This is a genomic window from Coleofasciculus sp. G3-WIS-01 (genome assembly GCF_040223135.1).
GTDB lineage: Bacteria > Cyanobacteriota > Cyanobacteriia > Cyanobacteriales > Coleofasciculaceae > Coleofasciculus.
The window spans coordinates 1-56,293 of sequence record NZ_JAVJZI010000199.1; the positions used below are offsets into that span (position 1 = coordinate 1).

The 56,293-nt window shown below is 46.1% G+C and carries 42 protein-coding genes, 1 tRNA gene and 3 pseudogenes; 17 read left to right on the plus strand and 29 right to left on the minus strand.

Annotation, left to right across the window (positions count from 1 at the left end; translation table 11 throughout):
• A pseudogene (locus tag RIM23_RS20555) lies at nucleotides 1–110 on the plus strand (IS200/IS605 family transposase); the annotation flags it as partial.
• Between the two features lie 21 nt (nucleotides 111–131).
• Here RIM23_RS20555 and RIM23_RS20560 read toward each other — a convergent pair.
• Nucleotides 132–389: pseudogene (locus RIM23_RS20560) on the minus strand (phospholipid-binding protein); the annotation flags it as partial.
• 267 nt (nucleotides 390–656) lie between these two features.
• Here RIM23_RS20560 and RIM23_RS20565 point away from each other — a divergent pair.
• Nucleotides 657–1,619 (plus strand): glutaminase, encoded by a 963-nt coding sequence (locus RIM23_RS20565; RefSeq protein ID WP_446368954.1) that lies wholly within the window; start codon nucleotides 657–659, stop codon nucleotides 1,617–1,619.
• A 179-nt stretch (nucleotides 1,620–1,798) separates the two neighbouring features.
• Here the strand turns inward: RIM23_RS20565 and RIM23_RS20570 are convergent, their stop codons facing one another.
• From RIM23_RS20570 to RIM23_RS20620, 11 genes are all read right to left on the minus strand, one after another.
• The gene (locus RIM23_RS20570; protein ID WP_446368955.1) at nucleotides 1,799–2,923 is read right to left on the minus strand and encodes a THUMP domain-containing class I SAM-dependent RNA methyltransferase; all 1,125 of its coding nucleotides are present in this window, start codon (nucleotides 2,921–2,923) and stop codon (nucleotides 1,799–1,801) included.
• Nucleotides 2,924–2,961: 38 nt separating this feature from the next.
• Entirely contained in the window at nucleotides 2,962–3,750 is a 789-nt protein-coding gene (locus tag RIM23_RS20575; RefSeq protein ID WP_446368956.1) for a DNA-binding response regulator, read from the minus strand.
• Nucleotides 3,751–3,881: 131 nt separating this feature from the next.
• A complete protein-coding gene (locus tag RIM23_RS20580) occupies nucleotides 3,882–6,536 on the minus strand; it encodes a tetratricopeptide repeat protein (RefSeq protein WP_446368957.1) in 2,655 nt (884 codons plus the stop codon).
• A 262-nt stretch (nucleotides 6,537–6,798) separates the two neighbouring features.
• On the minus strand, nucleotides 6,799–7,380 hold the full coding sequence (locus RIM23_RS20585) for a transposase (RefSeq protein WP_446368958.1): 582 nt from the start codon (nucleotides 7,378–7,380) through the stop codon (nucleotides 6,799–6,801).
• 419 nt (nucleotides 7,381–7,799) lie between these two features.
• A complete protein-coding gene (locus tag RIM23_RS20590) occupies nucleotides 7,800–9,140 on the minus strand; it encodes an erythromycin esterase family protein (RefSeq protein WP_446368959.1) in 1,341 nt (446 codons plus the stop codon).
• 17 nt (nucleotides 9,141–9,157) lie between these two features.
• Nucleotides 9,158–9,820 (minus strand): phosphoribosyltransferase, encoded by a 663-nt coding sequence (locus tag RIM23_RS20595; protein ID WP_446368960.1) that lies wholly within the window; start codon nucleotides 9,818–9,820, stop codon nucleotides 9,158–9,160.
• Between the two features lie 263 nt (nucleotides 9,821–10,083).
• Nucleotides 10,084–12,669, minus strand: a complete 2,586-nt coding sequence (locus RIM23_RS20600; protein ID WP_446368961.1) for a PAS domain S-box protein — start codon at nucleotides 12,667–12,669, stop codon at nucleotides 10,084–10,086.
• Nucleotides 12,620–14,128, minus strand: a complete 1,509-nt coding sequence (locus RIM23_RS20605) for a CBS domain-containing protein (protein ID WP_446368962.1) — start codon at nucleotides 14,126–14,128, stop codon at nucleotides 12,620–12,622. Before RIM23_RS20605 ends, RIM23_RS20600 begins: the two co-directional genes overlap by 50 nt.
• 81 nt (nucleotides 14,129–14,209) lie before the next feature.
• Nucleotides 14,210–19,771, minus strand: coding sequence for a PAS domain S-box protein (locus RIM23_RS20610; protein WP_446368963.1), 5,562 nt, complete (start codon nucleotides 19,769–19,771; stop codon nucleotides 14,210–14,212).
• 92 nt (nucleotides 19,772–19,863) lie between these two features.
• The gene (locus RIM23_RS20615) at nucleotides 19,864–20,085 is read right to left on the minus strand and encodes a hypothetical protein (protein ID WP_446368964.1); all 222 of its coding nucleotides are present in this window, start codon (nucleotides 20,083–20,085) and stop codon (nucleotides 19,864–19,866) included.
• A 213-nt stretch (nucleotides 20,086–20,298) separates the two neighbouring features.
• On the minus strand, nucleotides 20,299–21,357 hold the full coding sequence (locus RIM23_RS20620) for a YihY/virulence factor BrkB family protein (protein WP_446368990.1): 1,059 nt from the start codon (nucleotides 21,355–21,357) through the stop codon (nucleotides 20,299–20,301).
• A gap of 320 nt (nucleotides 21,358–21,677) precedes the next feature.
• Between RIM23_RS20620 and RIM23_RS20625 the strand changes: the two genes are divergently transcribed.
• From RIM23_RS20625 to bchD, 3 genes are all read left to right on the plus strand, one after another.
• Entirely contained in the window at nucleotides 21,678–21,842 is a 165-nt protein-coding gene (locus RIM23_RS20625; RefSeq protein WP_446368965.1) for an RsbRD N-terminal domain-containing protein, read from the plus strand.
• A 70-nt stretch (nucleotides 21,843–21,912) separates the two neighbouring features.
• A complete protein-coding gene (locus RIM23_RS20630; RefSeq protein ID WP_446368966.1) occupies nucleotides 21,913–23,184 on the plus strand; it encodes a glycosyltransferase in 1,272 nt (423 codons plus the stop codon).
• Between the two features lie 105 nt (nucleotides 23,185–23,289).
• Nucleotides 23,290–25,314 carry a magnesium chelatase ATPase subunit D gene (gene bchD, locus RIM23_RS20635; protein WP_446368967.1) on the plus strand — a complete coding sequence of 675 codons (2,025 nt, stop codon included), beginning with the start codon at nucleotides 23,290–23,292 and terminating at the stop codon, nucleotides 25,312–25,314.
• A gap of 46 nt (nucleotides 25,315–25,360) precedes the next feature.
• Here the strand turns inward: bchD and RIM23_RS20640 are convergent, their stop codons facing one another.
• From RIM23_RS20640 to RIM23_RS20650, 3 genes are all read right to left on the minus strand, one after another.
• The gene (locus RIM23_RS20640) at nucleotides 25,361–25,975 is read right to left on the minus strand and encodes a Uma2 family endonuclease (protein WP_446368968.1); all 615 of its coding nucleotides are present in this window, start codon (nucleotides 25,973–25,975) and stop codon (nucleotides 25,361–25,363) included.
• A gap of 273 nt (nucleotides 25,976–26,248) precedes the next feature.
• Entirely contained in the window at nucleotides 26,249–26,386 is a 138-nt protein-coding gene (locus RIM23_RS20645) for a hypothetical protein (protein WP_446368969.1), read from the minus strand.
• A gap of 233 nt (nucleotides 26,387–26,619) precedes the next feature.
• Entirely contained in the window at nucleotides 26,620–27,453 is an 834-nt protein-coding gene (locus tag RIM23_RS20650) for a DUF4231 domain-containing protein (protein ID WP_446368970.1), read from the minus strand.
• An 804-nt stretch (nucleotides 27,454–28,257) separates the two neighbouring features.
• On the opposite strand from RIM23_RS20650, the gene nifJ reads away from it, so the two are divergent.
• The 4 genes from nifJ (at nucleotide 28,258) to RIM23_RS20670 (ending at nucleotide 33,842) form a co-directional block, all read left to right on the plus strand.
• Complete coding sequence (gene nifJ / locus RIM23_RS20655; RefSeq protein WP_446368971.1) at nucleotides 28,258–31,872, plus strand: pyruvate:ferredoxin (flavodoxin) oxidoreductase; 3,615 nt, start codon at nucleotides 28,258–28,260, stop codon at nucleotides 31,870–31,872.
• An 82-nt stretch (nucleotides 31,873–31,954) separates the two neighbouring features.
• Nucleotides 31,955–32,971, plus strand: coding sequence for a dihydroorotate dehydrogenase-like protein (locus tag RIM23_RS20660; RefSeq protein ID WP_446368972.1), 1,017 nt, complete (start codon nucleotides 31,955–31,957; stop codon nucleotides 32,969–32,971).
• A 152-nt stretch (nucleotides 32,972–33,123) separates the two neighbouring features.
• Nucleotides 33,124–33,420 carry a hypothetical protein gene (locus RIM23_RS20665; protein WP_446368973.1) on the plus strand — a complete coding sequence of 99 codons (297 nt, stop codon included), beginning with the start codon at nucleotides 33,124–33,126 and terminating at the stop codon, nucleotides 33,418–33,420.
• The gene (locus tag RIM23_RS20670) at nucleotides 33,417–33,842 is read left to right on the plus strand and encodes a type II toxin-antitoxin system VapC family toxin (RefSeq protein WP_446368974.1); all 426 of its coding nucleotides are present in this window, start codon (nucleotides 33,417–33,419) and stop codon (nucleotides 33,840–33,842) included. Before RIM23_RS20665 ends, RIM23_RS20670 begins: the two co-directional genes overlap by 4 nt.
• A 146-nt stretch (nucleotides 33,843–33,988) precedes the next feature.
• Here RIM23_RS20670 and RIM23_RS20675 read toward each other — a convergent pair whose 3' ends face one another.
• The 3 genes from RIM23_RS20675 to RIM23_RS20685 all read right to left on the minus strand — a co-directional run bounded on the left by RIM23_RS20675 (nucleotide 33,989) and on the right by RIM23_RS20685 (nucleotide 40,519).
• Nucleotides 33,989–38,128 carry a HEAT repeat domain-containing protein gene (locus RIM23_RS20675; RefSeq protein WP_446368975.1) on the minus strand — a complete coding sequence of 1,380 codons (4,140 nt, stop codon included), beginning with the start codon at nucleotides 38,126–38,128 and terminating at the stop codon, nucleotides 33,989–33,991.
• A 747-nt stretch (nucleotides 38,129–38,875) separates the two neighbouring features.
• Nucleotides 38,876–40,201: a DUF3370 family protein gene (locus tag RIM23_RS20680; protein ID WP_446368976.1), complete on the minus strand. Its 1,326-nt coding sequence runs from the start codon at nucleotides 40,199–40,201 to the stop codon at nucleotides 38,876–38,878.
• Between the two features lie 84 nt (nucleotides 40,202–40,285).
• On the minus strand, nucleotides 40,286–40,519 hold the full coding sequence (locus tag RIM23_RS20685) for a hypothetical protein (protein WP_446368977.1): 234 nt from the start codon (nucleotides 40,517–40,519) through the stop codon (nucleotides 40,286–40,288).
• Between RIM23_RS20685 and RIM23_RS20690 the strand changes: the two genes are divergently transcribed.
• The 3 genes from RIM23_RS20690 (at nucleotide 40,505) to RIM23_RS20700 (ending at nucleotide 43,025) form a co-directional block, all read left to right on the plus strand.
• A tRNA-Asp gene (locus RIM23_RS20690) sits at nucleotides 40,505–40,578 on the plus strand. The genes RIM23_RS20685 and RIM23_RS20690 overlap by 15 nt on opposite strands.
• Nucleotides 40,579–40,868: 290 nt before the next feature.
• Nucleotides 40,869–42,320, plus strand: coding sequence for a glutamate--tRNA ligase (gltX, locus tag RIM23_RS20695; RefSeq protein ID WP_446368978.1), 1,452 nt, complete (start codon nucleotides 40,869–40,871; stop codon nucleotides 42,318–42,320).
• 549 nt (nucleotides 42,321–42,869) lie between these two features.
• Entirely contained in the window at nucleotides 42,870–43,025 is a 156-nt protein-coding gene (locus RIM23_RS20700; RefSeq protein WP_446368979.1) for a PEP-CTERM sorting domain-containing protein, read from the plus strand.
• On the opposite strand, the gene RIM23_RS20705 is transcribed toward RIM23_RS20700, so the two are convergent.
• Complete coding sequence (locus RIM23_RS20705) at nucleotides 42,966–43,100, minus strand: hypothetical protein (RefSeq protein WP_446368993.1); 135 nt, start codon at nucleotides 43,098–43,100, stop codon at nucleotides 42,966–42,968. The genes RIM23_RS20700 and RIM23_RS20705 overlap by 60 nt on opposite strands.
• A 248-nt stretch (nucleotides 43,101–43,348) precedes the next feature.
• Between RIM23_RS20705 and RIM23_RS20710 the strand changes: the two genes are divergently transcribed.
• Together RIM23_RS20710 and RIM23_RS20715 are read left to right on the plus strand one after the other, a co-directional pair.
• Nucleotides 43,349–43,573 carry a hypothetical protein gene (locus tag RIM23_RS20710; protein WP_446368980.1) on the plus strand — a complete coding sequence of 75 codons (225 nt, stop codon included), beginning with the start codon at nucleotides 43,349–43,351 and terminating at the stop codon, nucleotides 43,571–43,573.
• 83 nt (nucleotides 43,574–43,656) lie between these two features.
• Nucleotides 43,657–44,211 (plus strand): annotated as a pseudogene (locus RIM23_RS20715) (sugar transferase); the annotation flags it as partial.
• On the opposite strand, the gene RIM23_RS20720 reads toward RIM23_RS20715, so the two are convergent.
• From RIM23_RS20720 to hpsL, 6 genes are all read right to left on the minus strand, one after another.
• Nucleotides 44,176–44,739: a ThiF family adenylyltransferase gene (locus RIM23_RS20720; protein WP_446368981.1), complete on the minus strand. Its 564-nt coding sequence runs from the start codon at nucleotides 44,737–44,739 to the stop codon at nucleotides 44,176–44,178. The pseudogene RIM23_RS20715 and the gene RIM23_RS20720 sit on opposite strands and share 36 nt — an antisense overlap.
• 60 nt (nucleotides 44,740–44,799) lie before the next feature.
• On the minus strand, nucleotides 44,800–45,021 hold the full coding sequence (locus RIM23_RS20725; protein WP_446368982.1) for a hypothetical protein: 222 nt from the start codon (nucleotides 45,019–45,021) through the stop codon (nucleotides 44,800–44,802).
• 138 nt (nucleotides 45,022–45,159) lie between these two features.
• Complete coding sequence (gene hpsP, locus RIM23_RS20730; RefSeq protein ID WP_446368983.1) at nucleotides 45,160–46,380, minus strand: hormogonium polysaccharide biosynthesis glycosyltransferase HpsP; 1,221 nt, start codon at nucleotides 46,378–46,380, stop codon at nucleotides 45,160–45,162.
• A 188-nt stretch (nucleotides 46,381–46,568) separates the two neighbouring features.
• Nucleotides 46,569–47,738: a hormogonium polysaccharide biosynthesis glycosyltransferase HpsO gene (hpsO, locus tag RIM23_RS20735; RefSeq protein WP_446368984.1), complete on the minus strand. Its 1,170-nt coding sequence runs from the start codon at nucleotides 47,736–47,738 to the stop codon at nucleotides 46,569–46,571.
• A 190-nt stretch (nucleotides 47,739–47,928) separates the two neighbouring features.
• Nucleotides 47,929–48,921, minus strand: coding sequence for a hormogonium polysaccharide biosynthesis glycosyltransferase HpsN (gene hpsN / locus RIM23_RS20740; protein WP_446368985.1), 993 nt, complete (start codon nucleotides 48,919–48,921; stop codon nucleotides 47,929–47,931).
• 161 nt (nucleotides 48,922–49,082) lie between these two features.
• Nucleotides 49,083–50,768 (minus strand): hormogonium polysaccharide biosynthesis protein HpsL, encoded by a 1,686-nt coding sequence (gene hpsL / locus RIM23_RS20745; RefSeq protein WP_446368986.1) that lies wholly within the window; start codon nucleotides 50,766–50,768, stop codon nucleotides 49,083–49,085.
• A 110-nt stretch (nucleotides 50,769–50,878) separates the two neighbouring features.
• On the opposite strand from hpsL, the gene RIM23_RS20750 reads away from it, so the two are divergent.
• Nucleotides 50,879–51,004: a hypothetical protein gene (locus RIM23_RS20750; RefSeq protein WP_446368987.1), complete on the plus strand. Its 126-nt coding sequence runs from the start codon at nucleotides 50,879–50,881 to the stop codon at nucleotides 51,002–51,004.
• On the opposite strand, the gene glmM is transcribed toward RIM23_RS20750, so the two are convergent.
• From glmM to RIM23_RS20765, 3 genes are all read right to left on the minus strand, one after another.
• The gene (gene glmM, locus RIM23_RS20755; RefSeq protein WP_446360601.1) at nucleotides 51,001–52,464 is read right to left on the minus strand and encodes a phosphoglucosamine mutase; all 1,464 of its coding nucleotides are present in this window, start codon (nucleotides 52,462–52,464) and stop codon (nucleotides 51,001–51,003) included. The genes RIM23_RS20750 and glmM overlap by 4 nt on opposite strands.
• A gap of 130 nt (nucleotides 52,465–52,594) precedes the next feature.
• Nucleotides 52,595–54,031: a pentapeptide repeat-containing protein gene (locus RIM23_RS20760; protein WP_446337992.1), complete on the minus strand. Its 1,437-nt coding sequence runs from the start codon at nucleotides 54,029–54,031 to the stop codon at nucleotides 52,595–52,597.
• Nucleotides 54,028–54,360: a hypothetical protein gene (locus RIM23_RS20765; RefSeq protein ID WP_446368991.1), complete on the minus strand. Its 333-nt coding sequence runs from the start codon at nucleotides 54,358–54,360 to the stop codon at nucleotides 54,028–54,030. The genes RIM23_RS20760 and RIM23_RS20765 overlap by 4 nt, the downstream gene beginning before the upstream one ends.
• 109 nt (nucleotides 54,361–54,469) lie before the next feature.
• On the opposite strand from RIM23_RS20765, the gene RIM23_RS20770 reads away from it, so the two are divergent.
• The gene (locus tag RIM23_RS20770; protein WP_446368992.1) at nucleotides 54,470–55,309 is read left to right on the plus strand and encodes a prephenate/arogenate dehydrogenase; all 840 of its coding nucleotides are present in this window, start codon (nucleotides 54,470–54,472) and stop codon (nucleotides 55,307–55,309) included.
• Nucleotides 55,310–55,427: 118 nt separating this feature from the next.
• On the plus strand, nucleotides 55,428–56,033 hold the full coding sequence (locus RIM23_RS20775; protein ID WP_446368988.1) for a hypothetical protein: 606 nt from the start codon (nucleotides 55,428–55,430) through the stop codon (nucleotides 56,031–56,033).
• On the opposite strand, the gene RIM23_RS20780 is transcribed toward RIM23_RS20775, so the two are convergent.
• Nucleotides 56,004–56,293: transposase (locus RIM23_RS20780; protein WP_446368989.1), on the minus strand; the 290-nt coding region annotated here is incomplete at its 5' end. The two genes, RIM23_RS20775 and RIM23_RS20780, sit on opposite strands and share 30 nt — an antisense overlap.

Genomic DNA, 56,293 nt, shown 5'->3' on the forward strand with positions numbered 1-56,293 from the left:
GTGTTTTATGGACAGGCGCTTATTTTGTCGCTAGTTGTGGCGGTGTTACCATTGAACAGCTAAAAGTCTACGTTCAAAGCCAAGATTGTCCGGATTCATCCCATCGCTAAAAGCGAGGGTCTTCTCCGGACGCTAAGATAAAGAGTATTGATGTCATCTAGATCAGGGTCTTCATCAAAGGCTAAAGCTACCCGCTTCGCTAAACCACTTTGGTCATATTCTCCATTTAAACCAAGACGTTCTGGAGGAGTGGTGGAAAGTTTAGTCGTTGCTGGAGCTTGAGCGGTTTTGGGGCGACTGGCTACAGATGTAGGCTGCTGTTGTGTTGGAGGATTTACCTTTGCTTCTTTTGGCTTATCCATGCCAAATAGTCGTTTTAACCAACCCATATTCTGTTGAACTCCTATTATATTTGCCTATTGAGTTAATCATTATCGGTCAAACCTAGGAGTTAGAACATCTATCAATAAGGATATTTTGGTATTATAACTATCGCCATAAAGGTACAGATTGAGAGCCGACAACAGTAGGTATCAGCAAGAACTCATCTGCCTTATGCCTTATGCCTTTTGCTATATGAGTCACTCACCTGGAAAAAAGGAAAAATCTTGATCAATCTAAGTTGAATTGGGGATAGCATGACTGAAAAAAATAAGATGTCTCACCCTATCAGTGACTGGAATAATCCGCATCGTCATCAATCTTTACTGAGACTATCCGCACTGACTCAGGATCAACTCAATCCCTTAATCGTTCAGGCAAAAGTACAATGTCAAGGGGGACAACTACCCACCTATATCCCGTATCTGGCACAGGCAAATCCAAGTTGGGTGGCGGTGCAGGTACAGAGGATTCAGGGTAAGGGGGTGGCGGCGGGTGATATCCGTCGTTCTTTTCCGTTGATGAGTGTGATTAAGCCGTTTGTACTGCTATTTTTGCTGGAACAATTGGGGATAGAGGCAGTATTTTCTCAGGTGGGGATGGAATCGTCTGATCAGCCATTCAATTCCTTAGCCCAACTGCAAGCTGATGGGGGAAAGCCACGCAACCCAATGATTAATAGTGGTGCGATCGCACTCGCTGGGCGTTTACTGGGTAAGGATGCAGCGTCTCGTTGTGAAACCCTGCGCCAGTGGCTGAATCAGCGATCGCAGTCTGGGTTATTTTTAGATGAGGCTATGTTACAATCGGTGCGTTCTCTCCCCAATGAACGGAACCACGCGATCGCGAATTTATTAGCCGCCTCTGGTTATCTGGATCACCCAGAAATCGCCCTGGATACCTACAATCACGTCTGTTGTTTATCGGGAACGGTGAGGGATTTAGCTCAACTGGGGATGCTGCTGGCGCAGGATACGAGCATGATATCACCTCAACACCGCCATATCGTCAACGACATTCTGATCACCTGTGGATTGTATCAAGCCTCCAGTCGCTTTGCGGTAGAGGTAGGATTGCCAACCAAGTCAGGGGTAAGTGGGGCGATGGTTTCTATCGTACCCTCTCAGGGTGCGATCGCTTGTTATTCTCCGGCGTTAGATGAGACGGGTAATTCTCAAGCAGGGTTGTTTATTGTGCAGCAATTAGCGCAGGGTTTAGAGTTGAATGGTTTGGGTTAAATTTCAGCATCGGAATGATATTTTTTTTAACGCAGAGAGACGCAGAGGTTCGCGCAGAGGTTCGCAGAGGGGTTGTAAGTGTTTTGAAATTGTTGGAAATACTAGGTTAGTCGTCTTTAGACGACTTTAGCTTTTGGTTCCTTGGGTTTTAACCTAAGGCGGGTTAATGGAACTTAGTATTAATACAGTTCATATTTTAAAAAGGTGCAAGGAATAGAACCGTTATATACGGGAATTCTACGGGATGGTTTTAGTCCTACGCGCTTTGCCAACTGCTTATTTCCTGTTAAAATAAATGCTGTCCATCCTTTAAAGCGTTGTTTAAAGATATCCCCTAGTAATTTATATAAATCTCCCAGTTCTTGAGGATTCCCTAAACGTTCTCCATAGGGAGGATTGCAGATAATTATCCCGCTATCGGCTGGGGGTTCTAGCTGGGAAAGGTCTTGTTGGATAAAGGTGATGTGGTTTAGAATGCTACAGTGTTGGGCATTACTCCGGGCTTGGTTAAGGATATCCTCGTCGCGATCGCACCCCGTAATCGGTGCAGCTAATTCCTGGTGCTGACAGGCTTTTGCCTCTTTGAGGAGTTGTTGCCAAAGGGTGGGATTAAAATCTAACCACCGCTCAAATCCAAACTGTTCTCGAAATAAGCCAGGGGCAATATTTAAGCTGATTAAGCTGGCTTCTAGGGGTAGCGTTCCAGAACCACACATTGGGTCTAATAAAGGCAAATTCGGATGCCATTCTGCTAATTCTAAGAGTGCGGCGGCTAAGGTTTCTTTCAGGGGAGCAAGTCCCATGGCGGGTCTATATCCGCGTCGATGTAGACTAGTTCCTGAACTATCTAAACTGAGAATACAACGGGTTTGATGAATGTGAACATTGACGAAAAGGTCAGGCTTTTCTATGTTTATACTAGACCTTTTACTAAACTGGCTACGCTGTTGATCGACGATTGCGTTTTTCACCTGCAGGGCGGTAAAGTGGCTATGGTTAAGCTGGTTATTCTTTCCTGTCGCATTCACGGCTAAGGTTTGCTGCGGTTTCAGGTATTGCGCCCAAGGAATGCTTTGTACCCCCTGGTAAAGTTGTTTAGCATTTGCACAAGGAAATTCGGCGATAACGACGAGTACCCGGAAAATTGTTCTCGCCCACAGATTCACTCGATACATTAATGATGTATCGCCCTGAAAATGTACGCCCGCAAAATCTGGATGCACTTCCTGCGCCCCCAGGCGTTCAAGTTCTTGCGCCGCAATGGGTTCTAATCCACGGGCTACTGTGGCAAAGTAGTGATTCACGTTTTAGGGTTTAATACAACGTCTATCGATTCTGTATTTTATAAAAGCTCCTTTAACAAAGATTTAGGTAACAATGATTCAGTCAATGACTCAGAGTTATCAGAATCATCAAATAACTTGGTCATGTAATCATAGTTACCCTCACCGACATTTTTGTTCAAGATGTTGATAATCATTTCTGAATTATCGTAGGGACCGCTAATATAAAAGGGTTTGCCATTGCGACCCAATTGAATTTTGGGTTGACCACTCCACTTACCTAAATGCTGTCGCGATCGCTTAAAATCTCGATGGGGTTGAAATCCTAATTGTTCGGCATAGTCTACTGCACTATAAACTAGGGATTGGGCTTGTTCTAGGGTGATTTTTTGATGTCCTTCGGGAAAGCCGCGATAGGCATAGTCTAACATCTGTTTATATTCAACTGAATTCAGTTGACGCGGACCCATGGTATCTTTGACACCGAGACACCATACGTCTAACAGGTAAGTACAAACGGTGAATCGGTCATATTTGGGTTTGCGGGTAATACAGACTAAGGCTAAACCTCGGTCGATATTGTCTTCGGTTTCTTGGACGGGTTCAGTATTGTCATGAAGATAATACTCAGCACAACTGGCGTTGACGAAGCATTCAAAAACTGGATCTAATTCTCCTGATGCAACACGGGCAAGTTTGGTTTCTTCCGCCTGTTCTTTGATGTAGGCGGTGACTTCAGTCGCCCGTAATCCTAGTTTGCGAGCAATTTGTTTCGGGGTTAAGTTGCGATCGCGTAATTCGGTGATTTCTTTTTTTTGTTCGGGTGTCATAGTTTTGTCATTAGTCATTCGTCATTGGTCATTTGTTAGATTGATAAATCAGGGCGGGTTTTGTTGAGCAGTGATTGGTAAGAAGCTACCGCTAGTTCCTAAACCCGCCCCTACAATTGTGGTTAAACCCGCTCCTACAGTTATACGTTTCATTGTTCAATCAACCTCCAGAAGCGATCATCCTCTGCGATCGCGTCCAAGTCTAAATCTGTTCTGGCTTCCTCACGATACGCGGGATTGAGGGCGATGGCTTTTTCTAGGTTATCGATACTGAAGTGAACCTGATGTTGTTGAGCATAGCCGATAGCTTTCTGATAAAAAGCTGGGGCATAATCGGGTTGAATGGCTAATGCCTGATCATAACTTTCTAACGCTTCTTGATTGCGTTTTAACTTGAGTAACATATTCCCTTTGTATGTCCAAGCTTTATGGGAATCTGGTTTGAGTTCAATCGCCTTTTCAAAAGACGTTACCGCCTCCTCATACCGTTCCAATACCGCCAAAGCTAAGCCGCGATTAAACCAAGCCACGCCATCATCCGGTTGCACTTGTACCGCTTGATCAAAGGAATTAAACGCCTCTTGGTGTTGTTGCAGTGCGCCGAGTACCACTCCCCGATTTACCCAAGCTTCATGGTAATCGGGTTTGATTTCCAACGCCTGCTCAAAGGATGCGATCGCATCCTCCCGGCGTTTCAATCTCCCTAGCATCATTCCCCGATTTAGCCATGCTTTGTAATCATCAGGCTGGATTTGAATCACCTTATTGAACGTCACTAACGCCCCTTCAAAGCGCTGTAATTCCCGTAAAGCTAACCCTCTATAATACAAGGTATCGGTGGCTTCTGGGGCGAGTTCCAATCCCCGATCCAAGGATGCGATCGCGTCTTGGTAGCGTTTTAATTCCCATAAGGCGACACCGCGCTGATGCCATAGATTCGCGTTATCGGGTTGTAGTTCTAGGGCTTGATCATACCGTGCGATCGCCTCTTCATAGTCACCTTGAGCAAATAAATTATTCCCTTGATTAATATAGTCCTTGACATTCAAGAAAAACTCAGGATGATTCTCATTCAATCGTTCCAGTTGTTCCGTCAGGGGTTGGATTTGTTGCAGTACATCAGATAAGGCAGATTCGGCAATTTCCGTGGGCGTAATCTCTGCTAATTTTTGCAATATTTCCTGTTTTTGCCGTTGAGCATCGCTTTGAATATCGGTTAACTCATCGCCTAACATAGACTCCAATTTTTCCAGGCTTTGGAACGCCTGATCTTTTCGCTCTTGAATCGCCGACTGGAATTGAGAAAATTGATTAGTAAACTCGCTTTGGATTTGACTCAAACTTTGCAGGGTTTGAGCGCGGTTTTCTTGTACTCCCGATTGAGTGGTTGAAAGCTGACGGGTTACCTCCTGCTCCAATTTTTTCAAATTCCCCAAGGTTTGATCAATCTCTCCTTGAATTTGCGATTGGGATTGTTCCAGGTGGCGCGTAACTTCTTGGCGTAAGCGTTCCACATCTGCAAAGGCTTTCCCTTGCTGCTGTTGCGCCTTTTGTTCCGCTTCCGTTTTAATCTCTGTCAATTGGGGTGAGAACTCTGAGGCGAGGCGTTGCAAATTCTCTAGAATACTCTCCCGTTCTTTTTTCGTGGTGGTTTGCAGTTGGGTTAATTGCTGTTTAAACTCCGTTTCCGCCTGTTGCAAGTTCTGTAAAATTGTCGCTTTTTGTTCGTTTAGTGACCCTTTCACTTGGTCAAGCTGGGGTGTAAACTCCTTCTGGAGTTTTTCTAAGTTCTGGAGAATCCTATCCCGTTGTTTTTGTGCCTCGTTTTGCAGTTGAGTTAATTGCTTGCCAAACTCCGTTTCTGTTTTTTGTAAGCGCTGGATAATCGCCGCTTTTTCCCCTTGAGCCGCCTGTTGCAGTTTGGAGAGTTCCGGGGCAAATTCGGCACTGAGTTGTTCTAAACTCTGGAGAATTCCATCCCGTTGGCTTTGGGCGTGGTTAAAGAGTTCCGCCAGTTGATTGCTAAACGCCGTTTCTGAGTTTTTCAGGTTTTCCACAACCCGATCTTTTTCGGCGTGGGTATCCTGTTGCAGTTTCGCCAGTTCCGGCGTAAACTGGGCGGTTAATTGTTTCAGGTTCTCCAGTGTATTGGTTTGTTCCGATTCAACGTGAGAACGCAGTTGGGATAAATGGTGGGAAAACTCTTCATCGGTTTGAGCCAGAGCTTTTTGGGCGTCTTTAATATGGGTGTTTAAATCCCGCAGTGCTTGTTGTTGAGATTCCGATAGTTCACTCAGAAGCTGGGATGACTCTTTTTGCTTCATGCTAATATCTTCGTAAAAGTCATCGGCTTCTCTATTTAAATCATTAGCTAAATCTTCGGTACGTTCCAGAATCGCTTGTACCTGTTGATTCGCCTGGTTAATTTTCCCTTCCAAGTTGGTTAATTCATTCAGATGCGCTCTCACCAAATCCGCCACCTCGCGAATTACCGCCCGTCGCAACAGGAATAAGCCAACAATCGCCGCAATTAACAGCAGCGCTAAGACGGCTAGGAGGACATTAAACAAGGTGGTGGTGCGACTAAAGGCGCGATTTGCCTCCGCCTGTACTTGTTCTTGGATACGCCGCTGCTGTCGCAACCGTTCCAACTCTTGTTCCTCGGTATCGGAAAGCACTTGAGATAGTAACGCATCTTGGGCGATGGCTTGAGGCTGGATAACGCCAACAGACAATAGGATTGTCGAAAAGACAACTGCGCTTAACGATAGGAATGTCAAAGTCACCGAGTTTATGAGCTTCATCAGAACGTCCTTTGCCTATTGCTCTCCCATTGCCATCTGATTTCTAACCTTACCTCAAAATCAGGTTTGTCGTTGCGCTTTAGCGCCGACTGCACGAATGGTACTGACTGGCATGGTGGTGGGCAGTGCCCACCCTACGGTATATCAAGGGTTTCGGCGATCTAAAACCGCAAAGTTTCAGTGCCATTAACCTTTATCAAGAAATTGGGCGGTTAAATGTAGGGATACGGCAATGCCGTGCCTGTTAAAATTGCCGTGTCCCTTAAAAGGGAAGATCAATTAGAATATTCTGATTTTTGGGATAATGCTGGGGGTTTTCTGGATCTTCTGCCCAACGCCCAGGATTTTCTTTAATATAGCGTCGGATAGTCTCTAACGATTTTTCATCTCGGTTGATGTGTTCGTAAAAATTACGTTGCCAGATTAAGGATGTATGTGTTGTATTGCCGAGGAGATTAATTTGTTTGGTGACAGCCGCTTTATAGGTACGAATCACCGTAGGAATCGAACCGCGCACTGGTTTGCTAAATGTTTCAGTTGTCTGATTATCGCCCGGTTGTGCTGGAATTGGGGTGTCACAAATCACTAAAATACCATGTAAATGATTCGGCATAACCACAAAGACATCTAATTGAATATGAGTAAAATGATCAGGAATAGCTTGCCAGTAATTAAAGGCGATATATCCCAAGGAATTCAATCGCATTTTCCCCTTCACCACATCACCAAATAAACATTGCCGCGCTTTGGTACAGATCGTAATATAATAAGCCCCAGGTTGAGTGTAATCGTACCCTTTGAGACGAATAGAACGGCGGTGGTGTTTGTCAGGGTTGTATGACATGGATCGAGGGCGATCGCGAATTGTTAATTGTTTTTATCCTAACAAGATACAGCACGATATTAACAGGGCATGGCAATGAAAGAGCCCCTACGATAATCCAGGGATAATTGATTAGGTAGGGATAAGATATCATCATATCCGTTTATATTTGCCAGACACATTATTCTTGTAGGGGCACGATACCATCGTGCCCTTTTTAATCGGGAAGACAGGATATCATTGTGCCCTTTTCAATCGGGAAGACAGAATATTATCGTATCCTTTTCCATTCGCCAGACACGTCAACCTGTGGGCGCACGATATTAACAGGGCATGGCAATGAAAGAGCCCCTACGATAATCCAGGGATAATTGATTAGGTAGGGGCACGATATCATCGTGCCCTTTTTAATCGGGAAGACTTACCCATCCGGGCTAAAATCACACGCCCATAGGGAAGGTTTCAGGTACTTCACCTCGATCCCATTCAGGGGTGCGTTCTAAGGGTTCGACGGCGCGAGTCTCGTCAAAATGGATCATCGCATCAAACTGTTCCGGTAATCGCGCCTGGAAATAATGGCTGATGCGCTCAGTTTCGGGCAGATAAATCACGCCGATCGCACGTTCTAAACGAGGCTGATGTAACCCTTGCACGGCGGGGTTTTGCTCCTTTAAGTTTAGCCAAAAACGCGGCTGTCCGGTCTGATAAAACAAGGCTTCATAACTTTCCGGTAATGCCCGACGCACTTGCTTGCGTTGTGCCGATGCACCCCAATTGGATGCGGCGGTAACGGTTCCGGTGTAGGTACTAAAGCCAATTAAGAAGGCATCGCCCTCATATTGCTGACGTACCAATTGACCGACATTAAGTTCCCCAGCCGCGCCCATATCGGTGGCTCTGGCGTCGCCGAGGTGGGAGTTATGTTCCCAAACCACAACCTTCGTGGGTTGACCCTGTTGCTCAAAGTGAGTCACTAATTGGTTCAGGGTTTCCGCCATGTGGCGATCGCGTAAATTCCACGAAGAAATCCGACCCCGAAACATGGAACGATAGTATTGTTCGGCGTTCTTAATCAACCGGGCATTCTGTTCGGCATAGAAGAACTCATCCTCTGGAATACGCCCATCTCGTTGTGCATAATCCGCCGCACGGCGTTGTAATTCCACCAGTTGATCAACCACCTCATTTTCACAGGGTTCACCCCTACCAAAACTGGTGGCGTACCCATAGCTTTGGGTATCTTCGCCAAAGTGATCGAAACAGGAGTAACGGTAACGCGCATGGGCGGAGGCTTCTGGATCAACTGTATCTAAATACTTGAGAACGGCTTCAATTGAAGTATATAAGCTGTACAGATCTAGCCCATAAAAGCCTGCTTTTGTGGCATCCTTCGGTAAGGCATCATTATACTCTCGCAGCCAACCGACAAAATTTAACACATCTGTGTTGCGCCACATCCAAGTGGGGAAGCGTTGGAAATCTGCTAAGGCGTCGATACCATCTGAATCATCACTAACACCTCGAACATAGCGATTAATCCGATAAGCATCGGGCCAATCGGCTTCAACAGCGACGGCGGTGAATCCCTTTTCTTGGATCAGCCGTTTGGTGATTTGGGCTCGTTGTTGATAAAATTCGTGGGTGCCGTGGGATGCTTCGCCGATGAGGACAAAACGAGCATCACCAATCTGATCGAGTAGTGCCTCATAGTCTGATGATGTCCCGGAAATAGGATGTGCGGCTTGACGCACAGCATCAGTAAGTTGAGTTTTGGTAGGCATAATCTAAGTCCTCCTAATCATCGAGTTGAACCAGCTATTTGTTGACTGGCTGAGCGCTCCATTAAGTCACGCACTTCTTGGTCAGTGGTTTGGTCAAAGTTGTCGTACCATAGACCTACTGCGTAGAACGGTTGGGGTGTTTCACTGCAGATAATTTCGTCTACCTCGACTTGAACATCCTGGCAGGTTTCTGGCGCAGCAACGGGGACAGCAGCAATGATTTTTTTCGGGTCATGCTGTCGCAAGGCAACGGCAGCGGCGTGCATCGATGCCCCTGTGGCTAAACCGTCATCCACCAAAAGTACAGTGCGATCGCGCAATTCTAGGGGAGGACGATCCCCTCGGTAAGCCTTTTCCCGCCGTTCTAATTCTTTTTGCTCTTTCGCCGCCACTTGCTCAATCGCTTGCTCCGATACCCGCAGCGATCGCACGACGTCCTGGTTTAAGATACGGGTTCCACCACTCGCGATCGCGCCCATTGCCAGTTCTTCTTGACCTGGTACACCCAGTTTGCGAACCAACCAAACATCTAAAGGGGCATCAAGTCCTCTCGCTACTTCATAAGCCACAGGTACACCACCACGGGGTAATGCCAGGACAATCACATCGGGGCGGTTGGCATACTCTTTGAGGTCGCTGGCGAGTCTTTGACCTGCTTCTTTTCTATTTTTGAAACGCATAATTATCCCAAATTGTCAACAATTTCTAGACCACTAATTCAATCAGCGAATTATAGCAGTAGACACATCAATTAGGACAAACGAACCTTTGTAGAGACGCGCCATGGCGCGTCTCTACTCATCCTGATTTTTAATTAAAAGGGGGTTGAATCCTGAACAGACGGCTTAATTATTGGTTTAAGCTTCTATTAGCTTAGATCATTAGATGCAATAAATTCTTCAACCTACAGATAGATACCTGAACACCCCAAACCCTAGCTAATTTACTTCGCAAGATCCATTTCATTTAAGCAGATTTCTCTTGGCTGTTGCGATCGCGGTTTAAGCGGAATCTCGATCATGAATGTTGTTCCTTTCCCTGGAGTAGACAAACAACTGAGTTGCCCCTGGTGTTTCTCAACGATAATTTGGTAGCTAATGGATAAGCCCAAACCCGTACCACTGCCTACAGGTTTTGTCGTAAAAAACGGATCAAAAATTTGCGGTTGCACCTCCTCAGAGATGCCAATTCCGTTGTCAGTAATGCAGATCTTCACAATATCGGTCTGCTGGCTTCCGTTTTTCGGGGGTCGTTTTCGGTTAGCACCAGCTACTTCGGTGCTGATCCTAATCACCCCCGGTGACGAGTGACTGTCTATGGCGTCGATAGCATTAGCCAGTATATTCATAAACACCTGATTCAATTGATTCGCATAACAGGTTACTTGGGGCAGTTGACCATACTCTTTAATCACCTGAATTTCCTGTCGATTTCCGGGCTTTTTGAGTCGATGCTGTAAAATGAACAGCGTGCTTTCTATCCCTTGATGAATATCCACCGACTTCAGTTCAGCTTCATCGAGTCGAGAAAAGTTTCTCAGGGAAAGAATAATCTGATGAATCCGCTCCGCCCCCTCTTGGATAGAATTGAGCAGTTTATGCCAATCTTCTCTGACAAACTGTAAGTCAATGGCTTCTGCTATCTCTTCAAGGGTTTCCGGGGGATTGGGATAAGTTTCTTGATAGCGATTAATTAACTGAATCAAATCGTTAAAGTATTGACGACCAATAGTAATATTGCCAAAAATAAAAGAAACTGGATTATTAATTTCGTGAGCAATTCCCGCGATCATTTGCCCCAGACTCGACATTTTTGCCGTTTGCACAAGCTGGGATTGGGTGCGTTTTAATTCTTCGAGAGTGCGTTGGAGTTGATGCGCTCTTTCTCGTTCTCGTGCTTCAGATTGTCGCAAAGCGGTTTCAGCTTTTTGGCGCTGGGTGATATCTAAAGCCGTTCCGAAGAGTTTAATTATCCGATACTGCTGATCAAAAATGGGTTCAATTCTCACCTCAAGATGCCGAACTGTCGTCCGATTTATCGGTAAAATCTGAAACTCTAATTCGTAGCAGAGTCCTTGCTCAATGGCTTGCTTGACGATTTCTTCAAATTGAGAACGATCATCGGGATGAATAAAGTCAAGGAGTTGTTGATAGGTTGGTTCTGTTTGATTTGGTTCCAGACCAAAAATGCGAAACAGTTCGGCTGACCAGATAATTTGACTGGTGAGAACATCAAATTCCCAGTTGCCAATGTGGGCAATTCGTTGAGCTTGAGCTAGATTTTCTTCCGAGAGGCGCAGTTTTTCTTCCGCCTGTTTGCGCGTGGTAATATCAATGCCAAAGGATTGAATTTCTAAAATATGTCCTTGTTCATCCAGAATCGGTTGATCAGTCCACTTAAACCAATGGAGTTTACCCTGATGAGAGATCATGATATGTTCGGAGGTTTCTGGACATTCATGGTTGACTAGGGATTTGACAAAATCCCTGATCTGGTCTTGAATATAATCAGGCAGTAATTCTAAATATTTTGTGCCAATCAGTTCAGCTGAAGACTTGCCAAAAAAACGACAGTAAGACTGGTTGACAAAGGTGAGGGTGGTATCCGGTTTCCAGCGACAGACGAGGACTTGTTTCTGAAATTCTACCAGTTCTCGATACCGGATTTCGCTTAAGCGTAATGCTTCTTGTGCTTTTTGACGTTCTGTGATGTCACTGGCTGTACCCGTTACACCGACAACTTGACCTTGGTCATCAACCACTGCGATCGCGTTGAGCAATAATTGAATCGGTTCCCCGGCTTTGGTTAGATGGGTGGTTTCATATTGGAACACAGACTGTCCCTGAAGTAAACACTTAAAAAGATTAACATCCGGTTCCAGGCGTTCCGGTGACAGGAAATCGGTAAACGAACGTCCCAGCATTTCCTCTGGAGAATACCCATAAAGGTGTTGTACAATCGGATTAACAAAGGTGTAAAACCCATACCGATCAACCGACCAAATTAAGTCTTGTGACGCTTCAACCAGATGGCGATATTTTTTTTCACTCTCACTCAGAGCAATTTCTGCATGGTGGCGTTCCTGAATTTCTTGTTGCAGTTGGATATTTTGTTGGGCTAGCTGCTGTTGTAACCGTTGTAGGCGTAATTGATTCTCAACCCTGGCTAATACTTCTTGCACTTGAAACGGTTTAGTAATGTAATCGACGCCACCGACTTCAAAGGCTTTCACCTTATCAAAGGTTTCATTCAAACCACTTAAAAAAATTACCGGAATGTTTTGGGTGATCACAGAGGCTTTCAACTGTTGACAAACTTGATAGCCATCCATGTCCGGCATGACAATATCCAGTAAAATTAAATCGGGGGGACTGTTCGCAATAGATCTCAGCGCCAGTTTACCATTGGGTATAATCCTGATTTTGTACCCTTGCTTAGTTAACATCTCGGTTAACAGGTGCAAATTATCCGGGGTATCATCAATCGCTAGTATTGTCCCTTTGTACAAAGGAATTGACTCCAGAGTCATCGTGTTCATCAGTAGTTGATTTGGTCAAAGCTAATAGCCGTTCAAACTGAAATTCATGAGCTAAAGTAGAGAGAGAATTGGCTAAGAACTCATCGCGATCGCGAATTTCCTCGATCAGGCTCAGCATCACATCAAAATCTCCTTCAATTGTGGCTTGATGGAACGAGGTTTGCCAATCCCTGGGTAAATCAGCCAGATCCTTTGGCGTCAAGATAATGGTTACCGGGGAGGCAGGCACCTTCGGTAGCACCTCAGACAGCTCAAAATTAACTTCATTGTACGGAATATGAGTGGACTGAATTTTGGTTAATTCCAACAAGTTTTCCAGCAGTTCGAGCAAATGCTTACCAGCACTAGAGATGATCCCTAAATTTTTCTGATCTTCGGGGGAGAGGGATTTTGAACGGTGCATCAGTTGAGAAAAACCGAGAATCGCGTGGAGTGGTGTTCTAAATTCATGGTTTAAATTGGCTAAAAAGGCACGTTTAACTTGGTTAGCGGCGGTGGCTTCGTCTTTGGCTTGTTGCAGTTGTGCTTCTAACTTGCCATATTGGCAGAGTTTTTGCTGCAATTGCTCATTGAGTTGACTTAACTCCTGGGTTCGCTCATCCACTTGTTTACGCAGAAGTTCAATCGTAGCATACAGTTCTAGGGGGTTTAGCGCTTCTATGATCGTACTTTGGGTGATGATTCCGGCTAGTCTTCCGGCTTCATCTACAACCACTAAACGGCGAATTTTGTGGCATTTCATTATTTCATTTGCCAGCATCATTGAATCACTAATTTTAATCGGGATTAGGGGATTACTCATCACTGCTTTCGCCGGAGTCTTAGCGAAATCAATCCCCCTATTTTTAAACTGAATAATATCCCGTTCTGTAATAATTCCTACGGGAACAATATCCGCTTCGTTTTGAGTTTCAGTAATCACGATGCAGCTTTTATGATGGGTAACTATTTGCTGAGTAATTTCGAGTAATGACGCTGTGGCTTCATTCTGAATCACCTGAGAAGTCATTACATCCCCCACTTGTTTGAACTTCAATAAGTCAGTCGGTTGAACAACCTCTCGAATGGTTTTAGGCGTAATTACTCCAATAATTTTGCTCTGTTGATTGATTACAGGCAAATGACGAATATGATGCTGGCGTAGCAGGGAAATAATCGAAAAAACGCCTTGATCTTGGTCAACGGAAACGGTAACCGGATCAGGAGTCATCACGGCTTGAATCCTTAAGTTTTCCAGGGGTATCTGCTGGGCAGCGATGCGGACAAAATCCCGTTCCGTGAAAATACCCACTAACCGTTTTCCTTTGACGACTAAGGCATAACTCCTCTGAAGTTCATTGAGCGAATTAATAACGTCCGTTACCCGCGTCTGGGGAGTAACTATCAGCGGATTGCGATCAATAGCTTGTGATTGGGATAGTTGTTTTAAAAGGGGACTGCTGGATGACATTTTTTGCATTTATTTTTTATTTAGGGGTAAGGATTCAGGGAACAGCGATCTTTTTCCCTTCCCCCTTCCCTTTCCATTAACTCATAATTTATCAGTTATAGTTGACCAAGGTTCGGTTAAATCGAGTAATCGTTCAAACTGGAAATTCTTAGCCAAGTGAGCAAGAGTATGGGCGAGAGTATTATCCTGAGCCTGGATTTGATCAATCAAGCTTAACATCTGCTCAAAATCTCCCTCAAGGGTAGCTTGGTGCAACGATGCTAACCAATCAATAGGCAGGATAGCCAAATCATCAGATGTTAAGACAACTGTCTCCGTTTGCCCGGTATTTTTTTCCGGCTCGTCACAGATAAAATTGACTTTCAGATGTTGGCGTATGGCGGCAAACAAATCCGATTCGTGAAACGGCTTAGCAATGAAATCCGTGCAACCCACCTCTAAGGCTTTTAACCGTTCTTCTTCTATTACACTAGCACTTAGGGCAATGATTATTGGGGAACAGACGCGCCATGGAGAGACGCGCCATGGCGCGTCTCTACACTGTCGAATCTCTTGGGTAACAGCGTAGCCATCCATTCCCGGCATCCGCAAATCCATTAAAATTAAATGAGGTTGCCAATTATGCCAAATCTCAATCGCCTCTTTACCATTACTAGCCTCTTGGAGTTCAAAGCCCAAGGGATTTAGCAATTGCATCAATAGTTGACGGTTTTCCACTTGATCATCCACAATCAAAATCCGATAGTGGGGTTGATTGGGTGCAAGGGCAATGACGCGACAGGGAGTCGTTTGGGCTGTGCTGGGAGTGACATCGATTACCTGGGCTTGAATATCAAATGTAAAGGTTGTACCCAGTCTAACTTGACTTTTCACCGTGATTTCTCCGCCCATAAGTTGAATAAACTTGCGCGTAATCGGCAGCCCTAAACCTGTTCCATTCTGGGATTGGACTCCACTTTGGCTTTGCACAAAGGCTTCAAAGATACTCTCTAATTCATCAGCCGCAATACCGCATCCGGTATCTTTGATTTCAAAATGAAGGGTTATTTTTCTGTCTAAACTGTTCTCATGTCCTTCTACCTCTCTTCGGTCATTTCTCCTTTGTGAGGCAACATTCACAACCACACTTCCTGCTGAAGTAAATTTAATCCCATTACTCAGGAGATTAATTAAGACTTGGCGTAACTTAATCTCATCGGTTTGGATGGTGTGGGGAACATCAGCCGCACAGTTAAAAGCCAATTGTAAGCCATTTTCATCTGCCTTGAGTCGAAACATATCTTCAACTTCACGCAACAGATGATGCAAGTTAAATGTGGTTTCATTCAGGGTAATGCGTCCCGCCTCAATTTTAGATAAATCTAAAACCTGGTTAATTAGTGTCAGTAAATGTTCTCCACTGTTGTGAATAATCCGTAGATTGTCTTGGTACTGGCGGGGAAGAGTGACACTATTACTCATCAGTTGAGCAAACCCCAAAATAGCGTTGAGGGGACTTCGCAATTCATGACTCATATTTGCCAGGAATGTGCTTTTTGCCCGGTTAGCTGCATCGGCGGCTTCTTTTGCCTCTTGTAAGGCGATTTCAGCTAATTTGCGTTCGGTGATATCAGTATTCGTACCAACCATGCGGATACCCTTTCCTTGGGCATCTCGGATGGCTTGTCCCCGCACAATAATCCAACGAATTGAGCCATCTTTGTGCAGCATTCGATGTTCAACTCGGTACTCTGGAGAAACTCCCGCTAAATGTGCATCGGCGGCGGCGAGGACAACCGACTGATCATCAGGATGAATATAGGTTGTCCAATGGTTCAAATCATTGGCAATTTCTGCCTCGGTGTAACCGAGAATTGCCTTAATTGTGGGGTCGATATAAAATTCATTAGTCTGTAGATTCCATTCCCAAACTCCTACCTTTGCCGCACGAGTTGCTAACTCATAGCGCTGTTCACTCTCTTGTAATGCGGCTTCTATCTGTTGGCGTTCGGTGATGTCTGTGGCGGTACCCAAAAGCTGGGTAACCATACCGTCAGCGGTTCTCGCAAAGGGGGTTTCTCGACCCAAAAGCGTGTGCCATTCTCCATTAGCATCTCTGACTCGGTACTCGATTTCAAAGATTTCTCCATCGGCGGCATTTTGAATTTGTTGGAAATAGGCGGGTAATCGAGCTAAATCCTCTGGATGGATGAGGGTAGGTAGAATGTTTTTACCCATGGCATAAATTTGTTCTGCAGTATACCCTAAAAACGCTGCCAGTTCCCGGTTGGCGTAGATATTGCGTTGTTCAGTTAAATCGAAAATATATAAAAGATTAGGAGAGGCTTCGGCAATACGTTGAACAAAATGCTGACTTTCTCGTAGTGCAGCTTCGGCTTGCTTACGTTCAGTAATGTCGCGAACAATACAAATTGTTTCTCCTCCGGGTAATAACGTGATCGAGACTTCATGGGGAAATGTACTCCCGTCACGGCGTAACCCTTGGGCTTCAGTGCGACAATATCCCTGCTGCGATAATAATGGTAAAGAATCTTCTAGCAGTCGTTGATATTCCCTCGCCTCGTACAGCGCCTGCCAATTTTGACCGAGGAGTTGGGTAGCGTTATCATAGCCAAAGATTTGGGCGTGCGCCTGGTTAAGAGAGACATACTCCCCCTGCTGATTCAAAATCCCAATCCCATCGGTAGCGGCTGTCATCGCGGCGGCTTGCAACTGTAAAGTTTTCTCAACCTGTTTGCGATCGCTAATATTAAAGCTAGTACCAATCAGTCGGTAAATTCGCCAGTTGCTGTCTCGCAGAGGGGTTAAATTAGTAATCCACCAGGTTTTTTGTCCCTGAATCAGCCGACATTCTTCATAGGTAATCTGTTCTCCCGCCTCAACACAGGTATGATACCGTTCAGACACCGCCTGTGCCACTTCTGGAGTGAAGGCTTCTTGGGGAGTCTTACCGCTTATTTGGGAGGAAAGAAGACCTGACATCCGTTCATGGGCTGGGTTAATGCTAACATAGCGAAATTCACCCAATTCTTGAACATCAACGATAAAGACAGCCGCTTCAATTCCGTCGTAGATACTGCGTAAAAACGCTTCTCGTTCTCTCAGGGATTTCTCTGCTCGTTTGCGTTCTGTAATATCCTGCACGACAACCATACCCGCAATAATTTCTCCAGTATCATTTTGCACTGCCCGAGTTTGCACCAGATGAATACAATTCCCATAAGGGATTTCCAGAGTTTGTTCTATCCCTGCTAAAGCGTTGCGATACAGGGGTTCAACCATCGCACATTCCGAGTCGGATAAAGCCTCCCAAATGGTTTTTCCTTCTAATACATTTCGGCTATATCCTGAGCCTGAGGAACCTAACCCTTGACCATCGGCGACTAAATAACGTAAATTATGATCAAACAAGAAAATTGCCCCATTGGGGAAATGTTTTGCCATGGTACGGTAGAGTTGCTCACTGTTGCGTAATCCAACTTCTGCTTGTTTGCGTTCGGTGATATCAATTGCCGTACCAATCACCTGCTTAACGGTGCCATTTGGAGTTCTAGCGAATACAGTCTCCCGCCCCCATAGAGTATGCCATTTCCCTTGGGCATCCTGCATCCGATACTCTAACTCGAAAATTTCCCCATCCGCCGCATTCGCTAACTTTTGCCATTTTTCTGAGACGATAGTGAAGTCATCGGGGTGCAGTAGGCTGGAGATAAAATTCTCTCTCATGGCTTGAATTTGTGCGGGTGTATAACCCAAAATGGTAGCAATTTCTTGATTGCTGTAGATATTGCGATTTTCGATCAGATCATAAATATATAAGCAATAGGGTGAAGCCGCCGCAATCTGTTCGATAAAATGTTTACTTTGGCGCAGTTGTTCCTCCGCTTGTTTTTGAGTGCTAATATCAATACTCACACCCACATAGCCGATGGGATTTCCTTGGTGATCTCGAATTAGGGTATTGGTGGCATAAACCGGGAAGGTGCTACCGTCTTGGCATTTAACCGTGAATTCCCCCTCCCAATAACCATTTTCTTGAACACCCGCTAAAGTTTCCTGCGCCAGGGATTGATCTTGGGGAAGTACGGTAACATCAAGAATGGATTGACCGAGTATGGTTTCTGGGTTGAGTTGATATAAACCCTGGGCAAATTGATTGGTGTAGATAATGGTTCCGGCTAAATCTGTGGCAATGACAGCGTTACTGACTTGATCCAGTAGAGAGGCTTGCAAGGCAATTTGTGCCTCAGCTTGCTTGCGTTGACTAATGTCTCGGATAATAAATAGGGCTTCATTGTCCCCAGTTACCACAACCCGCACTTCTTCATAGTGCAGCTTACCCTTACTCCAATGATGCTGTTCATAAATTTGGGTTTCTTCCCTTAGCAACGCCTGATGTAGATGGTACAGACAGGTTTGGGCTACGTCTGATGGCAGACAGTCGTGGATGCTGCTACCAATGCGATCGCAGGTTGGGTAAATTAAGTCTAGTCTATCCCCAGGAGCGATATAATCGGTGATCATCCCATCAGCCTTGAGCCGAAACATTAAATCAGGAATCGCATCGATAATCCCTTGATTTCTGGCTTCACTTTGGCGTAAGGCGATGTCTGCTCGTTGGCGATCAATGGCTGTTGCTAGGATATAGGCAATTCCTTGGAGAAAGTGAACATCATCCTGATTAAATTGGCGGGGTTGTGAGGTATATACGCCCAAAACTCCAAAGGGTTGAGCGCGATCGGGAATAATCACACTAATACCGCTAATTATCCCCTGATCCTGCAACAGGCGTGAACCCCCAAACCGAGTCTCTGTGCGTAAATCTTCAAAAATAACGGGTTCATTGTGGGGTAGAATATAGCCTTCTGTGCTAATTGTGACGTGACTCACTAATTCCCCTTGCCAGCCTACCGCAGCTTTTAGGAATAATGTCTCCCCATCGGGTAAAAGTTGTAACACTTTGGCATAGTTTACCTCCAAGGTTTGAGCCAGCAGAGTTACGGCTTGATCCATTAGCTCAGATACATCGGTTTCCACTAATGCAGTTTGTCCAAATTGAGCAATTGCGGCTTGTTGGCGGGCGCGGATTTTCAGGGTTGCTTCGGCTTGTTTGCACTCGCGACTACCCGGTGTCTGTGCCGCAATTTGTGGTTCTAAACTCTGATTATAATCGGCTAAAACCCGCTCAGCCTGCTGACGTTGAGAGATATCAGCAAACGCCGCGATCGCATGAGTCAGATTTCCCTGACGATCATAGATTGGGGCGCCCCAGGCTTCTAGGGGAATGGTGCGATCGCGGCGACAGATTTCCATATCATCCACTCGTACCCGTTTCCCTTGTAAGGCTTGCCATAAGGGATGGCGATTCTGGGGATAAATTTGATCAGTTCCCGCCTGATAAATCCGATAGGTTTCCATTAATTGATCCGCCGCCATTGACTCAACCATTCCTTGACCGAAAACTTGCTCGCCGGTTTGATTCACATAGTAAAGTTTACCATCAGCATCTGACACAAAAATACCCATAGGTACAGCATCAAGAAGCTGTTTTAGGCGATGTTCACTCTCTTGGAGTTGGGTAATTAATACGGCTTGGTTTAATCCCTGATTCATTTGATCCAGTTGTGCTGTTTTTTGAGTCAATTATTCGTCTTGATGATACCGTCGCCGGGCTTCTTTCACCCTTAGGTGTAAGTCGATGCTTTCCTAAGGTTTACGGATATAACGATATAAGTTTACCGAGTTAATCCCATAACCACTCCCGCCCAATCAGCTTGTCTGGTGAGCATAGTTTTCCGGGTAGCGGGAGAACGTTGATAGATGCACGTCAGCAGTTCATCTGGGAGCATGTCACCTTTGTAGGTTGGGTTGAGGAACGAAACCCAACTCCAGGGAGAGCCAGTTGGGTTTCGTTCCTCTACCCAACCTACTTGAACGTTCTGTGCTGTCCCTGACATGCTCCCGTTCATCTCCTCTCTTCCCTGAGATAAAGTAGTCAGCCATAACGACGGCTACGTCACCACCCTCCTCTAGACTATCAGCAAAAACCGTTAATGCTTCTGCCCCACTTGCCGTCACTTCAATGGAGGCATTTTCCCCGAAAGCCGCTTAGAGTAAGGATTTTGCCATTTCTTATTGACATTAAGGTTTAAATGCCGAACCGCTTAATCCTACTTTTCCTTTTCTTTTTTATTTAAGCCCATTTTTCGGGCTAAATCATTGTAGGCTTTCAACGCTTTAGCCCCCGGATTACCTGACTTTTTTGTCGCGGAAGATTTTGGTGAATTGCCTGAATTTTCTGCGGCTTTTTTTAAGGTTTCTGTCCGAGCAATTCCTTGTTTTGCCCGCGCTTCTTCAGTGAGTTGAATTGCATGTTTATCGGGAACGATTTCTGCCCCAAATTTTCTCGCATAAACTTGAGTAAATTCTGCCCCCAGAAAAAGGATTTGGGCTGAATAATAAACCCAGGCGAGAAAAACCACTAACGAACCCGCTGCACCATAGGTTGAGGCAAAACCACCCCGCCCTAAATACATGCCAATTAAAGAGTTACCAATTGTGAAAAGTATGGCGGTGATAATCGCCCCAATCCAGACATCACTCCAGCTAATTTTAACATCCGGAAGAAACTTGTACATCATCGCAAATAGCAGCGTGATTACACTCAGAGAAAGCCCCCAGTTTAAAAGTGACCAAAGAAATTCCATTCCCAAGAGTAAATCACTGGCATAATTAATCACCGCCGATAAGACGGCACTGATAATCAAGGAAACTAAGAGTAAAAAGCCAACCCCCAGCACAATAGAAAAGGACAATAACCGTTTCTGTAAAAAGCCTTTAACTGGACGTCCCGGTTTAGGTTGTACTCCCCAAACCGTATTCAAGGCATCTTGAAGTTGGGCGAAGACTCCCGATGCACCAAAAAGCAGAACAATAATACTGATAATGGAGGCAATATTGCTAATATTTGGTTGATTAGCATTTTCAATTGCCGTTTCAATCACCTTAGCCCCCTCAGTACCAACCAACCCTTGAATTTGCTGGACAATTTCCCCCCGCGCCGCTTCCGGACCAAAAATAGAACCTGCGATCGCGATCGCGATAATTAACAGCGGTGCTAAGGAAAACACTGTGTAATAGGCTAAGGCGGCGGCTAAACGTGACGCTTTATCCTCTTGCCATTCTTGAATCGTTTCCTGAAATAGTTCTCTAATAATCTTAAAATTCATCACCATGACTCCATCACTGATTGGCATCAGCACATCAACTGGCTAAACCGTACAATTCTTATAAAATCTTCAGGCTTCCACCTACAACCCCCTAAAGACAGAAATTAGACCTATACTGGATTTATAATGGGTTCACCTTAATTGATTTTGACTGGGCGGCAAACCTCAACTATGGATTTTAGTCAAGAGTTGTTAAATAAGCTTGACACAATCGTCAAGCATTGGATTGAAGCGGTTCGCTCTGATGCAGAGATGGAGAGCGCCAAACAATGTGGGTGTAACCCCCATAAAAGGAAACAGTAAAGGTTAATTGCCTAAAAATGAATTTTTCTCAGGAGTTACTGAATAAACTGGACTCAATCGTTAATAATTGGGTGGAAGCTGTTCGCCAAGATGGGGAACTCGAAAGTGCCCATGAACTCACCTATAAGGCGGTGCTGGATGGTTTACCCTCAGTGCTGCGAGCGATTGCCAAAGTCCTTTAAGGCTTAAATTGGTATTTAATAGAGGTTTATTCAGTTTAAGAATATACAATAAACTCGAAAAAGAAAATATATGACGCATTTTGGTATCATCTGCCCCGCTGCACCAAGCCATCTCAACCTGATGTTTAACGTGGGAAACGAACTGAAACAGCGCGGTCATCGCCTCACCCTCTGTGGTTCCATCGAGGTTCAATCTCAGACAGTAGCCAGGGGTTTGGAATTTAGAGCGATTGGTCAGTCCGATTTTCCCGCCGGAGCAATGGCTCAATATTTGTCTGGGTTAGGGAAAAGGAGTGGACTCAGCGCCAGGAGATATGTTAGTCGTCTAATGTCACGATGGGTAGATGTATTACTAAGAGACGCCCCAGAAGCCTGCAAGGACGTTGGTGTAGAACTCCTTTTGGTCGATAATACCTCCTTTGAAGGTGGAACAGTCGCTGAGTATCTTGACATTCCCTTTATTACCTTGTGTAGTGGTTTAGTGACCCATCAACATCCAAGTATTCCGCCGTGGAATACACCTTGGCGCTATAGCCCGACGTGGTGGGGACATTGGCGTAACCAAGCAGGGTATAGGGTACTCAATTCCATCGATAAACCCATTTGGGATGTCGTGGAAAACTATCGCCAAGGGTGGAAATTGCCCCCCTTGGCAACCCGCAATGATGCCTACTCTAAACTGGCTCAAATCAGTCATCAACCCGCTGAGTTTGAGTTTCCGCGAACAGATTTACCCGACTATTTCCATTTCACCGGACCTTTCCATAACCCCGCTAATCGGAAACCCCTTTCGTTTCCTGATGAAAAATTAACGGGACAACCGTTGATTTATGCCTCTATGGGGACGATACAAAATAAGCGAATTGAAGTGTTTCAAACCATTGCCTCTGCCTGTGAGGGATTGGATGTACAATTAGTGGTATCTATGGCAGGTTCTATGCCGCCCGAATCACTACCCCAATTACCTGGGAATCCGATTGTGGTTAGTTTTGCCCCTCAATTGCAACTCCTCGAAAAAGCAACCCTCACCATTACCCATGCCGGATTGCATACGACATTAGAATCGTTGAGTTATGGAGTCCCCATGGTAGCAATTCCGGTAACCAATGACCAGCCTGGTGTAGCTGCACGTATTGCTTGGACAGGGACTGGGGAAGTGATACCCCTGAAGAAATTGAGGGTTTCTCGATTGCGAAATGCCATAAAAAAAGTGCTAACGCAAGAGTCTTATAAACAGAATGCTTTAAATCTACAGGCGCTCATGCGTCAATCCGGTGGCGTCAAACGAGCCGCCGATATTATCGAAGAGGCAGTATTGACGAAAAAACCTGTAAGTAGGTAGACACATACAAGGTCATTATTTGTCATTCGTCAGATTTTTCCGTTAACCGTCCAAACGACTCCAGGACGCGGTATGCTGAAAAACTGATAGTGTCATGCTTGCCTTATGCCTGTGCTCAACTCTGCCACAGCAATAACCAATTTTCCCCTAACGGCTGTCGTGGGTCAAGAAGCGATTAAATTAGCGCTCCTGTTGGCGGCGGTTGACCCCGGATTAGGAGGAGTTGCGATCGCGGGACGACGGGGAACGGCGAAATCCGTGATGGCACGAGCCCTCCACGCCCTCCTTCCCCCCATTGAAGTGGTTAAGGGTTCCCTGTCTAATTGCCATGCCGATTATCCTCAAGAATGGGATGATCAGCTTTTAGCCCAAGGGATTGAACCCGCCACTGTTGAGACAGAAATTATCCCCGCACCGTTTGTGCAAATTCCCCTGGGAACCACCGAAGATCGCCTCTTAGGTTCAGTGGATGTGGAGAAATCGATGCAACAAGGCGAACCTGTTTTTCAACCCGGACTTTTAGCCCAAGCACATCGGGGTATTTTATATATTGATGAAATCAACCTCCTCGATGACCAAATCGCCAACCAACTCTTAAGCGTTCTCACCGAAGGGCGCAACCAAATCGAACGGGAGGGGATTAGTTTTCAGCATCCCTGCAAACCCCTATTAATCGCCACCTACAACCCAGACGAAGGACCCCTGCGGGAGCATTTACTCGATAGAATTGCGATTACCCTATCCGCCGATGGAGTGCTGGCACTGGATCAGCGGGTGCAAGCCGTCGCAGGCGCGATCGCGTACACAACCTCACCCCAAGCCTTTATCGAGCAGTATCACGAAGACATAGATAACCTGAAAACCGATATTATTCTGGCACGAGAATGGCTCAAAGAGGTACAAATTACTCATGACCAAATTGCTTATCTCGTCGAAGAAGCCCTGCGGGGTGGCGTCCAAGGACATCGGGCGGAACTGTTTGCCGTCCGCGTTGCCCAAGCCTCAGCCGCCCTAGATGGGCGTCAGACAGTTAGTGCTGACGATTTGAAACGCGCTGTGGAATTAGTGATTGTCCCCCGTTCTACCATCGTCCAGACCCCACCAGAAGAACCCCCACCGCCACCTCCACCCCCACCGCCTCAGAATGAGTCTTCCCAAGACCAAGACGAACCAGAGGATAAGGAAGAAGAGGAGCAAGAGGAACCAGAACAAGAACAAGAACCCCCCAGCATCCCCGAAGAATTCATCTTTGATACCGAGGGAGTCGTTCTCGATCCCAGCGTCCTCTACTTCGCTCAAATGGCGCAGCGGCAAGGAAAATCGGGAACCCGCAGTATTATCTTTTCTGATGATCGGGGGCGATATGTCAAGCCCATGTTACCCAAAGGTGCGGTTAAACGCATCGCCGTTGATGCCACATTACGGGCGGCTGCACCCTATCAGAAAGGACGCCGGGAACGCCAGCCAAACCGTAAGGTTATCGTAGAGTCGGGAGATTTGCGCTCTAAACGCCTAGCCCGTAAAGCCGGGGCTTTGGTGGTATTTGTGGTGGATGCATCGGGTTCAATGGCACTCAACCGAATGCAGTCGGCTAAGGGTGCAGTGATGCAACTTCTGACAGAAGCCTATCAAAACCGCGACCAAGTTTCCCTAATTCCCTTTCGCGGCGAACAAGCGGAGGTGTTGTTACCCCCCACCCGTTCCATTGCTTTGGCGCGGGGGCGGTTAGATCGGTTACCTTGTGGTGGCGGTTCCCCGTTGGCACATGGGTTAACCCAGGCGGTGCGTGTGGGGGTGAATGCCAAAATGTCGGGAGATATCGGTCAGGTGGTGATTGTGGCAATTACCGATGGACGAGGGAATATTTCCTTAGCCCGTTCCTTGGGTGAACCGATAGCCGAGGGCGAAAAGCCGGATATTAAGGGGGAACTGTTGGATATTGCGGCAAGAATTCGGGCAATGGGAATTCAGTTATTGGTGATTGATACAGAAAATAAGTTTGTGTCTACGGGGTTTGCGAAGGAATTGGCGAAGCAGGCGGGTGGGAAATATTACCATTTACCCAAAGCCACGGATAAAGCCATTGCGGCGATGACGAAGAGTGCGATCGCAGATATGAAATCCGGGTGAGAAGTGCAATGTAGGGTGGGCATTGCCCACCTTAAGTGCGATCACGCTAACCCCACACCCGACACAAATTTAACACAAAACCCGGTAAGACTTCCTCACCGGATAACTCAGCCGGATTTGACAATATTTCTACGTTTAAACCGACTCGATAAACTTCTACTGTTCTATTTTGTGGATCGATTAACCAACCCAGTTTAGCCCCATTGTCCATATACTCCTGCATTTTCTCTTGCAGCGACTTCAGAGTATCCGACTGCGATCGTAACTCCACCACAAAATCCGGGCAAATATTGGCAAAGGTTCCCTTTTGTTCATCAGTCAGTGCATCCCAACGTTCTTGACTAATCCAACAAGCATCCGGGGCACGAGTAGCACCATTGGGTAAAATGAAAGCCGTTGAGGAATCAAACGCCTCGCCCGGTTCATCTGCATTTCGCCACCATATATACAACTCTCCAGAAATACTCCAATTCCGTTTGCCAGTTCGCCAACCTGTGGGTGGATTCACAATTAATTCTCCTTTTGCCGTTCTCTCCAGGTGTAATTCTCTATTGCACTCGGCTAGGGCTGTAAACTGTTCTGGAGTGACATATAGCTTCATGGTTTTTGGTAACTCAAGTAACAGAGTTTCGGTTTCCGGTTTTGCTGATGTCTGTACCATTTTGACCTTTCCTGTCATAGAGATTAGCGATCTAGGCAGTTAAAAACCTGGTTTCTGATTGAAAACGCAATTATTTATATTATCTATTTGTGTTGGTGCGTTACGCGGGGAACACAATTCATTGGAGTTTCCCCTAAATTATTGCCCCGCTAACGCACGATGGCGGACTGACACAGCTAAAATGGTGGAATAGATTTGACTTTTAAACCGGGCGCACGCCATGCGCCCCTACAATGCTAATCCACCAATTAAGGTGTGCCACGCTACTACTTGCTACTTGGGCGACTCTTTCCGCATCACCGGAACCAAGACATTCAGCAATCGTGCGATCGCACCAATCAATACGGCGATCGCCAGAATAATCTTAGCAGGGCTGTTTCCCTCTCGCATCCAGGTAGCAGGATGTTCCATGGGAGTCTGAGAAGGTGTTACAAGTTCAATGGGTTAAATCGTCTGTAGTTATACATCCTGTAGGGGCTCTTTCATTGCCGTGCCCTTACCCCAAGACTTGATATGAGTCCTCTTTAGACGACTTGACCGTTTAGCCAGTGGTTAAACCACTGGCGTCTTGTGGTGATTAAGTATTGTTGGCTTTCGTGCCAAAGTACCAACCTACTCGGGTTGACATGCACCCCCTAACTATATCACGCCGCCGATTTCTCGGTTTCCTGCCCCTCTGGCTTTTGCAGAGTTTCCGAGGCTTCTTGAACCTGCTTCAGATGAATCGTATTCACCTGATTAATAAAATTTTCAATTGCCTGTTTCAGCTTTTTCTGACGTTGGACTTGATCGTCTAAATCATAGCAACGATAAGCTTGGGTGACTCCCAATATAAATTTTTCCCGTTCGGCTTCTAACAATTCAACGGCTGTATTGGCAGAAATCCAATTTTCTTGAAAAGGAAACGAGGTCACCACACTGGCAACAATAGAAGCGATCGCGGGAAAGATAACAGGTAACCACTTAAACCAAGCGACGCCAATATCTAACTTATCAACCAAAACCAGAATGGGTGTAATCCCGGAAAAGACAATCGTCGCCATTTGGAATGTATAGTATATATTTCTCGAAGTTTGGCGGCTTTGTTTATAGTCCTCAATCAGTTCTTGGCAATACTGCAACGCATTCTCTCGAGCTACCGTTATAGGATTGCTACCCGGTTGTAGCTGTTCATCAACAAGATATTGATAAATTTCCGCTCGTTTGGCAACATCAAGCTGAATTTGACGAATCGCCTCTTTAGCTAACTGCTTATCGATCAAAACCAGGAATACCAAAATCGAAACTAAGACAGCTATCCAAATAACTATAATGGCTTTATCTTGAACAACAAAGTTAATGATACTTGTACAAATCAAAGCCGCCAGGAATAGGTATTGTCCAATCTTGATCCAGGGAATCGGTAACCGGGATAAGGGTGAACCCTTTTCTCCTGCCTGAGACAGGTCAGATGGATTAGTATTGTCGAGAGTTGTCATAATCTTGGAGTTGAAGCTCGTACATAGTTTTATCTATATATTATTCCACGCCAGTATCAACGCAGTCAACCCCAAAAAACACCGTAGGGGCACCATCCTTGCGCCCATCAAACCTGCTTGCTGCCAAATTTGAAACAGCCGCTCAAAATCTTTCAACTCATCGTTGATAGTAGGACTTGAAGAACTCGGTTCACAATTAATTCTGGAATCTTTTGTGAAGATGTCAAATATAGTTTAAACTTAACCCAATCCCAGCGATGAATTAATTCGCGACTGCGGACACACAGACTTTCAAAAGTCCAGAAGCTGAGAAATATTTACAAAATGAAATATTTCTTAATGAATTTGTGCAAATACTTAATGAAGTTAAAATCTCCCAGCTTGTAAAAACTAATACAGCTTATTTGCTTATTCTTTAGATTATTTTAAGGGAGGGAGTCACCCAAATTTTAAAGAAATTAAAAAAAAGTTAGACTCCCCTCAATTGCTAAATTTTTGTTAGATAATAGAAGAGTATCCGGAAGCAGACGGGAAGGTTAAAAAACCGTTAACAAATCCCGGAGATGACCGTCAGACATGGAGTATGGGGGTTGAATGCCGACTTCTATACCTCAGAAAAAAACAACATTGACGTTGTGAAAAGAAGAACTCAGTTGGATAATTTATGCCAATTCGATTTCAAAGAAAATTGCCGTTTTGTAGTAGAGCAGACGAAATCAATAGGGAATTTGCAATAGACAAGGAATTAAGTTGAAGTTTAGCGCTCCAAAAACGACTACCTAGAAACCATAAAGGTTTGTAACTATGACTAAACGAACGATTGCAACTCTAGACGGAAACGAAGCGGTGGCTCGCGTTGCCTACCCACTCAATGAAGTGATCGCCATTTATCCGATCACCCCCGCTTCACCCATGGGAGAATGGGCAGATGCTTGGTCGTCAGAAGGTCGCAAGAACATCTGGGGTACCGTTCCCTCAATCATTGAAATGCAGAGTGAAGCAGGAGCGGCAGGTACAGTCCATGGCGCGTTGCAGGCAGGGTCATTGACCAGCACATTCACAGCCTCTCAGGGCTTGCTATTAATGCTGCCCAACCTCTACAAAATCGCTGGGGAAATGACCTCAGCCGTGATACATGTCGCCGCGCGATCGCTAGCCGCCCAAGCCCTGTCCATTTTTGGGGATCACCAAGACGTGATGGCGTGCCGTGCCACAGGCTTTGGTCTTCTGGCATCAGGCTCAGTCCAAGAGGCACATGATCTGGCGTTAATTACCCACGCCGCCACCCTAGAATCCCGCATTCCCTTTATCCATTTCTTTGACGGCTTCCGCACCTCCCACGAAGTTCAGAAAATCGAACTACTAGCGGACGATGATCTGCGGGAAATGATCAATGATGAACGGGTGATGGAACACCGGGCGCGGGGTCTAACCCCAGATCGCCCCGTCCTGCGCGGCACCGCCCAAAACCCAGACGTCTATTTCCAAGCACGGGAAACCGTTAATACCTACTACGATGCCTGCCCGGAAATTGTCCAGAAAACCATGGACAAATTTGCCCAACTCACCGGACGCAAGTATGAACTATTCCAATATTACGGTGCCCCCGATGCCGAACGAGTGATTATCCTCATGGGTTCTGGCGCAGAAACCGCCCATGACACCGTAGATTACCTGAACAAACAGGGTGAAAAAGTAGGACTGATCAAAGTGCGGCTGTATCGCCCCTTTGATATGAAGCGCTTAGTCGCGGCACTACCGACTACGACTAAGAATATCGCCGTCCTAGACCGCACCAAAGAACCGGGCGCTGGTGGCGAACCCCTGTATCTAGATGTCGTTACAGCCCTTCAGGAAGCCAGGGAAGCTGAGAGTCCGAAACCCAGGGTTGTGGGTGGACGCTATGGCTTATCCTCCAAAGAATTTAGCCCTGCGATGGTGAAGGCTATCTTGGAGAACCTAGCCGCTGACCAACCGAAGAACCACTTTACCATTGGCATTAACGATGACGTAACCCACACCAGCCTCTCCTATGATCCCAGCTTCTCCACTGAACCCGAAAGCGTGGTGCGCTGTGTGTTCTATGGCTTAGGGTCAGACGGTACCGTGGGCGCAAACAAGAACTCGATCAAGATTATTGGTGAAGAAACCGACAACTACGCCCAAGGCTACTTCGTTTACGACTCCAAGAAATCCGGCGCCGTCACCGTTTCTCACCTACGCTTTGGTCCAGAACCGATTCGTTCAACCTACCAGATTAGCCAAGCCAACTTCGTCGCCTGTCACCAATGGCTATTCCTGGAAAAACTCAACGTCCTGAGTATCGCCGCCCCAGGTGCTACCTTCCTGCTGAATAGTCCCTTTAGTCCAGATGAAGTCTGGGGTCTACTGCCCCGCCCGGTGCAAGAGGAAATTGTCAACAAGAAGTTGAAGTTCTATGTCATTGACGCCAATGAGGTATCGGTTAACAGTGGCATGGGACGGCGGATTAACACCGTGATGCAAGTCTGCTTCTTTGAACTGGCGAATATCTTACCCAAAGAAGAAGCGATCGCCAAAATTAAGCAGTACATTGAAAAGACTTACGGCAAGAAGGGTGCAGAAGTTGTCCGCATGAATATTGAGGCAGTGGACAACACCTTGGCGCATCTGTATGAAGTGCAAGTGCCAGACACCTTTGACAGCACTGTGGAGATGCGTCCCCCAGTTCCCGACACCGCCCCAGCCTTTGTCCGGGATGTCTTAGGTCAGATGATGGCGCGGGGTGGGGATAATCTGCCAGTGAGTGCCTTGCCCGTAGATGGCACATTCCCCACTGGCACGACAAAATGGGAAAAACGGAATATAACCCTAGAAGTTCCCGTGTGGGACCCCGATGTCTGCGTCCAGTGTGGTAAGTGTGTCATGGTTTGCCCCCATGCGGTAATCCGAGGCAAATCTTATGACCCGCAGGTGTTAGAAAACGCCCCCGCTTCCCTTAAGTCCACGGATACACGGGATAAAGAGTATGCGGGACAGAAATTCACGATTCAGGTGGCGGTTGAAGACTGCACCGGTTGCGGAATTTGTGTAGATGTTTGTCCGGCGAAGAACAAGTCTCAGCCCAAGCTGAAGGCGATTAACATGGAATCCCAGTTACCGCTGCGGGAACAGGAACAGGCAAATTGGGACTTCTTCTTAGATATTCCCAATCCCGATCGCCGTTCTTTAAATTTAGACCGCATCCGCCAGCAGCAATGGCAAGAACCCCTGTTTGAGTTCTCCGGTGCTTGTGCAGGGTGTGGGGAAACGCCGTATCTGAAACTGGTGACTCAACTATTTGGCGATCGCATGTTGGTGGCAAATGCCACAGGCTGTTCTTCGATTTACGGTGGAAACCTACCCACCACACCTTGGTCACAAAACGCTGAAGGGCGCGGACCTGCTTGGTCGAATAGCTTATTTGAAGATAACGCCGAATTTGGTATCGGCTTCCGCGTTTCCGTTGACAAACACACCCAATTTGCCGCTGAGTTACTGCAACGTTTAGCCGGTGAGATTGGCGATAACTTAGTTAGTGGCATTCTCAACGCGGAACAGAAATCCGAAGCCGATATTTGGGAACAACGGGAACGGGTGGCTCAACTCAAGCAGAAACTGCAACAGATGAACTCTCCTGAAGCCAAGCAGTTGTTGAGTTTAGCCGATTACCTGGTCAAGAAGAGTGTCTGGATTATTGGCGGTGACGGCTGGGCGTATGATATTGGTTACGGTGGTTTAGACCATGTGATTGCTAGTGGTCGCAATGTGAATATCCTGGTTTTGGATACTGAGGTTTATTCTAATACCGGGGGTCAGGCGTCCAAAGCTACCCCACGGGGGGCGGTGGCGAAATTTGCCGCAGGTGGTAAACCGTCAGCTAAGAAAGACCTGGGCTTAATTGCCATGACCTACGGGAATGTCTATGTTGCTAGTGTGGCAATGGGGGCGCGGGATGAACATACTCTCAAGGCGTTCCTGGAAGCTGAGGCGTATGATGGTCCATCCCTAATCTTGGCTTATTCCCACTGCATTGCTCATGGGATTAATATGACCACGGCGATGTCTCATCAAAAGGCGTTGGTTGAGTCTGGGCGCTGGATGCTGTATCGGTTTAATCCAGATTTAGTTAAAGACGGCAAGAATCCCCTGCAACTGGATATGCGGAGCCCGAAATTCCCCGTGGAAAAATCCATGTATGAAGAAAACCGCTTCAAGATGCTGACCAAGAGTAAGCCAGAAGATGCCAAACGTCTCCTGGAAGAAGCGCAGCAGGATGTGCAGACTCGGTGGCAGATGTACCAATATCTGGCAGCCCGTCAGTTGGACACCCACAACGGTGATGGAAATGGTCAGACAACCCAAACTGGTGGGGAGGTTAAGGAACCAGCGAGTACCTAAATAACATTGTAGAGACGCGCCATGGCGCGTCTCTACACCCCTCCACAGGATTACCCATAAATAATGTAAGAGGTTTAAACGGATGGATCTGACAACAACATACCTAGGGTTAGAATTGCGATCGCCCCTCGTCGTTGGTGCGGCGGCGCCCCTGACGGAAGATATTGACAACATCAAGCGTATGGAGGATGCAGGGGCGGCGGCTGTGGTGCTGCATTCCTTATTTGAAGAACAACTGCGCCAAGAAAAGTTGGAGTTACACCATCATTTGGAGTATGGTACAGAAAGTTTTGCCGAAGCCCTGACCTATTTCCCGGAAGCGGAGGTGTTTCATGTGGGGTCAGAGCAATATTTAGAGCATATCCGTAAGGCAAAAGAGACGGTAAATATGCCGATCATCGCCAGTCTCAATGGTTCCACGGTGGGCGGCTGGACACGCTACGCTAAGGAAATTGAGCAGGCGGGGGCGAATGCGCTGGAGTTGAATATCTACAGCATCCCCACGGATATGGATCAGACGGGGGCACAAGTGGAGCAGAATTATATTGATATTCTGCAAGCGGTGAAGTCTGAGGTGAAGATTCCGGTGGCGATTAAACTCAGTCCTTTCTTCAGCAATATGGCAAATATGGCGAAGCGGTTGACTGAGGCGGGTGCGGATGGTTTAGTCTTTTTCAATCGATTTTACCAGCCGGATATTGATATTGAGGAGTTGGAAGTTTCACCCAATATATTGCTGAGTACACCGCAAGCGATGCGCTTACCCATGCGCTGGATTGCGATTTTGTATGGTCGCTTATCTGTGGACTTTGCGGCTACGAGTGGGGTGCATAAAGGGCAGGATGTAATCAAAATGATGATGGCAGGGGCGAAAGTGACGGAAATCGTTAGTGTGCTGCTGCGTCATGGGATTGGCAATCTGCAAGAGATTGAGCAAGAGGTGCGCCATTGGATGGAGGAGCATGAATATGAGTCCATCAAGCAGATGCAGGGTAGCATGAGTCAGATTAACTGTCCTGATGAAAGTGGCTTTGAACGGGCGCAGTACATGAAAGCGATTCAGACATACAAGCCTCAATTGGTGGGGTTTGCACCGTAGGATAAACGTCAATTAATTAGATCCCCGACTTCTGGAAGAAGTTGGGGATCTGGTGGGTGCGATCGCTCTCATCTAACCAGGGGTTTTTCCGGGGCGATCGCACCTTGTAAGATCACAATTAAACCGTTGTTTTAAAATCAGGAGGCTGTTTAGTGACCCATTTACCTCCAAATCGCGATCGCTCAATTGCTACTCTAACCCTAGATGACCTGGAAGCTATCATCACAAGCATTGTTGAGAAAATCCTACAACAAGAAAAACCCAATCGGCAATCAGAGGATTTGCCCACCGCCGTTATTGATCGCCCCTATGACGCCACGGCTCGTCCCTTTTGGGAAATTGTCACTCAACTAGCGACTCAAGTGTCTAAACAGGAATGGGCAGATGTTCCCAGTGATGCGTCTGAAAAACTTGATGATTACTTCTATGGTAATCAAAGCCCCTCATGAGAGCTATATTTGCGGATACGGGATTTTGGATTGCTCTATTCAACCCGAGGGATCGCTGGCATCAAGTAGCTGTGGCTATTTACCAATCTGTTGAGGTCAAAAATGTGAGAGTCGTGACTACTGAAATTGTGCTAACCGAATTCATGAACTTTTTTGCCCAATTTAGCAGTAATATTCGTCAGCAAGCTGCCACCACTGTGTTACAGATGCAGCAACACCCAAACATCACGATCATTCCGCAAACGACTGAACAGTTTAATCGTGCCTTATCATTTTATATGCAGCGAGGGGATAAAGCTTGGAGTTTAACAGACTGTAGTTCTTTTTTGATCATGCAAGATTTAGGCATAACCGAAGCCTTAGCGTTTGATAGACATTTTGAGCAGGCAGGATTTAAAGTTATAGGAAAGGAGCAATCTTAATGCGATCGCAGGATTTGAGCCACTGAATATATACCCTGGAGGGCGACCCGATAAAATTAATGGGTGGGTTCTCTTAATTTAATGCAGCGGGTCGCCCCTACAATTGGCGGTATCCTTACAAATGACAAATTACAAATAATAAAAAATCACAACTCAATGGTATAATAATCCAACGACGATTTTCCCGCCCCCTGACGCCAAATACTATCGGATTCCCACGGCGCATCTTTTCCGCGACGGCAACGGGTGCGAACAGTTAGTTTATCCTTTTGAACTATCAGCAAATTGTATTGCCAAGGCGTAGCCGTTACCAGTTCTTTTGTCGATGCGCCAAAGGTTCCGGCACAAATGCGGTCTAATTTGCGCCCATCTCGATTCATATCATAACGGAACAGATTGGTTTCGGCTTTGTGGATATGTCCGTGCAGGAAGAAGCGAAACCCGGAAACGGCGAGGAGTCCGATGAAGTCTTGGTCGGTAATTCTATCTTGATAGGGACTATCGAGGGGATGATGCCAAACGGCGATTTTTAAGCAGTTATCGTAATCGGGATTAGTATCAATTTTATCCAGGGCGTTGCTGAGGGCATTTTCATGAATGCTGGCGCGGGATTTGAAATGATGGTCGAGTTGCCATGCTGAGTTTAGCCCTAAAATGAGGAGGTTTTGTTCGGGAAGATAGTCGAGGGTGTATTGTTGGTCATAGTCTAAGGGATAGGGTTTTTGTTTGATGGTTTCGTAGAACTGGCGGAAGTTGTCAAAGCGCTTTTTGTAGGCGGCTTCGTCACGAACTCGGATGACTTCATCGGTGACATTAATATAATGACCATCAATTAGTTTGCCGTTGTATTTAGGGCGGTCAACAAGTTGGTAGGCTTCTTCTGCTAATTTCCAATTGAGGTCATGGTTACCGGGAACAATGGTAATTTGTTCGGGGTTTAGGGAGAAGGTTTGGCAGAGGGTGTTAAGAAATTGGGCGGCAGCTTCGTATTCTTTTGGGGTAGAGTAGTTGGCAATATCCCCGGAGAGGATAAGGGCGTCAAGCTGAGAAATCTTGAGTTCATGACGTAAATCAAGTCTGAGTTGTGTAGACCACAGGGTTGCTTGGTCGGGGGTGGAAAAGTGGAGGTCGCTAAGGTGGAGAATGTGCATGAGAGATATTGGGAAGGGATGGGTAAGTTGAGAATCTGAGGATATCGATGTAGTCGGAGGTTGCGTTAGGGTGTAATTATAGAATTTGCAGCGCTGTTGAATAGCAGAGATTATATTGAGTAAAGTCGGATCTGTATCTGTTTTTAGAAGTGCTGAAAAATCAGGAAAGAATTCAGGGCTAGCAATTTTCTCTAACGCTGATTGAACATAACTACGAACTACATTATTTTTATCATTAAAGGCATTAATTAAAGGTATAACTGCCATTTTTGATGGTATTTTACCTAGCGCCCCTGCTGCACTATAACGAACCAAATAGTCTTCATCTTTGAGGGTATCAATTAATGCTTGAACTGCCTGTTTTGACTGGATCTCTCCCAAGGCTTCCGCTGCACTAGAACGAACGCGATGTTTTTCATCCTTGAGGGCATCAATTAAGGGTTGAATTGCCTGTTTTGACTGAATTTTTCCTAGCGCAGATGCACCCAAAGAGCGAACCCAAGGGTTTGTATCCTTGAGAGCCTCAATTAAGGGTTGAACTGCCTGCTCTGACTGAATCTGTCCCAGTGCGCCTGCTGCACTAGAACGAACTGAAGCATCTTTATCCTTGAGGGTATCAATTAAGGGTTGAACTGCCTGCTCTGACTGAATCTGTCCCAGGGTTGATGCTGCACCAGAACGAATCGAAGCATTTTCATCCTTGAGGGCATTAATTAAAGGTTGAACTGTCTTATTTGACGGAATTTGTAGCAGTGAATCTATTATGCCCATGCTACTCCAAACATCGGTGTTATAAAGAAGTTTAATTAAAGGTTTAATGGCTAATTCTGACTTTTGTTTTCCAAGTGACAAAGCTGCACGATAACGCACCGAATTACTTTCATCCTTGAGGGCATAAATTAACGATTGAACTGTCTTTTTTGACGGAATTTCTCCCAGCGCCCATGCTCCACGAGAACGAACAGAAGCATCTTTATCCTTAAGGATATCAATTAACGGTTGAACTGCCAATTCTGACTGAATTATCCCTAGAACCTTCGCCGCACTAGAACGAACCAAAGCATCTTTATCTTTGAGAATATCAATTAAGGGTTGAACTGACCTGTCTGACTTAATTTCTCCCAGCGCTTCTATTGCACGCGAACGAAGTGATGTGTCTTTGTCCTGAAGGGTTTCAATCAAGATGTTAATTACTTGCTCTAACTGAAATTCTCCCAACGCAGATACAGCATAGTGACGAACGGAATCCTCTTCATTTTTGATCAAATCAACTAGGGATGTAAATGCGGTATCGGACTGAATTTCTTTTAGTGATGTTGCGGCAATAAAACGAACCGATTCATCTTCATCTTTGAGAGCCCGAATTAAAGGTTGAACTGCCTGTTCTGACTGAATGGCTCCCAGCGCCCATGCTGCACCAAGACGAACCGATTTCTCTCCCTGATTAAGAACCTGAATTAAAGGTTGAACGGCTTGTTCTGACTGAATCTTTCCTAGTGCTTCTGCGGCGTGATAACCAACCGCAGCATCCTCATCTTTGAGAGCCAGAATTAAGGGTTGAACGGCTTGTTCTGACTGGATTTTGCCCAGCGCAAATGCTGCATAACAACGAACCGAAGCCTCCTCATTCTTAAGGGCATCAATCAAGAGTTGAACGGCAAACTCAGAACGAGTTGCCCCCAAAAGTAGAACCTTCACGAGTTGAGAAACATCTTGGTCATTCACCAGTGTAATTGTTTGCTCTTGAAACTCTCGTTTAACTTCCCCTGCCAACCTTGCCCCCAACTGCACATCCACAGCTAACGCCAACCTCACCACTCGCACTGCCTGTGCTTCATCTTCAACCAATCCCAGCATTAACGCTAGAGGTTCTGTCCATTTCAAATAATTGATATACTGCCGTTGTAATTCCTCATCACTAAGATTCGGTAACTGCTTCAGTAAATACTCTGCCGTATAATACTCCTGAATCAGTTGATGGCGAAACTCCATCTGATTATTTGCCCTCAGTTGAATCAAGTGATGCTTGAGTAAATCATTTAACCATTTACGGGCGCGAACTGGCGGGTCAAGGAAATCGTGCTGACGCAGATACTCGGTAAAAATTGCCTCAGCTTCTGTCTTGGCAATTGCCACCTGTATCTCTTTTGGGTCATTACCCTTCGTCATGACAAACGCTAAATATTGCAGCAACTCTGACCAAAATTCCCGTGAGTCTTCCGTAACCGGGACATCGGCTTTAACTTTTTGGTCATACTGCTGGGCAAAGGCGCGAAATACCGAACCCAGATTGCTGGGAATCGTCTCCAGACAATGGAACAAGTCACACAGCATCTTTAACAGCAGGGGGGTTTGTCCAAACTCTCGCAAACGATTCCCCAAGCGCTGCAACATCTGTTTTCCCTGTTGTGGCAAATAGGTGCAGATAAATTCCTGCATTTGCGTTTCTGTCAGGGGTTGCATGTCCAGTTTCTTGGTGATTCCCAAATTACCCCCGATGCCTAAATCCCTGGTGGTGAATACCATGGGTGTGGTTTTCTGGTAATTTTGGCGAAACTGCTGTAACTCCCGCCGCGCTGCTTCTGAGGGTAATTCATTAATTCCATCCAGCAGCAGCAAAAATTGCCTTTGTCGCAATCCGGCTTTCAGGGTGTCGGGATTGAGGGTTAAATTTGGGTCATGGCGTTGCAGGAACTGTTGGATTAAGTCCTCGATTGTGGTGCGGTAATAGCGGAGTTCTACCAAGACGGGGATTTTGCTTGACCTCTCCCCCTGTTCCCAGACATGCCATGGCACGTCTCTACAGGCTTCCTTGCCTTTTTCCGCCTCTTCCAACAGCAATCGCACCAGTGCTGTGGATTTCCCGGAACCGGGACGCCCGACTAACAAGATATGCTGGGGCGCATATTTCCTTAACCCCTCTAGTACGGTTAATTTCTCAACCTGTTCCGCCTTTTGCCCCTTGGCGTCTCTATCCGGTGCCACCGTCTGCACCATTAATTTAAAATCAAATAGCACTGATGTCTGTTTCCGGTTCTGTGGTGTTCGCCCGACTACATCGGTAATCGTGTAAACCTGCCACCATTGGGCGTATTTGGTGCAGAGGGATTCGAGATAGGGATGCCAATCGACCATAGTGAGAAAGGGAGACGGGGGAACTTGCTTTTCCGGTAATCTGGGGGAAGGGCTGCGTTTTGAATGAACCCGAGAATGTCCTTATCTACCAGCCTAACAGGGTTTCGAGGCTTCCCATGAAGAGTCAGTGAAGAGTCAGGAGGAGAGGGTGAGTAGGATGGGTTGTAGGGTTTGCGATCGCACTCTCTCCTAATTTATCCTAACTGAGTTAAAAGGAATGTCTCTGAATTAAAAGTTTGTCGTCAGCACTTGAACGTTGAGTCACTAAAGTGACGACTACGAACCTAGGTTCAATTAGTGTCTTATGCCCTAAAATTTACCTATTTTACTATGTCCAATCCTTCCCCGAATGACCCACACCCCAAATCTCAGGGATAATTGGTATGAGATTATGACAGGCTGGAATCTCCCTAAGAGCATTCCCTTCCCAGAGTCTGGAAGGCTAAAAAAAGTAGATACACCCTGCCTTATTCAAGACCCTATATTTTATGCAGATGACCCTCTCAACCCTTGACGAAATAACTGCTCATTTTGTGTCATTGGTGACAAGTTTTTCAAGTGGATGTAGCGAAGGGCAAAAGATACCGTTTTGAGGCGTTTCTACTATGGGAGGCAGAGCCTCCAGAATAGCATTCCCAGGCAGAGCCTGGGAACGAGAGGAGCCTGGGAACGAGAGGGATAGCATTCCCAGGCAGAGCCTGGGAACGAGAGGAGCCTGGGAACGAGAGGGGCTGGGGGTGAGGATTTCTACCTCGCCAACGTCTTCACTGTCAACACCTGCGGCGGCGTGGAATCGGGTGGATAAATAAACTCGACCTTTACATTTCGCTGTTCCCCTGGCGCTAAATTTAACCTAACTAAGGGGTTAGACGGTTGTCCCCGACGCTGAAATAAATGGACATAGCGTGTCTGACTTTCCCCTTGGTTATCTTCATAAGTGACCCGAACAGTGCCTCTAAAAAATACCCGCTCAACTTGTGGATTCAAAAACAGTAACTTATCTGTACCTGCCTCATCTTTTAACGGCGTTTGCATCGATACAGTTACCGTTTGAGCTTGACTTGTCGTATTTTTCAGGGGTAACGTCACAATAAACGGCGCATCGGGAGAACTCAAATAACTTGCCCCTTGCAAAACCTCAACTGTCACCGGTTTATCGGTGGGATTGTGCAGCAGTAATCCCTGATAAAGGGGGCGAGTTTCTGCCTGAGTTTCTGCCCTAGCGATATGATGGGTAAAAATATCGAAACGTCCTTGAAAGGGAAAATTAAGATGGGCGGAAGGAACAGGTTTTCCGGTTGGGGAAAATGTGGATAATAAAATCCCTTCACTTGTGACTAATTCAGGATAATTACTATTAAATGTGGGAACAGAATTCAGTCCTCCGGGTAATGTCCGCACCTGTTGGGGATGAATTTCCACCCCAGCAATATACTGAGGCGGAACCGCATAAATATTTAACCCCCGACACAATAACGCCGCCACTTCGCCCCGTGTCGCCCGTTCATTGGGACGAAGCCTTTGCACTGTGGGATAATTAACCACCAGAGTATTCACCGCCGCCGCCGCGATCGCATTCCTGGCGTATCCTGGAATACCAGAGGCATCTTGGAAGTATTGTGGCAATATTCCCGATGGATTACTGGGAATGCTGTAATTCTTCGCCCCCGCCAAAACCCCAATCGCCTGCACACGAGGAATCGGTTGACTCGGTTGAAAAATCAGCCCCGGATAACCCGAGAAAAATTCCCGTTGATAAGCGTCTTGAATTGCCCGATATGCCCAGTGACTCTGTGGCACATCTGTAAAGGCGATACCACTGCGTTTCACCTCGGCGTCGGGGAATGCATTCAGCATCAGCACCGCAAATTCTGCCCTTGTAATCGAACCATTGGGGCGAAACGTGCCATCCGGGTAACCTGTAACTAGGTTTCGAGATGCCATCTGGTTAATACAATCCTTTGCCCAATGGGTTTGGATATCGGGGAATGCGATAGCATCGGCACTAAAGAGGCTAAAACAGAAGGCAAGGAGAACCGATTGAGAGATAGAGACGTTGAAACCTCTGGGCATGAATTAGGCGTTCTGGTTAACTTATCGTCGTTGAAGCATTTTTGGGAGAATTTGTTTCTGCGATTTGTCATTAGTCATTAGTCATTAGTCATTTGTCGCAGAATGCTTGTAATCCGTTGGGGCGGGCGCGAGTGATATAAGGGTGAAAACCTTCCCGTTAGTGGTAAAACCCGCCCCTACAGCTTCCCCATCTTCCTCATCTTCCCCTACACCCCTCATCTCAAACCCCAAGAAAAAATTTTTTTCGTCACGGGCTTGACAAATCCATAGATCTTCGTAATAATGGTATTCGGCTCGTAAATTGGGACTGTAGTTCAATTGGTTAGAGCACCGCCCTGTCACGGCGGAAGTTGCGGGTTCGAGCCCCGTCAGTCCCGTAAAAGGCTTGAAAATTCAGATAGTGCTGTAACAGAGGGCGATACCTATTCGCTTAGCAACTAATGAATGAGTTCTAGCTCAATTCATGACGTAATATGGACGCCAAATTAAGTTTTGAACCGGGGGATTGTCAATGAGTACGTCTTTCAACCGTTTTAACGGGTTTAAGCTTTTAGCCCGAACTTTAGTTCAGGGCTGACTGGAGCGTGACATTCAACTGGGCGCCGCTCTACGCTACAATGAATAGCCGGAAAGTACTTAGCCAACCCTACCACCAGAGATTGATCTTGTGACTGTAAGAGTCCGCATTGCACCGTCTCCCACTGGAAACTTCCACATCGGTACCGCAAGAACCGCCGTATTTAACTGGCTATTCGCCCGACACCACGGCGGTCAGTTTATTCTACGCATCGAAGATACCGACCAAACGCGATCGCGTCCCGAATATACCCAGAATATCTTAGAGGGTCTCACCTGGTTAGGACTCAATTGGGATGAAGGACCGATTTTTCAATCGAAACGGTTTGACCTTTATCACCACACCATTCAAACCCTTTTAGATAAAGGGTTAGCCTATTACTGTTACACCTCAGAAGCGGAACTTAAGGCACTCCGGGATGCCCAAAAAGCCCGCAAAGAAGCCCCTCGTTATGATAACCGTCACCGCCATCTCACCCTAGAACAACGCGCCGCTTTTGAAGCGGAGGGACGAGAGCCGGTGATTCGGTTTAAGATTGACGATAGTCGCGAGATTGTCTGGAATGATATGGTGCGCGGTCAACTCACCTGGAAAGGGAGTGATCTGGGTGGGGATATGGTGATTGCCCGGGCGGCTTCTCAAGGTGAAATTGGTCAGCCTCTCTATAATTTAGCGGTAGTGGTTGATGACATTGATATGAAAATAACTCATGTCATCCGAGGAGAAGACCACATTGCCAATACTGCCAAACAGATTTTGCTTTATGAAGCCCTCGGCGCAACAGTACCCGAATTTGCTCACACGCCTTTAATTCTAAATCCCCAGGGGCAAAAACTTTCTAAACGGGATGGCGTGACCTCTATTTCTGAGTTTCAGACTATGGGTTTTGTCCCAGAAGCGATGGCAAATTATATGACGCTTCTGGGTTGGTCACCACCCGACTCGACACAGGAAATCTTTACCCTAGAAGAAGCTGCTCAACAGTTTAGTTTTGATCGGGTGAATAAGGCGGGGGCAAAGTTTGACTGGGATAAACTGGATTGGCTCAATAGTCAATATCTGCACAAAAAACCACCATCGGAATTAGTTGATTTACTAATTCCCTACTGGCAAGAAGCGGGGTATAACATTGATCCTGAAAATAATCGCCCTTGGTTAGAGCGATTAGCTGCCGTTATTGGTCCGAGTCTGACGCGCTTACCGGATGCGGTGGAGATGACGCGGATGTTATTTACTGACTCGGTTGAGTTGACCTCAGAGGCGATTGAGCAAGTTAAAAAAGAAGGGGCAACAGATGTATTAAACACGGTTTTGGAAGCCTTAGAAAATACCCCAGAATTTAGTGCAGAAACCGCAGGGGAAATCATCAAACAGGTGACTAAACAGCAAAAGGTAAAGAAAGGTTTAGTCATGCACTCCCTGCGTGCTGCACTCACGGGTGATGTGCATGGTCCTGATTTAATTGAGTCTTGGGTATTGCTGCATCAAAAAGGACAAGATAAACCCCGTTTGCAGCAAGCTTTGAGTCAAGCCTCGAACTAAAGTTCTGGCTCAAAGCCAACTTAAGCTACAGCCCCATCCCCCCCAGTTCACAAGGGTAGGTTTTTTAAGATTGGGGTTGAGGTAAGACAAGGTAGACAGGTAGACCAGTAGACAAGGAAGAGTGAGAACGAAAAATAGGGCGTTTCGGCTTTTAGAAGTTAGCTTGACCGAACAAAATGCTGTACGGTTTTTCCTCCTTGTCTTCTTTCCATCCTTGTCCTCCAAGTCTAGTCCCCACCCTCAAGTAAAAAACCTACACCTGTCAGCTCACCCCCAGCCCCCCTAGCCCCTATCCCCCCTAGCCCCCCTTTGAAAGGGGGGAAAGGGGGGGGGAAAAGGGGGAAAAGGGGGGAAAGGGAGGGAGAGGGAGCAAGAAGGAAGCGATGTTCCAGACGTGCCATGCCCTACGGGTGACAAACGAAACACTTTTTCAAAGTCCCCCTTTTTAAGGGGGATTTGGGGGGATCTCAACGGGTGAATTTCTCACCAATATTATGTATCTGTCTGAGTCGGAATTACTCGATGCTGGCTATGACTTGAATCGCTTTGATGGTGGAACATACTATCGCCTTCAAGTTCAATAAATCGGGGATTTGCGATCGCGGCTACTGTACGTCCGTCCCTGAACCCTCTGCAGGCATGGGTTTAGCCGCCCTCGGCTTGATGGTGGGGTTCAACTCTCTTTGCCAGGGTTACTCGGATTGAAAACCAGGCGCAGCAAAGGTTCCAGCTATTGACAGAATAGGTGCGATCGCGACTCCACCTATTCCTTAAACTCATAACACCTCACTTGTGTCAATAGCTATAGTGACGAACTACTACAGAATTAAACCCAATTTATGTATCTTTAAATACATTCTTTATTGAATTTATCCTGGCTACCAAAGCTGGCGATCCACTGAATGCAGAATTGGCGATTAAATTTGTAAAGATTTTTGACAGAATCCTGACCATTTGCATAAAAGGCAGGAAATAAACCAGAGTAATAATCAGAAACTCAATCAACCTCTCAACCAACCAAGGAAACTATGTTGAACATCATTTTCAGCGGCTTAATCATCTTTTACCTCATCATGCTACCGCTTTTGTTCACGCGATGGCTAGACTTTTTACAACGTGAGGAAAACCTCTCTCCCGAAACCCAATTTCACTCGGTCATATTTTTAGCCATCGCCGCTCTTCTTTGGCCCCTAGTCGTACCCATCTCCTACCTAGAACTATTAGAGCGCCAAGGACAGATCCAGAATTTTTGAGCAACCGGAGTGTCATGTCCATTTTCGGCACCCCATCAATCACGATTACATCTCAAGTCGCCTCAACTGAAGGAACAAGTCCAATGACTGCATTTACCCTTAACCTAAATCGTTGCGATGAAGACAATATCCATCAGCGATCACCACTCACCAATCAGCCATTAATTTTCTCGCTTCATCCTTCAACCTATTCAACTTTTAAACGCTGCATCGATATTATGGGTTCTCTAATCGGACTCCTGATTCTAGGAATTATTTTTCTCCCCATCGCCATTGCCATTAAACTCGATAGTCCCGGCAATATTTTCTATAGTCAAACCCGCCACGGACTTTACGGCAAACCCTTCAGAATCTGGAAATTCCGCTCAATGATTCCGCAAGCGGATGCCCTAAAAGCCCAAATCCCCAATCAAGTCGAAGGACACCTGTTTAAGAATGACAATGACCCCCGCATCACTCGTGTGGGGCGTTTTCTGCGCTGCACTAGCTTAGACGAATTCCCCCAATTTTGGAACGTTTTAATCGGAGACATGAGTTTAGTTGGCACTCGTCCGCCCACTCCAGATGAAGTGATCCATTACAACCCCCGGCATTGGCAGCGATTAAACGTCAAACCGGGGATCACCGGCGAATGGCAGCATCACTAAATTTCGTGCCAAGGGATAATCACAAATATCATCATTGGCAGGTGAGGGAACGCGATAACTATCGTTCCAAATTATCTCCCCATAGTCACTCGCCAATCCGACATGGAGACAGGGAATCTGCACCTGTTGACAATACTCCTTCACCCCTTGACGGGCGACACTATTGTCAAAGGTATCGATGACTAAATGACTGTCCCGGAGTAATTGAGAACAGTTGTCCGCCGTTAGTTCTTTGGCACGCCCATCTATAGTGATACCTAATGCACGATAGAGGGTATTTGTCAAAATTTTAGTTTTATAGGCACCAATATCAGATTTGTAATAAAGTTGAGTGGAAAGATTTCGTTCTTCGATGCGATCGCGATCGATTACCCGTAACTTGCCAAACCCTGAACGTGCCAAGTTTTCAGTCATATTTGCCCCCAGCGCTCCTGCCCCGCAGATAGTTACCGGAAACTCCTGCAACCGTGTCATCAGGGCGGATGTTCGATAAAGGTTTTCGTGAAAGAAAATAGACATTATGAATAAAATCGGGCAACCACCGCGATCAGTCAATAGCCAGTAGCTAGCTTGAAACAACTAACCATTATCAACGACTTTAACAAAACCATGTCGCACCCCATAGATTAATCGAATCACCGCCTCCTCATGATCTGAGGTAAAGGTATTATCCATCGGCATTACCAGTAATTCATACCAGTCAGCCAGACTGATTTTACCCTTTTGCATGCTTTGAGCAAAAAGTTGACTAAAGTCAAAGGAGTTACTGATTTTTCTCTGGTAAATTTTTTGGGTCAGCATTATTTGTCTCTGTGCTCAATAGAGATTGTGGTAGACGATAACTAGATTGTAGTCAAGATTGAGGGAAAGTTTCTTGAAAACTCCGTAAAGAAATATTTGTCGAACCATTAGGAAAATTAATACATCAGTTATCAGTTATCAGTTATCAGTTATGTTTTGATATGCCTCAATCATAGTCTGGGCGATCGCATCCCAACTATAATGCCGTAGTGCATAATCTCTCCCATTAACCCCACGCCGCTTCTGTTCCCCAGCATCTCTTAACGCTTCCCGTAACGTTTGAGTCAACGACGCCACATCACACCCACAAACCCATCCCGCCTCCGCCCCTTTCACCTCCTGCCAAATATGCACCTGATCTGAAATTACCACAGGAGTCCCCGCCACCATAGCTTCGGCGACAGCAATACCAAAGTTTTCATAATAAGACGGCAAAACAAATAGATCTGCCCCTTGTAACAACGCCGCTTTTACTTCCCCTTCTACAAAACCTGTAATTGTCGTATGAGACGATAGCGGCGACGTCTGAATCTGTTGTTGAATTTTACGTTCATACTCTGGAGCTTGGGGATTAGCGCCAGCTAAGATAAACTGAAACCCTAAACCTTCAGCTAAAAGCGTTTCTAAAGCCGGAATCAGTAAAGCCAATCCTTTTTTAGGGTCAATTCGAGACATAAATAATAGGATTGGGGATTGGGGATTGGGGATTGGGGATTGGTAACTAGGAAATTCTTCCCCATCTCCCCCATCTCCCCCATCTCCCCTATCTACTCCCTTTAAATGCAACTCCTCCGGAGGCGTAACCCCCAAAGGAATCACAATATCCGGCGCATTCGTACCAAAACGTTGAGAAATCTTCGCCTCTTGTTCACTTGTAAAATGAATACCCGCCGCCCCCGCTAAATTAGCACGTTCCCACAAACAGACATAAACTTGTTTTAATCGCCGTTTCTTCTGTAAATCTGCCGGATCAAGCGTACCTAATGGACGCAAAATATACGGTAAATTTCGTTTTCGGGCAACTGTTGCGGCTGCGGTACTCACAGGTGAAAATAGAGCATGAATATGCGCCACATCAAATTCCCCTGCATGTTGCCACAACCAGCGTAATAATAAGAAAGAAAACTTATAGCGACGGAACGGAGAACACCGGAAATATCGCACCTGATACCCATCCTGCGGGACAGGTTTATCCAAAGGAACATCCAGTGGCGCTTGACCAAAATCCCCATTACTATCTGTCGTCAATATAGTAACATCTACTCCCTGATTCGCTAGCGCCTTAGAAAGCCCCAGTACCATTTGACTAGGACCCCCATAAACCAGCGAAATTGAAGGAACAATTTGTAAAATCCGCATTTTTTTAATTCGTCATTAATCATTTGTTAGACTCACCAACCAATAATATAGCTACCTCATATCATCGCCAACTATTTCAAAATCCGATAAAAAAAGCAAATACCAATCCTGTAACCCCCTCTGCGTCCTCTGCGTAAACCTCTGCGCTCCTCTGCGTTTAAAAAATATAATTTTGATACCCCGTCTCATCATTCAATAAGTCTCTGATAAAAATCCAACAACTTCCGTGCCAAAGCCTTATTAGTATACTGCCTCATTGCTCGTTCATACCCCAATTCAGCCAACTGATTCCCCCACTCCGGCTGCTCCATCAGCGATACCAACTTACCCCGTAACGCTTCTACATTCTTCTCCGGAAAAACCAAACCCGCATCCCCAATCACATGAGGAATTTCCCCAGAATCAGACCCAATCACAGGAACTTTCGATGCCATCGCCTCAATCAAAACATGACCAAACTGTTCCTTCCATCCCGCCGCCGTTAGAGTTTTAAACTTGTACGTCGTCTCAGATGGCAAGACTAGAACATTCATCAAATTAATATAATTTGGCACTTCGTCATGAGGAACACTCTCCACCCAAATCATCCGGTCTTTAATCCCCCATTCCACCGCCTTTTCCATTAACTCGGTTTGCAGAGAACCACGCCCTAACAGTAACCACTTCCAACGATGATCATTGATCCCCGCCAAAGCTTCCCCTAAAGTTAATAACCCTTTTTCTTCAACAAACCGTCCTACAAATCCGACGACAAATTCATCTTCTTGAATTCCTAACTTGCTTTGTAAGTCTGGCTGGACTTGGGGACGAAATCGGCTATCATCCACACCCAATTGAGGCATAACGATAGAAGCCCCCTGATAACCATGCTGCTGGAGTACCTCCACCGCATCCTGATTTCCAGCAACGAGTCCGTGGGTATTTTGGAGGTTATAATCGTGCAATATCGATAAAGGAAAATTTACCTGATAGGGTAAATTCCACCAGGTAAAGAATAGATTTTTTGCCTTTAGTCCTAAAACTTGATTCAAGGCAATGAATTGGGCATATCCTAATGACTTGGCGCCTTGTTCAACCTGAATAATCTGGGGGCAAAATTCCCGTAATAAGGGAATAATATCTGCGCCCAATGTGAGTAATCCCTGATTATTTTGGCTCAAGTTAGAGACAGGTACGACTCGAAATGAACCCTCTTGACGCGGTTGAGTTTCAATAATTTTATTTTGAACGCCCCCTGGACGCCAACGACGGGGTACGACTACGGTGACTTCAATATCAGGTTCTAACTTAGCAAGTTCCCGTAGCTTTTCGCAGTTGAGATCAACAATATAGGTATGACTGGCAACTAGAATTTTCATACTTTTTTAGAGGGAACAGGAAACAGGGAATAGGGGAGATGAGGGAGTTAAGGGAGATAGGGAGTTATTTTAACACTGAGTTAGGGCGGGTTTTGTACTAAGGTTACTATCAATCGCGACAAGAGAGTCCCTAAACCCGCCCCGACAAACCATGTCCATTGAATGTCGCAAAGGGTCAAAACGTCCCCAATCAACCATCAACTTTTTCATCTAACCTGGTATAAATTTGTCCCTGATCCCAACTGGACTGGATTTGACTTTTCAGGGCGTCGATAAACCCGATAATGTAGAAACCTGCACGAGTGACAATTTTGATTGGGGAACCACTCTTGTTACAGGGTGGATTTCCCAGAACGTGACAATCAAAAAGCTTAGCGAATAAGCGCACCTGCTGACTGGGGGTGAGGTTTTTCAGCGCCATCAAGAAATGATTGTGATAAAACGTAACTTGGTATTTTAGCGATCGCGTACTAATATCATGACAGCCGCCAGTTTCTTCGCCTAGATGCACCAAATAGGCATCGGGATCATACCAAATCTGGTAACCCGTTTGCCGCGATCGCAGACAAAAATCCGACTCTTCCCGTACCGCACTCCCGCGAAATCGCTCGTCAAACCATATCCCATGCTTGGTAAAAATGTCCCGACGGTAGGACATATTACAGCCTCTGGCGGAAATCACCCACTGAGGTTTGATCGTATGCACTAAGTCAATGTGATACCAGGCAATTCCTGGGTCCATCGCCTGAGGTGGCAAATCCTCGATTTCATAATCTCCTTGATGTTTCTTCTTAGAATCTGCCAGCTTCATCCGGTCAAACACTCGCCCTGCAACCGCTCCAACCTCCTGACGCTGATAGTTACGGGCGTGAGCATCTAAGTAGCCAGCGGGCATTTTCACATCATCATCGATAAACACAACAATTTCGCCCGTCGCCCGTCGCACACCATAGTTTCGCGCCCCTGGTAAACTCGCCCAGTTCACCCGAAACCATTTAATTTTCTGGTCATTCGCTAATTGCTGTAAATAGGCTTCGATTTCAGGTTTATGGTTTTGAGTTTGATCAACCACTAAAACTTCTACAGCAGGATATTCTTGCTTGAGTACATCTTCTAAGGTATCTCGCAAGGGTTCTTCACGTTCGTAAGTGGGAATAATGACTGAAATTAACGGCTCATTCACGGCTTTTCTTATAGTTGTTGGAAAAGTTTTTAGTTTTGAGTGTGTAGGGGCGGGTTTCACTACTCTCGTTTTTTACCTCACCCAGATGTGACTAAACCCGCCCCGACTGAGTGCAAGAGGTAATTCCCCATCACCTCATCACCCCCTCACCCCCTCATACACTAAGAGACTACTGGGGTAGCAATTCGGGGTTTAGAGACCTTTTTTTTCCCGTTTTTTTGCGCGTCAGGTTCATCCTGTTCTTGGACAAGTTTAAGTTTTCGCAGTTCCTGTCTGTCTATCGCGGGTAAGGCTAAGATTGCTCCAGCAAAGAACCAGTAGTATACAGCCACGGGGTCTGTATCCAAAGGATACCAATAGGTGTTATAACTGATAATCAAAACAAAGACCCAATAACTAGAGCCAAAACTACGTAAATTTTTGTCACGAACTGATTGTTTTGCTTTAAATGTAGTAAATGTCAAGTGCGTCACAAACGCCAAAAACGCTAGGGTACCGATCATACCTATTTCAAAGATAAGTTTGGGATAATAGGTTTCAACCAGTGAAACATCCCCAAAGGTGCGAGTAGAATTAGTAGCTCGTCCTAAACCATTACCGAGCAATCCTTTGGTGTTATAAGTCGCCCATTCAAATTGATCTTGAATGAATGCTTGCGGTGGTGAAGCCTCAGCACGACTCTGAAAACTGTCAATCCGTTCCTGAACCAGTTCTGGATTCGTAGCTAAGCCAATCGCAATCACCAAGGCAAGTCCTACCCCAATCGGAATAAACCGCTTGAGATTCGCTATCTGACCTGTAAGAATTAACAAGAGTATCGTAATAGCTGGAACCAAAGCCAAGGCAATTCGCTGACCGCAGATTACCGCATTTACGAAAACCAGTGCCATTCCCACCAAACCCCCAATCCGCCAGAAAAAAGACGAATCGCTGAATGCGGCAGCAAACGTTAACGCACTATTGGCAATTAGGAACCAACCCCAGTGCCAAGGAGACACAAAAGTTCCTGGTAAGCGAATCATATTCTGTGATGGACTGTACAGCAAAGCCCCACCAATAAAACACCGAGCCTCTAAGGTTGCCTTAAATAACTCAACCCCGGAAAGATGATCCGTACCTTTACAGATACCCTGCTTGAGCATCATGTACTGCCACAGCCCTAGGACACAGCAAATAATTGCCAGACCTAGATGCAAACGGCTACAAAATAGCAAATCCTTTTTACTTTTGAGCAAATGTTGAGCGCAAAAAACCAGGGGAGCGTATCCCAGGAAAATTTTTAAGCCCAAAATTCCTTGAATAAAGGGTTGTCCTGATTCCTTGCCTGTTAACTGCAAACCGTTGACAAAGAATAATGTCAAAAGAGACAACACCAAACAAATACTCAGTGTTGGCATTAGGCTTTGGGGAACAAAAAAGGGTTTCTTTTCGCGTCTGCACTGTTGGTATAAGCCAATTAGAGCAGGAAAATACAATCCATCTTTGGCTAATTGGAGTAGAGCGCTACCACCCAGGCTATAAACAACAGTACCGCTAAAGGGCATATAAATGAAAAATAGCCACAGAGCCTTGCGGGGATATTTATAGGACAGACCAAAACAAGGTATGATAGCTCCGGCGATCACACCCATCTTCGGTTCGGCAACCACACTCGCGATCGCTCCTAGAAATATCCCTGGCAGTAGCGTCATGAACAGCCATTGAATCAGTTCTTGGCGCTGCCGTTGTGCTGTACGCTTTTGGGCTAGCTGCTCCTTCAGACTCAGGAGAGGGGCTTCAGACTGCTTTGACTGCTTTTTTCCTTTTTTTGAAGTTTTCGATTTTGATTTTGATTTTGATTTAACCATGGCAAAGCTGTCACGATGCCTATCTCTTTCGATTGTGGCACATTCCCAAGTGAGGGAGTTCTTGGAGCAGGGGGAGCATGGGGAGCAGGGAAGCAATGTAGAGACGTGCCATGGCACGTCTGGAAGCAGGGAAGCAATGTAGAGACGTGCCATGGCACGTCTGGAAGCAGGGGGAGAAAAAGTTAAATGATAGTTTTCTGCGAGCAGTATTGCCTTGGAGCCTTGGAGCCTTCTAACCTAAATGGTTTTCGACAACAGAAACCAGTTTGGCTGTCCAGTGCGTTGCCATTTGAGCTTCAACGGCTTCTACCATCACCCGGATAACGGGTTCGGTTCCCGATGCCCGGACTAAAACGCGCCCTTGATCTGCCATAACGGTTTGAGCTTGGGCAATGGCATCCATCAGGGGTTGACACTCTTGCCAATGTAAGCGGCGATCGCGGTTTTCGACGCGCACATTTTGCAACAGTTGGGGATAAGTCTGGAAGCTTTGATCAACCAGAGTATTCAAGGAAACCCCCGACTGACGTACCAACGAGGCTAAATGCAAAGCCGTTAACATGCCATCGCCTGTCAAGCCGTAGTGGTAACAAAGAATATGTCCCGACTGTTCGCCGCCGAGCATGGCACCACTGCGATTCATTGCCGCCTGAACATATTGGTCGCCTACAGCAGTTCGCACCAATTTGCCGCCCCTGGCTTTCCAGGCATTTTCAAAGCCCAGATTTGCCATAACAGTGGCAACAATTAAATCGTCAGGGAGTTGATTCGTTTGTCGTAATGTTTGCCCCCAGAAATAGAGAATATAATCCCCATCAACGACTCGACCTTCACAATCAACCGCCATCACCCGATCGGCGTCACCATCAAAGGCAAAACCCATATCGGCAGAGTGTTCTCGTACCGCGTTCTGGAGGCAGGTTAAATGAGTTGAACCACAATTAACATTAATGCGATCGCCATTGGGTTGATTATGTAAACAGATAACGGTTGCTCCCAACTGTGCAAAAACCTGTTCCGCTAAGTGCACGGAAGCCCCCCACGCCAAATCGAGGACGATTTTCATCCCTTGTAAATTGGTCACCGATTCCAGGGGACGCCGCAATGATTCGAGATAACGTCCCACTAATTCCGGTCGGTGGTAATGGTGACCCTGGCTATGAGCAACCACAGCCTTATCCACTATCCCTCGGATACCCGCCTCAATCTGCTGCTGCAATTCCCCTGGCAGTTTTGTCCCTTGGGCGCTAAAAAATTTAATGCCGTTGTCTTCTGGGGGATTATGACTGGCAGAAATCATCACCCCGCCCACGGCTTCTGAGAAACGGGTGAGATAGGCAACTCCGGGCGTCGGACATAACCCGATATTCCATACTTCCAATCCAGCTAGGTTTAAGCCTTTACTCAGCGCCGATGCCAACATATCACTGGAGTTTCGCGAATCCTGTCCGACAATCACCGGACCCAATGCTGAGGCTTGCGAATGTAAGACCTGACCTGCCCAAAACCCAATTTGTAGTGCCAATTCAGCCGTAAGCAGTTCTCCCACTCGTCCCCGAATGCCATCCGTACCAAACAAGGGAGTCTTTGGCAGGGTTAGGGGTAAATCCGTTAGCGTTCCATGGGTCGAAGATTTTTGTAGATGTCTGGGGGCAAAACGATATAAGTCCTGACGGCGGACAGGAGACGTAACCATAACTTGAATTTCCTCACACAACACGATACTGTGGAGAATAACACTTTCTTCTATGGTTGTTATAAGTCATTCGTCATTCGTCCCCTGCTCCCAGACGTGCCATGGCACGTCTCTACATTGCTCCCTCTGCCTATTGAGATTGCATCAACGGCTTGCCAAAGGCTGGATGGTAGTAAGCTGTCCAGGTTTGATTGTTAGAGTTAGTGATGATGGTTTGAGTGGGAGCTTGGAAAAAAGGACTCGACTTTCTGAAATCCACCGCCATTTTGGACGGATCAATCCCTTGTTCAAGGGTTTTCAGGAACTCTTGAATAGATTGGGATGTTTTAAAGCCCCACTTTTCCAGAACACTGGGTTCTAGCTTCTTGAGCAGTGCGATAATATTTTCTTGGGTAATCGTTGCATCTTTAAACGGAACAATTCCTAAGTAAGCAATAATCAACAATTCAGCATTACTGGCACTAAAGGTCAAAGAGGTTTTCCGCACGCCAACGTTCACGCTGGGTGCTGTATTGAGAACGGGGAAACTCTGCGCCAGTTGATGATAAACACGGACTAAGGCTAAATTCGCGGCTATATCTAAAGGGGCATCAATGATAATGGTGACGGTGGGTAAGGTTTCGTTAAAAAACTTGTGCGATACTTCTTCGCTGGACAGGGTAACAACCCGAGACCGATCGCCCTCTGGACTCAAATCAACCCATTCACAGACAATACCTTGGGTTTTGAGACCCACACGAGACACCCCATGCAATTTTGCCCCTGTGAGAGTCGCCCCGGTTAAGTCCGCCCCAATCCAATCAGCATAAATTAATCGCGCTTGGGTGAGATCGGCATGGACTAAACTGGTATTGAGCAAATTAGCATGACTCAAATCCGCCCCGGTTAAATTCGCGCCGCTTAACTTAGCCTCACTCAGATTTGCCCAACTGAGATTCGCACCACTCAAGTCAGTCCAGCGTAAGTTAGCACCACTGAGATCCGCACCCGCTAAATTGGCACAACTGAGATTGGCTTGCTTGAATTCAGCCTGTCGAACATTGGTATTACTCAGATCAGTACGGCTCAAATCGGCGGCGTTCAAATTAGCACCCTCCAGAATTGCCCCTGTTAAAACAGCTCCCCGTAGGTTAGCTTCGCTAAGATTAGCCCGGTGCAGTTTGGCATTTCTGAGGGCGGCTTCTCGCAGATCCGCACCACTGAGATTCGCTTCTGTTAGGTTAGCGCCACTTAATTTGGCACGAATCAGTTCTGCCCGAATCATCGCCGCCTGAGTCAGTTGCGCTCCCCCCAAGTCCGCTCGAATCAAATTGGCAACGTTGAGATTGGCTTTGGTTAAGTTGGCGTTGGAGAGATTGGCACCACTGAGTCTGGCTACATTAAGTCGTGCCCGACTTAAATTTGTACCAATTAAATAAGCACCACTGAGGTTGGCTACACTTAAGTTCGCGTCACTTAAATCGGCACCACTGAGATTAATCCCACTCAGGTTGGCTTCGGCAAGATTTGCCCCGGAAAAGTTTTTCACGCCAGCGGCATATTTTTTGAGAATTTCCATCACATTCATCTTTCTTCCCCCGTGGAGACCTCCGTTAACCTTATGGGTATAACGGGAGGAGGCAACGGGGGATTCTTTCGGGGGCGTTGAACCTCAGAAAGAATCAGGTTACTGTACATAAGAATAACCGTCTTTTTTATGAATAGGTGTGCAGTATTTGTGACGGATGCCTTGAACCAGCCCATCTTTGTTAATGCATCCCGAATTTGAAAGCCTCGGTGCTGTAAATCAGCTACCCAGACAACCTCACCTGTGCTGTCGTTAACCAACGCTAGCCCAGTTGTCTGCGGGCTGGGTTCAATCTTGATGGGGAGCGATTCTACTTCTAAGTTCCACACCTCCTGTTTCAAATGCTATCCTTAATTGAACTGCCAGTTGCCTAAAACCCAGCTTTGCCTAAAACTTAATTTAAGGGATTTGATTAGCTTAACGTGGATGGCTATGATCATGAAGATTGGAATTGTTGGGCTGGGACTGATTGGGGGTTCCCTGGGACTGGACTTGAGAAAATTGGGTCATTCTGTCTTGGGAGTATCTCGCCAAGACTATACCTGCAACAGAGCCATTGAACTAGGTGTGGTGGATGACGCCAGTGTCAAAATGAACCTACTGGCAGCTTCTGATATTGTTTTTATTTGTACACCAATTTCTGCGATCGCGCCAATGCTCCAGGCGTTAATTCCTCACCTATCGCCCGAAACTATTATCACAGATGTGGGTTCGGTGAAAACGGCGGTGGTGGAAGCGGTAACCCCCCTGTGGCATAATTTTGTCGGTGGACATCCCATGGCGGGTCGAGAATCGAATGGGATTGAGGCGGCGGTATCGGGGTTATTTACTGATTGTGCTTATGTGTTGACACCTCTGGATACGACGCCACCCACCGCCGTGAAACAGGTTGAGCATTTGGTGCGATCGCTCACGAATCGGGTCTATTTCTGTAGTCCTCAAGATCATGATCGCGCTGTCGCTTGGATTTCTCACCTGCCTGTTATGGTGAGTGCGAGTCTCATTAATGCTTGTATCGATGAAACTGACCCGATTGTCTTAGAGTTAATACAGCAGTTAGCTAGTTCCGGGTTTCGTGATACCAGTCGGGTGGGTGGCGGAAATCCGGAGTTAGGGGTGATGATGGCACGTTATAATCGGGACTTTTTATTGCGATCGCTCTTATCCTATCGTCACTGTCTCGACGAATTGATTGAACGGGTTGAGCAAAGCGACTGGCAAGGCTTAGAACAGCAACTCCAAGACACTCAAGCCGCGCGATCGCAATTTTTCTCCTAATCCCTAAACTCCAAACCTCCCCACTGTTTTCGTAATGCCGTGAACGCTCAGAGTGGGGTCAATACGGCAATGGATAGAGAAGCCGGAGCAGCAGAAATTATAGCTTGAGCATTATCGTATGTCCTACAGCGAGTTTAGTTTAACTAAAGCCAAACAAGAGCTTGGCTTAACGACTTTAGAAAAACGTGATATTTTTGCCGATGTTCCTGAATTAGCCAGTAGTAAATTATTGACAGAAATCCTCGACTATAACCTAGCGATCGCATTAGGCAGTAATAGTGAAAAAGCTCGTTCAGAACTGATTATATCGCCCATATTAGTTGATTTACGCCGACAATTACAGGAGCAAATTAATTTATTTTCTGGGGTAGACTTTACTGTAGATGAAACCAAAGGATTAAATGGAACTTGCGATTTTATTATAACTAAATCCCCAGAAATCCTGATCGTAACAGCACCTGTAATTACAATTATAGAAGCCAAAAAAGAGAATATTAATGCCGGACTGGGTCAGTGTGCGGCGGCAATGGTTGCGTCCCAAATTTTTAACCAGCGTTCAGAAAGTGAGATTAAAACAATTTACGGTGCAGTGACGACGGGTAGTATTTGGCAATTTCTTAAATTAGAAGGGCAAACCTTGTCCATTGATTTAAGCGAATATTATCTCAAAGATGTAGATAAAATTCTCGGTATTTTAGCGAGTGGTATTTCTCAACCGTTTTAATAGTTTCAGTTTATTGTTAACTCCTTCAACGACTCCATTGGTTGTTCTCTTTTCAAAGTACCCGACGACTTCAGCAAACCATCGTTTTATGGCTGAGACACTTTTTTTATAGTAATTCTGAGCCTTATTTAACCAATCAATTATTTTAAAAGTTCCCTCACCCAGGTTTTTAGTTTCTTCAAATATCTGATACAATTCTTCTTTTAATGAATGCATTATTCCAATTAAAGGCGAGGCTTCTTTGACTTGCTCTAATTTTT

Excerpts from the sequence above, each read along its gene's own strand:
- RIM23_RS20565 (WP_446368954.1), top strand. The coding sequence starts at position 657 with ATGTCTCACCCTATCAGTGACTGGAATAATCCGCATCGTCATCAATCT.
- RIM23_RS20575 (WP_446368956.1), bottom strand. The coding sequence starts at position 3,750 with ATGACTAATGACAAAACTATGACACCCGAACAAAAAAAAGAAATCACC.
- RIM23_RS20580 (WP_446368957.1), bottom strand. The coding sequence starts at position 6,536 with ATGAAGCTCATAAACTCGGTGACTTTGACATTCCTATCGTTAAGCGCA.
- RIM23_RS20585 (WP_446368958.1), bottom strand. The coding sequence starts at position 7,380 with ATGTCATACAACCCTGACAAACACCACCGCCGTTCTATTCGTCTCAAA.
- RIM23_RS20590 (WP_446368959.1), bottom strand. The coding sequence starts at position 9,140 with ATGCCTACCAAAACTCAACTTACTGATGCTGTGCGTCAAGCCGCACAT.
- RIM23_RS20595 (WP_446368960.1), bottom strand. The coding sequence starts at position 9,820 with ATGCGTTTCAAAAATAGAAAAGAAGCAGGTCAAAGACTCGCCAGCGAC.
- RIM23_RS20600 (WP_446368961.1), bottom strand. The coding sequence starts at position 12,669 with ATGACTCTGGAGTCAATTCCTTTGTACAAAGGGACAATACTAGCGATT.
- RIM23_RS20605 (WP_446368962.1), bottom strand. The coding sequence starts at position 14,128 with ATGTCATCCAGCAGTCCCCTTTTAAAACAACTATCCCAATCACAAGCT.
- RIM23_RS20615 (WP_446368964.1), bottom strand. The coding sequence starts at position 20,085 with ATGTCAGGGACAGCACAGAACGTTCAAGTAGGTTGGGTAGAGGAACGA.
- RIM23_RS20620 (WP_446368990.1), bottom strand. The coding sequence starts at position 21,357 with ATGAATTTTAAGATTATTAGAGAACTATTTCAGGAAACGATTCAAGAA.
- RIM23_RS20625 (WP_446368965.1), top strand. The coding sequence starts at position 21,678 with ATGAATTTTTCTCAGGAGTTACTGAATAAACTGGACTCAATCGTTAAT.
- RIM23_RS20630 (WP_446368966.1), top strand. The coding sequence starts at position 21,913 with ATGACGCATTTTGGTATCATCTGCCCCGCTGCACCAAGCCATCTCAAC.
- bchD (WP_446368967.1), top strand. The coding sequence starts at position 23,290 with ATGCCTGTGCTCAACTCTGCCACAGCAATAACCAATTTTCCCCTAACG.
- RIM23_RS20640 (WP_446368968.1), bottom strand. The coding sequence starts at position 25,975 with ATGGTACAGACATCAGCAAAACCGGAAACCGAAACTCTGTTACTTGAG.
- RIM23_RS20645 (WP_446368969.1), bottom strand. The coding sequence starts at position 26,386 with ATGGAACATCCTGCTACCTGGATGCGAGAGGGAAACAGCCCTGCTAAG.
- RIM23_RS20650 (WP_446368970.1), bottom strand. The coding sequence starts at position 27,453 with ATGACAACTCTCGACAATACTAATCCATCTGACCTGTCTCAGGCAGGA.
- nifJ (WP_446368971.1), top strand. The coding sequence starts at position 28,258 with ATGACTAAACGAACGATTGCAACTCTAGACGGAAACGAAGCGGTGGCT.
- RIM23_RS20660 (WP_446368972.1), top strand. The coding sequence starts at position 31,955 with ATGGATCTGACAACAACATACCTAGGGTTAGAATTGCGATCGCCCCTC.
- RIM23_RS20670 (WP_446368974.1), top strand. The coding sequence starts at position 33,417 with ATGAGAGCTATATTTGCGGATACGGGATTTTGGATTGCTCTATTCAAC.
- RIM23_RS20675 (WP_446368975.1), bottom strand. The coding sequence starts at position 38,128 with ATGGTCGATTGGCATCCCTATCTCGAATCCCTCTGCACCAAATACGCC.
- RIM23_RS20680 (WP_446368976.1), bottom strand. The coding sequence starts at position 40,201 with ATGCCCAGAGGTTTCAACGTCTCTATCTCTCAATCGGTTCTCCTTGCC.
- RIM23_RS20700 (WP_446368979.1), top strand. The coding sequence starts at position 42,870 with ATGGTGGAACATACTATCGCCTTCAAGTTCAATAAATCGGGGATTTGC.
- RIM23_RS20705 (WP_446368993.1), bottom strand. The coding sequence starts at position 43,100 with ATGAGTTTAAGGAATAGGTGGAGTCGCGATCGCACCTATTCTGTCAAT.
- RIM23_RS20710 (WP_446368980.1), top strand. The coding sequence starts at position 43,349 with ATGTTGAACATCATTTTCAGCGGCTTAATCATCTTTTACCTCATCATG.
- RIM23_RS20720 (WP_446368981.1), bottom strand. The coding sequence starts at position 44,739 with ATGTCTATTTTCTTTCACGAAAACCTTTATCGAACATCCGCCCTGATG.
- RIM23_RS20725 (WP_446368982.1), bottom strand. The coding sequence starts at position 45,021 with ATGCTGACCCAAAAAATTTACCAGAGAAAAATCAGTAACTCCTTTGAC.
- hpsP (WP_446368983.1), bottom strand. The coding sequence starts at position 46,380 with ATGCGGATTTTACAAATTGTTCCTTCAATTTCGCTGGTTTATGGGGGT.
- hpsO (WP_446368984.1), bottom strand. The coding sequence starts at position 47,738 with ATGAAAATTCTAGTTGCCAGTCATACCTATATTGTTGATCTCAACTGC.
- hpsL (WP_446368986.1), bottom strand. The coding sequence starts at position 50,768 with ATGGTTAAATCAAAATCAAAATCAAAATCGAAAACTTCAAAAAAAGGA.
- RIM23_RS20750 (WP_446368987.1), top strand. The coding sequence starts at position 50,879 with ATGGCACGTCTGGAAGCAGGGAAGCAATGTAGAGACGTGCCATGGCAC.
- glmM (WP_446360601.1), bottom strand. The coding sequence starts at position 52,464 with ATGGTTACGTCTCCTGTCCGCCGTCAGGACTTATATCGTTTTGCCCCC.
- RIM23_RS20760 (WP_446337992.1), bottom strand. The coding sequence starts at position 54,031 with ATGAATGTGATGGAAATTCTCAAAAAATATGCCGCTGGCGTGAAAAAC.
- RIM23_RS20770 (WP_446368992.1), top strand. The coding sequence starts at position 54,470 with ATGAAGATTGGAATTGTTGGGCTGGGACTGATTGGGGGTTCCCTGGGA.
- RIM23_RS20775 (WP_446368988.1), top strand. The coding sequence starts at position 55,428 with ATGTCCTACAGCGAGTTTAGTTTAACTAAAGCCAAACAAGAGCTTGGC.